General features: G+C 44.1%; 52 protein-coding genes and 2 pseudogenes. 16 read left to right on the forward strand and 38 right to left on the reverse strand.

All coding sequences use genetic code 11. The features are described from left to right. The first annotated feature begins 511 nt into the window (after window positions 1-511). A complete protein-coding gene (locus DVH26_RS19675; protein WP_239624390.1) occupies window positions 512-2,017 on the forward strand; it encodes a phospholipase D-like domain-containing protein in 1,506 nt (501 codons plus the stop codon). A gap of 806 nt (window positions 2,018-2,823) precedes the next feature. Then, window positions 2,824-3,741: a hypothetical protein gene (locus DVH26_RS19680; protein ID WP_239624392.1), complete on the forward strand. Its 918-nt coding sequence runs from the start codon at window positions 2,824-2,826 to the stop codon at window positions 3,739-3,741. Window positions 3,742-4,631: 890 nt separating this feature from the next. On the opposite strand, the gene DVH26_RS19685 is transcribed toward DVH26_RS19680, so the two are convergent. The 3 genes from DVH26_RS19685 to DVH26_RS19695 all read right to left on the reverse strand — a co-directional run bounded on the left by DVH26_RS19685 (window position 4,632) and on the right by DVH26_RS19695 (window position 7,288). Next, a complete protein-coding gene (locus tag DVH26_RS19685) occupies window positions 4,632-5,108 on the reverse strand; it encodes a ferritin-like domain-containing protein (protein ID WP_239624394.1) in 477 nt (158 codons plus the stop codon). 220 nt (window positions 5,109-5,328) lie between these two features. After that, window positions 5,329-6,495: a sensor histidine kinase gene (locus tag DVH26_RS19690; RefSeq protein WP_239624397.1), complete on the reverse strand. Its 1,167-nt coding sequence runs from the start codon at window positions 6,493-6,495 to the stop codon at window positions 5,329-5,331. A 121-nt stretch (window positions 6,496-6,616) separates the two neighbouring features. Then, window positions 6,617-7,288, reverse strand: coding sequence for a response regulator transcription factor (locus tag DVH26_RS19695; protein WP_239624400.1), 672 nt, complete (start codon window positions 7,286-7,288; stop codon window positions 6,617-6,619). Window positions 7,289-7,427: 139 nt separating this feature from the next. On the opposite strand from DVH26_RS19695, the gene DVH26_RS19700 reads away from it, so the two are divergent. Genes DVH26_RS19700 through DVH26_RS19710 form a run of 3 tightly spaced genes read left to right on the forward strand, consistent with a single transcriptional unit; the run spans window position 7,428 to window position 9,628 of the window. After that, window positions 7,428-7,898, forward strand: coding sequence for an FMN-binding protein (locus DVH26_RS19700; RefSeq protein ID WP_239624402.1), 471 nt, complete (start codon window positions 7,428-7,430; stop codon window positions 7,896-7,898). A gap of 26 nt (window positions 7,899-7,924) precedes the next feature. Further along, window positions 7,925-8,812 carry an FAD:protein FMN transferase gene (locus DVH26_RS19705; RefSeq protein WP_239624404.1) on the forward strand — a complete coding sequence of 296 codons (888 nt, stop codon included), beginning with the start codon at window positions 7,925-7,927 and terminating at the stop codon, window positions 8,810-8,812. Next, window positions 8,813-9,628 (forward strand): RnfABCDGE type electron transport complex subunit D, encoded by an 816-nt coding sequence (locus DVH26_RS19710; RefSeq protein WP_239624406.1) that lies wholly within the window; start codon window positions 8,813-8,815, stop codon window positions 9,626-9,628. It begins immediately after the preceding gene. A 581-nt stretch (window positions 9,629-10,209) separates the two neighbouring features. Here DVH26_RS19710 and DVH26_RS19715 read toward each other — a convergent pair. The 10 genes from DVH26_RS19715 to DVH26_RS19755 all read right to left on the reverse strand — a co-directional run bounded on the left by DVH26_RS19715 (window position 10,210) and on the right by DVH26_RS19755 (window position 20,999). Then, entirely contained in the window at window positions 10,210-10,521 is a 312-nt protein-coding gene (locus DVH26_RS19715; protein WP_239624408.1) for an S-layer homology domain-containing protein, read from the reverse strand. A 7-nt stretch (window positions 10,522-10,528) separates the two neighbouring features. Continuing rightward, window positions 10,529-11,455, reverse strand: a complete 927-nt coding sequence (gene rbsK / locus DVH26_RS19720) for a ribokinase (RefSeq protein WP_239624410.1) — start codon at window positions 11,453-11,455, stop codon at window positions 10,529-10,531. 81 nt (window positions 11,456-11,536) lie between these two features. Next, window positions 11,537-12,376 carry a carbohydrate ABC transporter permease gene (locus DVH26_RS19725; RefSeq protein WP_239624412.1) on the reverse strand — a complete coding sequence of 280 codons (840 nt, stop codon included), beginning with the start codon at window positions 12,374-12,376 and terminating at the stop codon, window positions 11,537-11,539. A gap of 12 nt (window positions 12,377-12,388) precedes the next feature. Continuing rightward, entirely contained in the window at window positions 12,389-13,258 is an 870-nt protein-coding gene (locus tag DVH26_RS19730; RefSeq protein ID WP_239624414.1) for a carbohydrate ABC transporter permease, read from the reverse strand. Window positions 13,259-13,331: 73 nt separating this feature from the next. Further along, on the reverse strand, window positions 13,332-14,663 hold the full coding sequence (locus tag DVH26_RS19735; RefSeq protein ID WP_239624416.1) for an extracellular solute-binding protein: 1,332 nt from the start codon (window positions 14,661-14,663) through the stop codon (window positions 13,332-13,334). Between the two features lie 32 nt (window positions 14,664-14,695). Then, entirely contained in the window at window positions 14,696-15,592 is an 897-nt protein-coding gene (locus DVH26_RS19740) for a nucleoside hydrolase (protein ID WP_239624418.1), read from the reverse strand. Window positions 15,593-15,713: 121 nt separating this feature from the next. Next, window positions 15,714-17,333, reverse strand: coding sequence for a response regulator (locus tag DVH26_RS19745; RefSeq protein ID WP_239624420.1), 1,620 nt, complete (start codon window positions 17,331-17,333; stop codon window positions 15,714-15,716). Then, on the reverse strand, window positions 17,311-19,065 hold the full coding sequence (locus DVH26_RS19750) for a sensor histidine kinase (RefSeq protein ID WP_239624422.1): 1,755 nt from the start codon (window positions 19,063-19,065) through the stop codon (window positions 17,311-17,313). Before DVH26_RS19750 ends, DVH26_RS19745 begins: the two co-directional genes overlap by 23 nt. Before the next feature lie 517 nt (window positions 19,066-19,582). Further along, the gene (locus DVH26_RS37335; RefSeq protein ID WP_481857611.1) at window positions 19,583-19,882 is read right to left on the reverse strand and encodes a GNAT family N-acetyltransferase; all 300 of its coding nucleotides are present in this window, start codon (window positions 19,880-19,882) and stop codon (window positions 19,583-19,585) included. Window positions 19,883-20,426: 544 nt separating this feature from the next. Then, complete coding sequence (locus DVH26_RS19755) at window positions 20,427-20,999, reverse strand: YdhK family protein (RefSeq protein ID WP_239624424.1); 573 nt, start codon at window positions 20,997-20,999, stop codon at window positions 20,427-20,429. Between the two features lie 344 nt (window positions 21,000-21,343). Between DVH26_RS19755 and DVH26_RS37340 the strand changes: the two genes are divergently transcribed. Further along, on the forward strand, window positions 21,344-21,586 hold the full coding sequence (locus DVH26_RS37340; protein ID WP_481857522.1) for a cupredoxin domain-containing protein: 243 nt from the start codon (window positions 21,344-21,346) through the stop codon (window positions 21,584-21,586). Between the two features lie 109 nt (window positions 21,587-21,695). Here the strand turns inward: DVH26_RS37340 and DVH26_RS19760 are convergent, their stop codons facing one another. The 4 genes from DVH26_RS19760 to DVH26_RS19775 all read right to left on the reverse strand — a co-directional run bounded on the left by DVH26_RS19760 (window position 21,696) and on the right by DVH26_RS19775 (window position 24,381). Then, the gene (locus tag DVH26_RS19760) at window positions 21,696-21,935 is read right to left on the reverse strand and encodes a glutaredoxin family protein (protein ID WP_239624426.1); all 240 of its coding nucleotides are present in this window, start codon (window positions 21,933-21,935) and stop codon (window positions 21,696-21,698) included. A 50-nt stretch (window positions 21,936-21,985) separates the two neighbouring features. Further along, entirely contained in the window at window positions 21,986-22,309 is a 324-nt protein-coding gene (locus DVH26_RS19765; protein ID WP_239624428.1) for a metal-sensitive transcriptional regulator, read from the reverse strand. Between the two features lie 133 nt (window positions 22,310-22,442). Continuing rightward, complete coding sequence (locus DVH26_RS19770) at window positions 22,443-22,793, reverse strand: metal-sensitive transcriptional regulator (RefSeq protein WP_239624430.1); 351 nt, start codon at window positions 22,791-22,793, stop codon at window positions 22,443-22,445. 142 nt (window positions 22,794-22,935) lie between these two features. Continuing rightward, window positions 22,936-24,381, reverse strand: a complete 1,446-nt coding sequence (locus tag DVH26_RS19775) for an MFS transporter (RefSeq protein WP_239624432.1) — start codon at window positions 24,379-24,381, stop codon at window positions 22,936-22,938. 600 nt (window positions 24,382-24,981) lie between these two features. Here DVH26_RS19775 and DVH26_RS19780 point away from each other — a divergent pair. After that, window positions 24,982-25,113, forward strand: a pseudogene (locus tag DVH26_RS19780) (YnfA family protein); the annotation flags it as partial. A gap of 423 nt (window positions 25,114-25,536) precedes the next feature. On the opposite strand, the gene DVH26_RS19785 reads toward DVH26_RS19780, so the two are convergent. Together DVH26_RS19785 and DVH26_RS19790 are read right to left on the reverse strand one after the other, a co-directional pair. Beyond that, entirely contained in the window at window positions 25,537-26,310 is a 774-nt protein-coding gene (locus tag DVH26_RS19785) for a barstar family protein (RefSeq protein ID WP_239624434.1), read from the reverse strand. Between the two features lie 114 nt (window positions 26,311-26,424). Then, window positions 26,425-27,333 carry a LysR family transcriptional regulator gene (locus DVH26_RS19790; protein WP_239635435.1) on the reverse strand — a complete coding sequence of 303 codons (909 nt, stop codon included), beginning with the start codon at window positions 27,331-27,333 and terminating at the stop codon, window positions 26,425-26,427. A gap of 143 nt (window positions 27,334-27,476) precedes the next feature. On the opposite strand from DVH26_RS19790, the gene DVH26_RS19795 reads away from it, so the two are divergent. Beyond that, entirely contained in the window at window positions 27,477-28,496 is a 1,020-nt protein-coding gene (locus tag DVH26_RS19795) for an alpha/beta fold hydrolase (RefSeq protein ID WP_239624436.1), read from the forward strand. A 411-nt stretch (window positions 28,497-28,907) separates the two neighbouring features. On the opposite strand, the gene DVH26_RS19800 is transcribed toward DVH26_RS19795, so the two are convergent. The 3 genes from DVH26_RS19800 to DVH26_RS19810 all read right to left on the reverse strand — a co-directional run bounded on the left by DVH26_RS19800 (window position 28,908) and on the right by DVH26_RS19810 (window position 31,152). Then, entirely contained in the window at window positions 28,908-29,180 is a 273-nt protein-coding gene (locus DVH26_RS19800) for a hypothetical protein (protein WP_239624438.1), read from the reverse strand. 535 nt (window positions 29,181-29,715) lie between these two features. Further along, window positions 29,716-30,027, reverse strand: coding sequence for a hypothetical protein (locus DVH26_RS19805; protein WP_239624440.1), 312 nt, complete (start codon window positions 30,025-30,027; stop codon window positions 29,716-29,718). Between the two features lie 141 nt (window positions 30,028-30,168). Then, complete coding sequence (locus DVH26_RS19810) at window positions 30,169-31,152, reverse strand: helix-turn-helix transcriptional regulator (RefSeq protein WP_239624442.1); 984 nt, start codon at window positions 31,150-31,152, stop codon at window positions 30,169-30,171. A gap of 150 nt (window positions 31,153-31,302) precedes the next feature. Between DVH26_RS19810 and DVH26_RS19815 the strand changes: the two genes are divergently transcribed. Together DVH26_RS19815 and DVH26_RS19820 are read left to right on the forward strand one after the other, a co-directional pair. Further along, window positions 31,303-31,782, forward strand: coding sequence for a GyrI-like domain-containing protein (locus DVH26_RS19815; protein ID WP_239624444.1), 480 nt, complete (start codon window positions 31,303-31,305; stop codon window positions 31,780-31,782). 22 nt (window positions 31,783-31,804) lie between these two features. Next, complete coding sequence (locus DVH26_RS19820; RefSeq protein WP_079911345.1) at window positions 31,805-32,281, forward strand: GyrI-like domain-containing protein; 477 nt, start codon at window positions 31,805-31,807, stop codon at window positions 32,279-32,281. Between the two features lie 206 nt (window positions 32,282-32,487). On the opposite strand, the gene DVH26_RS19825 is transcribed toward DVH26_RS19820, so the two are convergent. Beyond that, window positions 32,488-34,362, reverse strand: a complete 1,875-nt coding sequence (locus DVH26_RS19825; protein ID WP_239624446.1) for an ABC transporter substrate-binding protein — start codon at window positions 34,360-34,362, stop codon at window positions 32,488-32,490. A gap of 133 nt (window positions 34,363-34,495) precedes the next feature. On the opposite strand from DVH26_RS19825, the gene DVH26_RS19830 reads away from it, so the two are divergent. Further along, the gene (locus tag DVH26_RS19830; protein ID WP_239624448.1) at window positions 34,496-35,512 is read left to right on the forward strand and encodes a DMT family transporter; all 1,017 of its coding nucleotides are present in this window, start codon (window positions 34,496-34,498) and stop codon (window positions 35,510-35,512) included. An 812-nt stretch (window positions 35,513-36,324) separates the two neighbouring features. Here DVH26_RS19830 and DVH26_RS19835 read toward each other — a convergent pair. Then, the gene (locus DVH26_RS19835; RefSeq protein ID WP_239624450.1) at window positions 36,325-37,110 is read right to left on the reverse strand and encodes a nucleotidyltransferase domain-containing protein; all 786 of its coding nucleotides are present in this window, start codon (window positions 37,108-37,110) and stop codon (window positions 36,325-36,327) included. Window positions 37,111-37,134: 24 nt separating this feature from the next. Beyond that, a complete protein-coding gene (locus DVH26_RS19840; RefSeq protein ID WP_345774003.1) occupies window positions 37,135-37,734 on the reverse strand; it encodes a maltose acetyltransferase domain-containing protein in 600 nt (199 codons plus the stop codon). A gap of 469 nt (window positions 37,735-38,203) precedes the next feature. Between DVH26_RS19840 and DVH26_RS19845 the strand changes: the two genes are divergently transcribed. After that, window positions 38,204-38,731 carry a C1q-like domain-containing protein gene (locus DVH26_RS19845; protein ID WP_239624454.1) on the forward strand — a complete coding sequence of 176 codons (528 nt, stop codon included), beginning with the start codon at window positions 38,204-38,206 and terminating at the stop codon, window positions 38,729-38,731. A 135-nt stretch (window positions 38,732-38,866) separates the two neighbouring features. Here the strand turns inward: DVH26_RS19845 and DVH26_RS19850 are convergent, their stop codons facing one another. From DVH26_RS19850 to DVH26_RS19860, 3 genes are all read right to left on the reverse strand, one after another. Next, window positions 38,867-39,163, reverse strand: a complete 297-nt coding sequence (locus DVH26_RS19850; RefSeq protein WP_239624456.1) for a hypothetical protein — start codon at window positions 39,161-39,163, stop codon at window positions 38,867-38,869. Window positions 39,164-39,280: 117 nt separating this feature from the next. Then, a complete protein-coding gene (locus DVH26_RS19855) occupies window positions 39,281-39,856 on the reverse strand; it encodes a dihydrofolate reductase family protein (RefSeq protein ID WP_239624458.1) in 576 nt (191 codons plus the stop codon). Between the two features lie 337 nt (window positions 39,857-40,193). Next, window positions 40,194-41,030, reverse strand: a complete 837-nt coding sequence (locus DVH26_RS19860) for a helix-turn-helix transcriptional regulator (RefSeq protein ID WP_239624460.1) — start codon at window positions 41,028-41,030, stop codon at window positions 40,194-40,196. A 494-nt stretch (window positions 41,031-41,524) separates the two neighbouring features. Here DVH26_RS19860 and DVH26_RS19865 point away from each other — a divergent pair, with 494 nt between their 5' ends. Next, window positions 41,525-41,941, forward strand: coding sequence for a VOC family protein (locus DVH26_RS19865; RefSeq protein WP_239624461.1), 417 nt, complete (start codon window positions 41,525-41,527; stop codon window positions 41,939-41,941). A 278-nt stretch (window positions 41,942-42,219) separates the two neighbouring features. Here DVH26_RS19865 and DVH26_RS19870 read toward each other — a convergent pair. Next, window positions 42,220-42,420, reverse strand: a pseudogene (locus tag DVH26_RS19870) (hypothetical protein); the annotation flags it as partial. A 386-nt stretch (window positions 42,421-42,806) separates the two neighbouring features. On the opposite strand from DVH26_RS19870, the gene DVH26_RS19875 reads away from it, so the two are divergent. Continuing rightward, a complete protein-coding gene (locus DVH26_RS19875) occupies window positions 42,807-43,343 on the forward strand; it encodes a dihydrofolate reductase family protein (protein WP_239624464.1) in 537 nt (178 codons plus the stop codon). A 310-nt stretch (window positions 43,344-43,653) separates the two neighbouring features. Here DVH26_RS19875 and DVH26_RS19880 read toward each other — a convergent pair whose 3' ends face one another. Continuing rightward, a complete protein-coding gene (locus tag DVH26_RS19880; protein ID WP_239624467.1) occupies window positions 43,654-43,995 on the reverse strand; it encodes an SRPBCC domain-containing protein in 342 nt (113 codons plus the stop codon). 27 nt (window positions 43,996-44,022) lie between these two features. Next, the gene (locus DVH26_RS19885) at window positions 44,023-44,979 is read right to left on the reverse strand and encodes a sigma-70 family RNA polymerase sigma factor (RefSeq protein ID WP_239624468.1); all 957 of its coding nucleotides are present in this window, start codon (window positions 44,977-44,979) and stop codon (window positions 44,023-44,025) included. Window positions 44,980-45,106: 127 nt separating this feature from the next. Between DVH26_RS19885 and DVH26_RS19890 the strand changes: the two genes are divergently transcribed. Next, entirely contained in the window at window positions 45,107-45,685 is a 579-nt protein-coding gene (locus tag DVH26_RS19890) for a metallophosphoesterase (protein ID WP_239624469.1), read from the forward strand. Window positions 45,686-46,332: 647 nt separating this feature from the next. On the opposite strand, the gene DVH26_RS19895 is transcribed toward DVH26_RS19890, so the two are convergent. The 6 genes from DVH26_RS19895 to DVH26_RS19920 all read right to left on the reverse strand — a co-directional run bounded on the left by DVH26_RS19895 (window position 46,333) and on the right by DVH26_RS19920 (window position 55,194). After that, window positions 46,333-47,952, reverse strand: a complete 1,620-nt coding sequence (locus DVH26_RS19895) for a response regulator transcription factor (RefSeq protein ID WP_239624470.1) — start codon at window positions 47,950-47,952, stop codon at window positions 46,333-46,335. Beyond that, complete coding sequence (locus DVH26_RS19900; RefSeq protein ID WP_239624472.1) at window positions 47,930-49,702, reverse strand: sensor histidine kinase; 1,773 nt, start codon at window positions 49,700-49,702, stop codon at window positions 47,930-47,932. The genes DVH26_RS19895 and DVH26_RS19900 overlap by 23 nt, the downstream gene beginning before the upstream one ends. Window positions 49,703-49,788: 86 nt before the next feature. After that, complete coding sequence (locus DVH26_RS19905; RefSeq protein WP_481857523.1) at window positions 49,789-50,715, reverse strand: carbohydrate ABC transporter permease; 927 nt, start codon at window positions 50,713-50,715, stop codon at window positions 49,789-49,791. Between the two features lie 14 nt (window positions 50,716-50,729). Then, window positions 50,730-51,632 (reverse strand): ABC transporter permease, encoded by a 903-nt coding sequence (locus DVH26_RS19910; RefSeq protein ID WP_239624475.1) that lies wholly within the window; start codon window positions 51,630-51,632, stop codon window positions 50,730-50,732. 67 nt (window positions 51,633-51,699) lie between these two features. Next, on the reverse strand, window positions 51,700-53,421 hold the full coding sequence (locus DVH26_RS19915) for an extracellular solute-binding protein (protein WP_239624477.1): 1,722 nt from the start codon (window positions 53,419-53,421) through the stop codon (window positions 51,700-51,702). Window positions 53,422-54,744: 1,323 nt separating this feature from the next. Further along, the gene (locus tag DVH26_RS19920) at window positions 54,745-55,194 is read right to left on the reverse strand and encodes a MerR family transcriptional regulator (protein WP_239624479.1); all 450 of its coding nucleotides are present in this window, start codon (window positions 55,192-55,194) and stop codon (window positions 54,745-54,747) included. A 169-nt stretch (window positions 55,195-55,363) separates the two neighbouring features. Here DVH26_RS19920 and DVH26_RS19925 point away from each other — a divergent pair, with 169 nt between their 5' ends. Beyond that, window positions 55,364-56,215 carry an aldo/keto reductase gene (locus tag DVH26_RS19925; RefSeq protein ID WP_239624481.1) on the forward strand — a complete coding sequence of 284 codons (852 nt, stop codon included), beginning with the start codon at window positions 55,364-55,366 and terminating at the stop codon, window positions 56,213-56,215. A 466-nt stretch (window positions 56,216-56,681) separates the two neighbouring features. Here DVH26_RS19925 and DVH26_RS19930 read toward each other — a convergent pair whose 3' ends face one another. Continuing rightward, window positions 56,682-57,269 carry a hypothetical protein gene (locus DVH26_RS19930; RefSeq protein WP_239624484.1) on the reverse strand — a complete coding sequence of 196 codons (588 nt, stop codon included), beginning with the start codon at window positions 57,267-57,269 and terminating at the stop codon, window positions 56,682-56,684. Window positions 57,270-57,671: the final 402 nt, after the last annotated feature.

A 57,671-nucleotide genomic window follows, 5' to 3' on the forward strand; every position in this document is an offset into this window, starting at 1 on the left:
TTCCTTTTTCCAACTCCCTACAAATTCGTTCTGGAGATTCTTGCGGATCCGCACAAGCAAATCTTGCAAGAAAATCAAACCAGTATTGTTCAAAAGTAACAGTCTCGCCATGAACAACGCGAAATGATAAATAACGATGCCATAATCGGGCCCGGAGTTCTTCCAAGCTAATGCCTGACTCCATGGGAAGCACTTTCTAAAACTGCTTCTTCTGCAAGAAAATGTTGAAATGCCTAATCTTAGAGTTCGTGTTCCTGTAAGGAATTATTAACTATGTTTGAATACGGTACTCAGGTTTTATTACCGATGTTTTGTCTTCCAAATTACAAATTGAACACAAAAGTTGAAAGTTTGTTGGATCATTTGTCCCACCTTTCGTAACAAGTGAATCTCATTAAAAGGTATGGACATCATGGTGAATTGAGACCTGTCTACAAACTGAGGGTTGCTTCGAATATTTCTGGAACAAATTGCACATTCTGATACGGTAAACAAAGGAGGGTATTAATTCATGTGGGTTCTTTGGCTGTACCTATTGAACACAGTTTTTATGTTAATCGTAGCTCTAATTGAGGCTCGGAGACCGGCCAAGGCTTTAAACTGGCTTACCATTTGCCTCATTCTGCCCATAATTGGTTTTGTGCTCTATCTCATCACATCGAATCCTATACAAATTCAACGTAAAAGACTGACTTCACAGAACAATGAATCGGACAAGCTGCCTGGTTCATTTAACCGCTCGGCTTCGGTCATTGCTCATGCTTTGCGCAACCTATCCGTTCAGGGACTTCGGGTTTGCCAGGTTCAGGTGCTTACGAATGGAATTGAAACCTATGAGAATCTTATACGATCCATACAAAACGCCCAAAAGTCAATTGATTTGGAATATTACATTTTTCGGAATGATAATATTGGCAGGCGAATTACGGAACTACTGATAGAACGGGCGGAGTCAGGTGTAAAGGTTCGTTTTCTCAGAGACGGCTGGGGGAGCCGGAAATATCCACGGAAACAATTGAATAGGATGCTAGATGCAGGGATTGAATGCCGGACCATATTTCCTTTGCGCTCTCCATGGATATTTGCGAATTTAACTTACCGGGATCATTGTAAAATCGTCATTATCGATGGCAAGGAGGCTTTTACAGGCGGTATTAATGTCGGAGATGAGTATACAGGATCGAAACCGAACATTGGGTTTTGGCGTGATACTCATATACGAATCGTAGGTGAATCCTCAGCCGATTTACATACGATTTTTCAAGTCCATTGGAATATTTCCGTAGCGGAACAGACGAACCAACAAGTCAAAAAAATGCGAATGCCCGCTAATCGTACACGACCCATATCACAAACCATTGTTTCCCCTGAGAGGTCAGCACTGTTAACGCAAGAATGGGCTTCTGAGCTAGGGACAAAAGGTACTGACGAAGTCACTCTCGCTGATGAACGTGCGTTACATCATGCGTACGTACAGACATTTGAAGGCAATCCTGGAATCCCTACCCCAATCATCAGGGAAGTCTATTTCAATTGCCTAACCCAAGCAGTTCAAAGCATTAATATCTCTACCCCTTACTTTGTGCCCGACGCGGATATCATCATGGCGATAAAAACAGCAGTGGCACGCGGTGTTCGTGTAAGGCTATTGGTCCCTCGCCAAGTTGAACTCTCAACCATGATCGTGGGCGCAGCAAGCCGGACCTATTACGGTGATTTGTTGGAAGCTGGAGTTCATATCTATCAGTACAACAAAGGTATGCTGCATGCAAAGGTGATGATCATCGATGGAGAGATTGCTACTGTGGGCTCCGCCAACTTTGATATGAGAAGTATGCGCCTGAACTATGAGGTTTGTGATGTTATTTACAGTTCCGACGTGGCAAGAAAACTAGCAGAGCAATTCGAGCAAGATCTCACTGACTCCTTACCCTTGCGTATGGAAGATGTGCTACAGCGGTCCCCTGTACAACGCGTTCTAGATCAAGGTGCCCGCCTGCTAGCCCCACTTTTATAATGGCGTTCGGGCTCCATGTGTCCAATCCGGCCTTGGATATTTAATTATCTCTAAGTGTAGATACCTTCGTCCCATCTTTTAGCCGCATTCCATACATGTCATGTGCCTCTGTATTCGCAAAGTCCAGATCTGATTCTGCTTTGGGCTTAAACCCAGAACACCGCATAATTTATTGAATAGACTACTAATGTACGGTACATCCACCACCCTCCATTCTGACATGGAGGGCTTTTTTTAGTTATTCGCCCTAGGCATGTATACATTACAAAAAGTAATCTGTCGCATACTATAGATTTATTTTCTCGTGGTAAGGAACAAAATCCCCTCAACAACCTCTCCCCTAGAAAATGTCGAAGAATAATTAAAAATCTTATTTTTTTCATTATTCCTGCTTGCTTATACGTTATTTTGAACACGATTAAAGGAGTATCCAGCTGTTCCCCTGCTCCACACCAGACGAGCCGTATCCCAGCATCCTGTTTTCCATCTAATTGAATTCATGTGGAATTTCTAAGCTTAACAGCCCATTACTTCGATAATATGGAGCACGATCGTTCCCGTTAACGAAAGGTTACCCAACGCTAGCCCTCTCGGTTATATTCATCTATCTCGTAAGTGAGCTGGAAATCCGACTTCGTAAGTTGAGTGACGTTACTTTGGATGAAAAAAACAGGGCTGAAGACACGGTCGAAAAATGTCGAAATAATTAATAAGAACCATATTAGCCAGTCCACGCTTGGCATATAATGGAATCAATCTTCCGGAAGAGGAATTCGTCTAACAACTAAAGGAGTGCTATAAGAAACATGGCTTGGGCCAAAAACATCTATTGGAATTACAGAATATGGCCAAAAATTGTAATCGTTACATTGGTCCTGTTATCAGTCGCTTTTATTACAGCGTGGGCCGCATTAGCTGCGCCATTGCCGTCGGGAAAACAAAAAGCCACCTGGTTGTGGGATACTTCGCTAATAACCACAATCACCGGACGCAATCAAATTATTCAGTTTGTCAAAAATCAGCAAATCTCCCGCATCTATCTTCAAGTCAACCCGGATGTTCCAAAGAATGCCTACCGCAGCATGATCAAGACCGCCGCCGAAAATGGCATTGAAGTGTACGCGCTTGATGGCGCTCCCTATTGGGTGCTCCCCGAAAATCGCGGACGGATCACAAGCCTGATCGGCTGGGTAAAGACGTACAACGCTTCCGTCGCCAAGAACGAACGATTCTCCGGCATTCAACTCGACGTCGAGCCTTATCTACTTGCGGAATGGTCAACCGACCAAAGTGGCATGGCGAAAATATGGCTTGATGCGCTTACCTATTTTCACGACGAAATGAAAAAAACTCCCGCCTTATCGACCTCCGCAGCGCTGCCGTTCTGGCTCGACAGCGTATTGCTTAGCAGCGGAGTCGCATTAGGTGAAGCTTTGATTGCCAAGCTCGACGAGGTTGCCCTCATGTCTTATCGGGATCGAGGTGACGCGGTAGCGGACCTCGTCAAGGAGGAACTTGCCTGGGGTGACAAGTACGGCAAGAAGGTGTGGCTCAGCCTCGAAACGAATGCTGTTCCGGATACTCCATACATCACGTTCTATGAAGAGGGGAAAGTAGAGATGGACCTTCAAATATCTCGAATCGATGAGCTGGTGAAAGCTCACCCGTCGTATGCTGGCATCGCCGTGCACGATTACACAGGCTGGCGCAGCCTGAAAAACTAAAAGGACAGAGGTCTTAGTGTCTTTAAGCAGCACCTGAGTTGCAGACGATTGTGCTGCTGTCTCTGGTGCTTTTTGGTGTTGCATTGCCGATTACCTAAGTGGACAAGCTAATGCTTACGACTGCCTTTATAGCTTGTATTTTACAATTTCAACAATCTACGTCCGATCCTATCATTTGATGAACTTCAATCGAGTTATTCATAATCTTACTCCAAATTTTCATTTCCTCACTCTTTCCTTTATGGACGTTCTCTTCCTTGGACAATAACTTTCTGATTTTCGATACACTAATATTGATGGCTGTAAGCGCTAGGTAATAAGGAAAACTAGCAATTGGGATAACATGCGAGGATAGACTTCCAATTTCGGTTTTTAGGGGATTAACCCTCGACTTAACCCCACAGGATTGGGCTTCTCAAGCATTCTCATACCACATGCAATATTCCATCTATTGGCTTCGGATGGCCCTATGCCATTCTTTTGAATTGGATCTGAACAATGCTTCGGATAAGTCTAAAACATCTAATGAGAGTCCTACAATGTAAATTTGTTTAATTTCTTTTTTCTCTGTAGCCGCCAAATCTTATGTATGCTTTATAAGAAAAAGCCCTGAGGGTGCCTCAGGGCTTTGTTCTATATAGAATTTCTACTCTATGTCATTCTATAGGTTTGTTTATTAAATCTACGTCTTGTCCTCCAATTGCTGCACATTTGAATGAGAAGGCATGTCAGGGGGAGGCTATCCTCGTATAAAATACATTCCGTATCGATAGGTCAGGAGCATCGTTCCATTTGCTCCCATCGAGCGATCTTACCCGAACCGATTTCCAAAGTCATCATTTGCCGCAGTTTTTCTTGTCACTTCACTATCCTTCCTTTATGGAAAATTGTCAGTGCTGCCCAGTTAAATTCCTTATAAGTAAGTTATTATATTTAGCTGCATGCTTTTGCTCATCAAGAATTATTCCATAAACCGTATCTCTATAAATCCCAGAAGGTAATCCAAACCATATCCTCCGATATTTCTCAACTGCTGACAATTCACCTTGAAAAGCTTTTTGTAACCCCAGTATATACGATTTTACTTGTTCCGGCTCTTCATTACTAACGCCTGTCACTGGGTAACCGGTTAGGTCTCTGTACATCTGTCGGAACATTTGGTTATGTCCCCGTTCATCATTTCGAATGGTAGCGATGACAGAAGCTTGTTCGGGATTAGGTGCAAGTCTTATTAGTTGATCATAGAATAGCTCATCATTCCGTTCTCCTTGAACTGATTCTCTTATTAATTCAAGTGCTTGTTGGGTAGAAATAGCCCAAATTGGAGTAAAAGCAGATCTATTCCAGATCGTGTTTATCCAGTACATGAAGAACCTCCATTCTTACTAGCATTAATTGACATATCATCCTATGCTTATGCCTATTAAGGTGTCACAATAATGTTATGCAGGATTCCAGTAATGAATGGTTACTTGTAGTTTGAATTAGAAGCTCAAGCTCGTTTTTTTCATTGAATGCCATCGGTTCTATAGGTTGTTTGTGCTATGAATTAAATTCCCAAGGCACATTCAATCCCGTCTCTACCCCTTAATGTAATTTTCTGTGCTTCTGAGAAGTAGAAGGTTTTTGATCTGTTTTACTTTTTCTTGGGAACAGCAGCTCGATCTGGGTGCCTTCGTTAATGGCGGAATCGACACGGATGACGCCCCCGTGCACGTTCACAATCCATTTAGCGATGGACAAACCGAGCCCTGTCCCGCCTTCTGCTCGAGATCTCGCCTTATCACCGCGGTAGAAACGATCGAATATATGAGGGAGATCTTCCGTAGTAATGCCGATGCCATTATCTTTTACACGCATACAAACGGAATTCCCTTGATAACAGCCGCTGATTTCGATCGTTCCGGAGGACGGAGTATATTTTAATGCGTTATCCAAAAGGATGATCAGCAGCTGCCTGATTCTTCCCTCATCCCCCCACAGAGTCAACGGCTGCTTAACATCAGTTACAATATGAATGTTCTTCGTACTTGCCAATAGCTCGAATCGTTCCGACAATTCTTCTATTAATGCATCCAAAGCTATTTGGGATGAGGAAATTTCCAGCTGGTTCGAGTCAGAACGGGCTAGCGTCAGAAGATCGTCCAGAAGCTTGCTCATTCGCTTACTTTCTTTTAATACCACTGCGATATGTGGACTTTCCTGCTCGATAGAATGATCCGGGTACCGGAGAAGCAGCTCGGTTTGCGCGTGGATGACTGCCGTCGGCGTTCGCAGCTCATGTGAGGCATCAGCTACAAAGCGTTGTTGCTTTTCCCATGCTTGCTGGATCGGAATTAATGCACGCCCGGCCAGAAACAGCCCCGCAAAGGCAGATATGACCGCGCCGACTACCATTCCAGCAGCTATATCCAAAAGAAGAGAACGAAGGGTATGCTGCACATCTTCCAGACTTCGGACAATTTCGACGGAGGCTATCGAGCTGTGGCTCTGGCTTTGGACCGGGAACTGCACCACACGATAGCTATGTTGGTCTACTCGTACCGTTCGTACGGCTGCCGAATCGGAAGCGGCTCTAAGCTGATCGGCCAATTCACTGAAAAAAGCTTGCTTGGGCGATTGTCCTACCAGCTGTCCCTGGGCATCCCAAAAAAGGTATACCGTTCTTTCATCCTTCTGAAGATCAGCCCGGTCCGAACGAAGCAGATCATTCAAATTCCGATAGGAATGGATTCGTTTTTCCGCTTGCTGCAAAATTTCATCCGTTTCATGTAACAACCGTGATTGCATATGCCAATAAAACAAGGAACTTAACACACACAGAATAACCAAAAAAACCAACGTATTAAGAATGGCAAGGCGCCATCTTGTGTTCTTAAACATGAAATACATAGCCGGCCCCCCGTACCGTTCTAAGCAGCGAGTCTGCACCATGCGCCGCAAGCTTTTTGCGAAGAAGATGGACATATACGTCGATAGCCGATGTGGCCGCACCTGAATCAAAGCCCCACACACGATCAAAGATTTGCTCGCGTGTTAAAATGCGGTCCTTATTGCATAAGAAAAATTCCAACAGCGCATACTCGGTCGCCGTCAAATGCAATGGGGTTTCCCCGTTAAAAGCATCTCGCAACCCGGGAACCAACCGGATCGGTCCGCAGATCAGATCTCCTTCCTGTCCGATCGTGCCCCGCCTCCGGAGCACCGCCCTAGTCCGTGCCATAAGCTCGGAGACAGCAAAAGGCTTCGTCAAATAATCGTCGGCTCCCGCATCCAGGCCAGCCACTCGATCCTCCACCGCATCCTTTGCCGTTAGTAAAATGATGGGAATCAACATCCCTTGCGACCTTAGCTGCCGGACGATTTCGACGCCGCTCATCCCGGGTAGCATCACATCGAGCACTATTAAATCATGTATGGCTTGCTGAGCCAAATAATATCCTTCGTCGCCGCTTTCGGCCGTATCCGTCAAGAAAGATTCGCCTTCAAAAATGTCTCGTATTACGGCAAGCAGGGATATATCGTCTTCCACTATAAGCACACGCATACCGGATTCCCCCCTTATCAGAAATCGTTACATCCATAGTATCAGAAAGACCGATTTTAAGAAAATTTAAATAATCCCCTATTATAATTAAGCTCATCGGCAGAGAAAATTAACGATAATCGGATTGGAGAGACTCCTAATGGCCAAATTGAATAAGAAATGGGTAGTTCTGTGTTCAACAGCTATAGCGGCCGTATATGCAGCTGGATATATGGCAACGGAAACCCAAGCTTCGATAGATCAATCCGCGCCTTATGTCCAGACGGATAAAAGCGATATGGTCCGAGGTTCAACAAAAAGCAGCGGACAAACACCCGATACAAGTGCCAATGTATCCAGCAGTAAATACAAAGACGGCACTTATACAGGGATGGGAAGAAACCGCAGGGGCTCAATTCAGGTCGAGGTAACGGTGAAGAACGACAACATCACGGACGTTGAGATAAGTGACTTTGCCATGCATTATTCGGAAAGAGACGTTGCCGGACTGCCCAAGGAAGTATTGCAAAAGCAAAGTGCCCAAGTGAAGAACGTTTCCGGTGCGACCTACAGTACGCAGGCCTTCCAAGATGCCGTTCAAGATGCACTCACCCAGGCAAAGAATACTTAAATAAGAACTTTTAATGAGGTAATGCCATGAAGAAAACTAAGTTATGTATGGATACCGTCGTTGATATTCAAGTAGTTACTGAAGGGATTGAGGGATCCTTGATGGTCGAAAGAAGCATTGAACGGGCTTTCGAGATGTTCCGGCAAGTCGAGCTTGCTTGCAGCCGTTTCGATCCCGATAGTGAGCTAATGAGAGTATGCCGTCATGTCGAAACCCCCGTTAGAGTAAGTCCGTTCTTATTCGAGCCTCTAAAGTTTGCTCTAGAGATTGCTGAATGGACGAACGGCGTATTCGATCCTACTGTGGGCAAGCTGATGGAGGAACGTGGGTTTAACCGCCGCTACTTGACAGGGGATATCGTGGAGAGTACAGCATCCGGTTTTGCGACCTTTCGGGATATCGTCTTGAATGAGCCGGAACAGACCATCTGCTTGCTGCAACCGGCCGTGCTTGACCTGGGAGCGGTGGCCAAAGGGTTTGCCATCGACTTGGCAGCAAATGAATTAGGGAGCTTCCCTGGTTTTTTAATCAATGCCGGTGGGGATATCTATGCGGGGGGACAGGATGAGTCGGCGGAGCCGTGGACCGTAGGAATCCGTCATCCCATGAATCGGCAAGACGTTATCTATACGGTATCCATTTCCAATGAAGCCATTTGTACCTCGGGAAGCTACGAACGCAAGAGTCCAAAAGGTATAGGGCAGCATCATTTGATTCACCCCCAAACCAAGCTTTCGCCGTCCGGCCTGGTGAGCAGCAGCGTTATCGCGCCGTATGCCATGTTGGCCGATGCCCTTTCCACGGTATCGTTCCTTTTAGGGATTGATGGTGCACTGAAACTGATCGAACAAGTGAAGCTTAAAGGCATTTTCATCAATTCATCTATGCAAATCATAAAAGCAGGTGAGATATAAGTGACTGAAAAACAATGGTTTCAATCCCCAAAGGGCTATGTAGCAATGACTTTGACGGCCTATCTTGTTATAGCGTCTCTAGGCTCTCATAGCGCCGCGGGCATCATGAATGGACTTTTTGCTGTAGCTGCTGCGCTAGTTGTCGATTATTTGTGCTCCTGGGCGGAGAAGCGCAAGCGAATCGTGCTGGACGGTGCTGTGATCACAGGGCTCATTATTTCCTTGGTCCTAAGCAGTACGGCCTCTTGGCTTATTCTATCGGCTACAACGGTTATGGCCGTGCTCTCCAAGCATCTTCTCGTGAATAAGAAGAAGCCGGTTTTAAATCCGGCGGCGCTAGGCTTGCTTCTTGCCATTCCGCTGTTTCATGCCGGGCAAAGCTGGTGGGGAGCATTCGGCGACCTCCCTGTATGGACCATCCTCTTTTTGCTGATAGGAGGTTATATGATAACGAACCGTGTTCAGAAGTATCCTCAAATTTTCGCATTTTTTGCGGTATTCTTTCTTTTGCTTCTGGTCATGGGCCTTCTCCATATAGGAGACGCTTCTGACGCGCTCCGGCCGCCTTTTATCAATGCGACGTTGTTTTTCGGGTTTTTCATGCTTACCGACCCGCCTACTTCCCCCGCGAAAGTCAAGGACCAGATAGTTTTTGGTATTGTAACGGCGGTGACGGGAGCAGTCGTATATGCGATTTTCGGCGGATTGACCTACTTGTTCATCGGATTGCTTGCAGGCAACATGTACCATTGGCTTAATGCTCGCTTACCGCTGCAAGTATCGAAGAAAAACCAGGCCGGGGTGCCAGGACAATAAAAGAGTATGCTGTAATCAAACCATTCTAAACTAACATTGCTTACTAAATGATATATTTGAATTCAATGCTCTGGAAATCGTGGAAATGCTAGAGAACAAGGAGGACTCGGTTAAAGCCGCGTTTTATTGATCTCGAAAGCGATTCTTACGTGGTATATACTAGAATCCAATCTCATGAAATACTGCGGTTTACGAGCCTATTCAATGAGATAATGTTCATGTCACCCGACATCGGTTGACATGAACTTGGGTTTCATGAATGCTGATGTCGGATCACGTTACCAGTTGTTAACGGCATAGGGCGACAGCACCTGCTCGTTCCATACTATATGCCAACTCCCCTGATGTTCTGCGACCGTTACCTGCGTGGACTGGCTTCCGATCTACTCTCCAAAGTCGTCAAAATAAGCACTTTTATACAAACTGCCCATTGCCGCAAATTTGGCTCTAAACGCAAAGCACCCCGCAGCATTTAATCAGGCGCGAGGTGCTTCCCAGTGTGATTGAAATTTTTTTCCATTGTAACACGTGTTCTTTCCTTTATGGGGCGAAAACAACCGTAGCAACGCAGCAAAGCCGTACTACTCGATAAAATCTACTTTTTGCAGCAATCTCTTCAGCATCGTTGCTGCTTGGGCCCGGGTTGCAAACTGCTGCGGCTCGAAACGTCCGCCGTCCATACCGGCGATAATTCCCGCTTCCACCGATCCGGCGACTGCAGACTGCGCCCAGGCCGAGATCGATTCGCGATCGGCGAACGTGGCAAGCGACTGGCTGCTCCCCGGCAAATTTAGTTTACCGGAAACAAAAGCAAACGATCTGGCGATCATAACCGCCATCTGCTCACGTGTAATCCTGAAAACAACCCAAGTCGCTGCCGGAATGATATGCATTGTAAACTCATGTGTAGCATCTTTCCAAGAAGTTAGCGATTTCCTCAACATTAGGTATTGATTCTTGTGCCCCGGCACGTGACACAGCAATTGCTGAAGCGGCGCTAGCTCGCTGCAGAGCATCCTTAACCGTCATACCTTGTTGCCTGGCTACAATAAAGGATCCGATAAATGTATCGCCTGCAGCCGTTGTATCCACGACATGTACAGGATAAGCTGACGTAAAGACAGCTTCTTCCTGATGGTTCATATAGAGAGACCCTTTCTCGCCCAATGTGATGATAACTTCTTTGACTCCCAAGGCAATAATCTGGCTTGCAGCTTGTCTGACGTTCGATAAATCATCCTCTAATCGTATAGAAGTAATGAATTCGGCCTCGGATTCATTCAAGATCATTACATCTATTAATGGAAATACAACCTCTTCGATCTCTGATGCCGGAGCAGGATTGAAATAGGTTTGTACTCCCCGCTGTTTTGCCGCCTCAAGAGCGTATCGCGTACAGGCCCACGGTATTTCGTTCTGTACAAGTAATACCGATGAGGAGTCGAACAATTCCGGCAGCCCTTGCAAGTCTTCAACCGTCAAGCACCCATTCGCGCCTTCGCTTAGAAAAACATTGTTTTGGCCTGACTCGTCTACAACCACAAAGGCTGTACCAATGTCGTTATCCTTCCATAAGACCCGATCTGTATTTACTTGGTACTTCTTAATGCCAAACAAGATATCTCTGCTGTAAAAATCATTGCCAACCGCCCCGATTAAAGTGACATTCCCTCCAGAAAGAGCTGCCGCAACCGCCTGGTTGGCTCCCTTACCGCCGGATTTCGTCTCCGTTTTATAGCTTTGAACCGTTTCTCCCGGCTGTGGAAGCTTTCGAATATAACATACAAAATCCATGTTAATACTTCCAACGACCACTATGTTTCCCATTGAATTTACCCCCCATAGGCCCAGCGGATAGTGAACTATCATTCGCAACCCGGATTCATTGGGTCGCTTCCATTCATGGAACTATTCTTTCGATCCTGTATTTGCGATACCGTTGACAAAATAACGCTGCAGCGGCAGCAAAACAAGGACAGGCACGATTACGGCGATGATGATGCCGGCAAACATTTCATTCCAATAGGTTGCAAACTCGGTGACAAAATCGCTCAACGCAACCTGGATAACTTTATACTCTTTCGACCGGGTTGCAATCAACGGCCACATGAAGGATTCCCACTGGTGGATAAAGATTAACAATCCGGCACTGACCGTTACAGGCTTACACAACGGCAGGATGATTCCCGCATAAATTTTGAACCATGAAGCTCCGTCCATCCGGGCCGATTCGATAAGCGCCTTAGGAAGGTCAAGGAAAAACTGCCGGTAAAGGAAAATGACCAAACCATTAGCCAAACCGGGAACAATAATGCCGGAGTAGGTATCAATCCACCCCAGGCTGTCAACCAGGCCGTACAAAGGGATAGCGATAACCTCAAACGGTATCATGAATGTCAGAATAACGAGGAAAAACAATAAATTTCTTCCTTTAAATTCGAAATAGACAAAAGCAAAGGCAGCCATCGAAGCGATAATCAAGCCGATTACAACATTCACAATGGAAACGTAGAACGTGTTAAAGAAAATCCGCCCGAAGCCTCTTTCTACAAATAAGGAAACGTAAGCATCAAAAGTAATTTCAGTCGGCACAAACGTTCTCCAAGATACTGGAGACATATAGCGAAAGATCTCGTCCAGAGGCCGCAGCGATGAGACCAACGCAAACCCCAGAGGGAGCAGAATCACTAACCCCAGAAGGATGTGTGCGATATACAGTAATGGGATCGTACCTTGATTGCGTTTCATGGGATCTCCTCTCTAATGTTTGGCCCTTAGAAATTTGAATTGCATAGCAACGATACTTAAAGTTAAAAGGAGCAAAATAATAACAATCGCTGAGGCCCTGCCTGAATCGGAGTAAAGAAAAGCGCTGTTGTAGCTTTCCAGCATCAGGACATTCGTGCTGTGTTCCGGTCCGCCCTGGGTGAGAATATACATGGGGGAAAACAGCAGGAAATTGGAAACCGTTACCGATACAGCGACAAAGGTTATGGACCGCTTCATCATCGGAAACGTGACCTGTTTAAACTGCTCCCAACGCGATGCCCCATCTATGGATGATGCCTCGTATAGCGACACAGGAACCTCCTGCAGGCCGGCAAGAAAAAAGATAGCCCAATACCCGATACCTTTCCAAGTTGCGATGCCGATTATTGAAGCAAGAGCTTGTTTGGAGCCCGTTAGAAAAGGCTGCTGCTCTAAGCCCAAGCCGACCAGCATGGAGTTGACGACTCCTTGTTCAGGACTCAGCATGATGTTCCATAAGATACACGCGGTAGAGACCGAAACGGCTACGGGAACAAAATGAATCCCTCTAAACAGCCCGATATGCTTGAGCTTGGCATTTAGTAATAGCGCCAGCATAAAAGCAAGAATGACCTGAATCGGATTGATGAATACATTGAATAACAACGTAATTTTCAAAGAGTTCCAAAAAACCGGATCGCTGAACAGGAAGCTATAATTTTTCAAACCGATGAATGCTTCACTATCACTTAGAAAAGATGGTGCATAAAAGCTGTCTTCCAAGCCCTTAAACACCGGATACAGCTTAAACATTAGCAAGCCGAGCATGGCTGGAAATAAGAAGATATAAGGGGTGATTCTCTCTATTCTTATGTCATTCACCTTCAGTCATCTTTAGTTCAATAGTTCTGAATGAAGGGATGGGATTGTTCACCCTCATCCCCAGAACGGTTATTTACTTCACCACGGATTGATATTTCTTTAACTGACTATCGATTAATGTTGCAGCATCATCTAACGCTTTCTTCGGATCGGAACCGTTTTTTATATCCTCAAATGCCTTGTTAACATTGTTTTCCCATTCCAAGTAGCCCGGCGTTTTGGGGCGTGCAGCTGCTGTTTCGCGTGCTTCGCCTGCAGCTAATTTCATAATGCTGTTGGGGAAATCTTTATATTTAGGGTCTTTATCGATCTGATCCAGCAGCTCCAGACTCGCTGGCAGCGCCCCGTTTTCATCAAACCAAATTTGCGAGCCTTTTCCTAACGTTAAATACTTGACAAACTTGGCTGCCGCTTCTTTTTTCGTGGAATATTTGGAGATGCCTACATGCCAGCTGCCTGTAGGAGTGGCAATCTTACCCCCGGCAAAATAAGGATGAGGAGCTATCCCGTAATTCATCCCGGCATCTTTAATACGAGGCATATTCTGGGTTGAAGCCAAGAACATAGCCACTTTACCGGAAATAAAGTAATCCAGAGCTTCCTCCCGCTTGATTTTTGGACTAATCTTCTCTTTATTGAACAGGTCTGAGTAGAACTGGAACGCGCTCACCATTTCCGGTGAATTCGTGTAGCCTGTAGCGGTTAGACCGTTGTCGCTCAGCACCTTCGCATTTTTACTTTGTCCAAGCGAAATGAGCTGATAGGCCTTGCCAACCTGATCGAAACTGAAACCATAGACGTCATTTTGATTGTCGCCGTTCGTATCCTTGGATAATTTCCTGGCAACTTCCACTACATTCTCCCACGTCATCCGATATTCCAATTGATCCGATGGAAACGCAATGCCTGCTTTCTGAAACAAATCTTTATTATAAAACAGCACGACACTAGAGGTATTCATCGGCGCCGCCATTAATTGTCCTTGATAGGAGCCTGCCTCTGTCGCCGACGCTATCCATTTCTGCTTCGCGTCAGCGCCTATCAGAGCATCGAGCGGCTCCAAATAACCTTTTAACGAATAGCCCATTGTTAGCGGAACATCGACAGAGATAACATCCAGATCCTGTGCTTTGGAAGCAAGCTTAATTTCAATGGTTTCGGTCAGTTTGGTCGAAGGACTGAGCTGCAGATTCACCTTGATATTGGGATTTTCCTTCTCAAACTCTTCGATAACCTTCTTAATAGGCTTTTCCCAGATAGAGTTAGCCAAGTACGAAATTTCCGTCGTGCCTGAAGAGCTAGCCTCTTGCTGGACGGACTGAGAATCTTTACCCGGGGTCCCGGAGCATCCTGCAGATAGCAGTAGAGCAAGCGAACAAACGACACCAGCTTGTATTTTTTTCAAAGTAAAAGCCCCCTTCTATAAATGCGTGTGTATCAGCAGAACACTCTTTCTTTCAACAGTTCCAGGAAGGATTCGCGGTTTACCTCAAGACAAACCTCAACATTCCCAGCCTCATTGAGCTCCCCAACCGTGATTCCCGTCGGATGTCGATGATCGTAATCAACGCGGATGCTCATCCTGCGGGTCGATACAAGCTGGCGGTCTATCAGCAGCGCAACAGCTAAAGGATCGTGCATAAATGTGAAATCCCTCTTTCGGTAATCCATATACCCTTCAATTTGCTTGGTCAAAGTAACGGCCAACGGGGTTGCCGAGGCTGCCAAATCGTCTTTATCTTGTCTCGTAATGGCAACCTGCCTCGTTACATCCAGCCCTACCATAAGGATTGGTGCCCCACTGGAGAACACCAGCGACGCTGCCTCGGGATCGCATTTCACATTATGCTCGATGGGAGGGAGCTCCACTGCGCTGCTGCCTAACCGAACGACACCGCCCATCATGACGATTTCCTTGACGTGCCTCACTAGACGCGGCTCTCGAATAATAGCTGCAGCGATATTTGTCAGCGGCCCGATGGTCACCAAAGTGATTTGATCCGGGTTATTCATTACCGTTTCAATGATAAAATCAACGGCATGCTTACCCTCGTTCCTATCCCGGTCTTCAATGTCCAGCCCTTCTCCCTCAATCCCTGCCCAGAACACCTCACGGTTGCGCAATAATGTCTGTACAACTCCGGGATACACCTCGACCTCGCTGTCACCGGACAAGGCCATGATTTTCTTGGCAATTTCCGCACGGACATGTACGTTACCGTATACGGTTGTCACTCCTTCAAGCTTGATTTCCGGCGATCTTAGCGCAAGCGATAATGCCACGGCATCATCCGAATCCGTTCCGATATCCGTATCGAGTATTATGCGATTCATTACTGGAGTCCCCCTATTTGTTTTGAGATGCTTCCGATTCATAAATTAAGTATAGGTTGTATAGGGGGAGGCGAAAACGGATGATATTTTAAGATCTTAGAGGACAATCTAAAGATTGTGCCTATTCTCGACCCGACATGGCGCGATACTCTTGCGGCGATACGTTATAATAGCTTTTAAACAATTTTGTAAAATAGGGGGTATATTGATAACCCAGCAGGGCGGAGATTTCATAGATTTTGGCCTTTGAATTTCTCAGCAAGTAGGCAGCCTTCTCCATACGGTACCGGTAAATATATTCGCTCAAGTTCTCGCCGGTTTCTTGTTTGTACGCAACCGACAAATAAGACGGATGAAGATGGACGTTTTCGCTGATGGCCTGCAGGGTTACATTCTCGGAGAGATGGCGCTCTATATATTGATGAATTTGCAATACAAGTGAGCTCTTACTCACGTTACCGCCAACGGCAACGCGTTCTTTAAGCCGATTCAGCACCTGAGCCGCCCAAGCATGAAGCAGCTTCACGGTACGAAACACAGGGCTGTTAATCCCTCTCATATAGGGCTCCTCTATCACATCCGCCATTTGCAGTCCGTACATGTGAATCACGTAGGTGTAGGCATTCGATAAAGCAAAATACACTTCCGATAAATATTCCGCGGAGTCCATTCCATTGCTGCTCAGCTCTTCAAAAATATAGTTCAATCTCGACTGTGCATCCTGCCACCGGCCGGTCTCTATCAGCTGTAAAACGGTAGGAGGTTCATACAACCGCTGGAGAGGCCTCAGTGGTGTATGAGGCGCTTGGTCCCACAAACGTTGAAACAACTCCTGTTCGCTTTCGGGCAGCCTTCTGAACAGCGTCAGAGCTTTTTGATACAGCTCGGTAAGTCCTTGGGGGAAAGCTTCAAAGTCACTGACAATGACTGAGATTTTTCCTTGAAGATATATCGTTATATAATGCTGTAATTGCGGGATCAACTGCTCCAGCTTTTTTCGGGAGGCATCCAGCAAATCATTGTTTTTTGTTTTTACTAAGAAAGCCAGATAATGACTGTCGTCTTTGCAGGACCAAACTTCAAAAAATTCTTGGAACACTTCCTCTGTAATATTAACGATTGCATATTCAAATAAGGAAATGTCCCGCTCATCATATTCCAAAAAGCGATTTTCAATTCTTAGCAGCATCAAAGCTGCCTTATCCCCTGATGAGAAGGGAATACTTAACCTTTCCATATCTTCGGTCAATATCCCCGGGGTCTGCTTTCCCCCTTTAAGTAATTCGAGCAGTAGAGATGCTTGTAAGCGCACGATATGAGAACGAAGCGTTTCCTGCGCTTTTTTGTTGGAAACCACGGCTTCCCTCTTTTGTTGTAGCCTTTCAGCCGTTTGAAGAATGGTTTGCAGCAGCTCATCTTTCTTGACTGGCTTTAACAGGTACGCCGCTGCGTTGGTTTTTAACGCCTGTTGTGCATATTCGAACTCAGCATAGCCTGATAAAAGGATACATTCGATATCCATCTGTTTCTGTTTGATATACTCGCACAATTCAAGCCCTGTCATTCCCGGCATGCGAATGTCGGTAACAACAATATCGACAGGGAATTGCTCAATGATCTGAACGGCCTCTTGCCCAGAAGCAGCAGTATATACACAATCAAAGTTTGTAGTTTTCCTTATAAATAAAGTCAAATCCTCCAAAATAACAGGTTCATCGTCAACCAGAAGCAATCGAATCATGATGAGTCCCCTTTCTCCAGTAAATAGTCACACTAAGTCCTGCCAGATTTGATGATGGTTGCAATTCCAGTCCGGATTGTTCACCAAACCAATACTTTAAACGCTGCTGCACATTCCAAAGTCCATATCCGGTTGTTTCATCCATAGGACTATTAAGTTGTTCCGTTAACAGATGCAGCCTATCTGCTGTAAGACCAACGCCGTTATCTTCAATCGTTATGCGGGTGTAATCCTCTGTAAGCTCTCCGGTAATCTGAATGACGCCTCCCCCCATCTTGGGTTCCAAGCCATGAACTATCGCATTTTCTACAATGGGCTGTATAAGGAGCCTTGGCAAACGCAAGTTCATCATTTCCTCAGGAATTATCATTTCGTATTGAATCCGCTGCATTCTTAACAAATGAATTTCCAAATAGTTTTTCACTAATTTCAGCTCATCTACGAGACAGGTATGGGGGTCGTCAAGCCGGGTGATATAACGATAATAATCACTGAGATTGTAAGCCATGGCGATAACAGGCTCATTACGGCCAAGACTTGCAGAGCTAATGATGAAGTTAAGACAGTTGTACAAAAAATGTGGATTAATTTGAGCTTGCAGCTGTTTCAATGTAGCCAGGCGGGACCGGTTTTTTTCTTCATATACATCCTCAATCAGGTGTTGAATTTGCCCTGCCATATCATTGAATCGAACAACCACAAAATCAAATTCATTATGAAACCATCGATTCAGCCTCACGTTAAAGTCGCCGTTCTGAAATCTTTTCAAGACAGCAGTGAGTGCGTGAAGGGGAGCCTGAACATGCTTATACAGCAGGAAGGAAACCAGTATTCCTACCGCTAGCAAGAGGATAATAAAACCATAGAAAAAGTTTCGAATCTTGGTGATGGGAGCTAATATTTGCTCCAGCGGTGTGTAATCGACAACATAATACCCAAGCGCTTGTGAATAGACGTAGTTTATAAGATAGCTTTTTTTACCTACTTCCGTAACAAAGTCACCCTTTTCCCCCAATGTATTTTGAAAAAGAAAATTCACCACAGCATCGGTAGTTTGTTTATCCGAGGTACGGTTATAGCTGATATGATTTTGTCGGTCAACCATGAAGGGATCGCCTTTGCTGCCCGTCTTCAACTGATCCAATAGAGAGGTAATATTTTGCTCATAAAACGCCATTTCTACAATAACCACACTTTGATCCAGCTTCCCGCTTTCATTTATCGGCCCCCCTGCATAGTAAACAAAAGATGACATATCCGGGCGGTCAGGGTCCGATCTGTAGCTCCAATTGGTATTTCTTATATTTTTGTCTAACTGCTGCTCATCATAAGGGATTTGTCGTAACGTGGTCGATAAAGTTTTTTGTACAGAGGGAAAGTACAGTGTAATATCGTTATACCAACTGCTGGCGGAGCTCTGAAGAGTCAGTTTTTCCTGAACAGTCGATTCGATCTGACTGGATAGCTGTTGTTTGCCGTTCAACATGGTTCTTTCCATACCCAATATCGTTGTATCTCTAGTAAGTGTAATCGCATTCATAGCTAAGCTTAAAGCTATCGAATCCAATTGTTTACGGAAAAACTCCAGCTGATTGCTCTTTTCTTTTTGCAGAAGCCCTTCTACGACACGAACGCTAACCTGATTCGATAAGCCATAAAGGAGTAAGATGGGTATTAGAAAAATGAAGATAACGGCGTTCATTTTTGAAAAAATATTTTTTTTGATTATCATGTAGTATCCCCTTTTACCGTGCATGATCTTTAATCCTTAAATAGTCGAAGAACTCGACGCCATTATATGAGTTTATAAAGTCAAAAACAAGATATCCATGATAATTCATAGCTCCCGGCTATACATTTATGTTACCATAATGCTCATTCTGTCAGTTTGAGTAAGGGGATGGGAATACTTTCCAGTTATTAATCAGCAAACATCGGTTATTCGTTTTCTAAATCCGGATCTTAAATAAGCGTTGTATTTCCTGAGCTCCATAATCCATTATTAAGGAGTGGATGTAACATAGAAAAACTGACCTCTTAAGGTCAGTCGTGTCGAAAAATCCCGCTAATATACGGTTTTTGTTTTATGTTTGGAGAGGGTGATGATTTTCCTCGGTACCGTACGAACTTACCGATCATGCATTCAGGTCTTCTTTCAAATCATGGTGCTTCGGAGCAGGCCCAAATTCTTGAGAGAACACTCTCAGCGGCCAAACGCAACACAGCTGCCAAATATGCTGGAAGTCGTGTCAGTTGTTTATTATGCTATGGTACCCGTTAGAGTAAAGAAGCCACCGTTTCAACCAGTAGTCCCAAGCTAAAAAGTAGAATGGATCTGTCCATCTTAAAGAAAGTTTGGATGCAGTATCATTCTTTTTTCTGTGGCTAAGTCTTACCTCTTTACATTGATATTCATTTTTAAGCAAGTTTATCAATTCAATCATGGCACTTCTTCCATACCCTCTGCCCTGATAGTGTTGGTCAATCATAATTGCTTCAATTTCGCCAATGCCGTTATCGATTACGATATAAATCGCAAAGCCTACCATTGTATCTTCAAGATAAATGGCAAGCGGGTTGAAATGTGTATTCAGCAAGCCAATAAACAACCGGAGCAGTAAATAACTTTCTTTGTTCTTCCGTCACGTTGAGTTGCGTACATTGAAACCAATTTTCCGTGTGATTTCCCTTAAAATTACGATTGGATGTCCTCCTTAGTTTTTCCACAGAAGAAATCCAACTATAAAGAATCCACCTGTGGATTAGACTATAATCACCTTGTTCAGCATTTATTTCATCACTCTTTTCATGTAGTAAATCAACAACAAATTTATGTTACCATATATTGGTTAATGGGTCTTCGTCGTATTTGACTATAAAAGTTATCTACCGAGAATGAGCAAGCCCGTGGTTGCCCTTTACTTTAATAAATAAAACGAGGAGCTGCCACGCGGCAAGCTCCTCCACTATCGTACCCGTTAGCTTAATACCCCAGTCCAAACCGGTGGTTTACCATGTTATGTAACCTTCATCGGGAATGGGGTAGTGTTCTTGTCAATTTCGGGAATGAGATAAAGTTCTATAGTTTTAAGTTTATTTATCGGAAAGCTCACTTTCAGTAACCCATTTATGATTTTTAACTGGGGATCCACCGGTTGTCGGCATATAATCCACCACATAAACAGTTGTTTGCTGCGCAGAATCAATCGTTGCCTTGGCCCCATTCATGCCCTTCATATGATCAGCCATTAACGTTACTTCTGAGCCTTTGGCAAATGGCTTGTCACCCGCATTCTTAATTTCCTCTTGAACAATCCACTTATGATTCGTAACCTTTTCCCCCCCTGTTGTCGGAACGTACGAAACGGTATAAATCGTAGTATCATATGCTCCAACAATGGTTGCAGTCGCACCTTTCATACCGGGCATATGGTCATTAAGTATGACCGCTTGACTTCCCACTTTAAACTTCGGATTTTTAGCTTCTTTAAGACCTTCAGGAAGCTTGTCTGAAGATGAATGTTCCATGTCCATTCCTGTATGATTCATATTCGTTCCTTGTTGACTGTTGTTTGCAGCTTGTCCTTGATCTGAACTTTTACCGCAAGCACTAAGAGCAACAGCCAGTATCACGATGGCACCGAGTAAAGCTATCTTCTTTTTCATTACATTAACCCCTTTCACAGCGATGATTTTTGTTGCAATACTATTGTAATAAACAGTTGTGTAGATCTTGTGAGAAAGATGATTTGATCCCTCAAAAATAAGGTACGTCATCTTTATTCACAAACAGAACCGGTCCATTATTCGGGTGATGAATCAACTCTGAGCTTACTAGGGCCGTTTGCCAATCTTTCGGGTTCGCAAGAACAACGCCGTCAGGTCTGTTTGCATCACTGGTTGCCATCCACGTTTTCGAAACCAGCACGCAGCCTCCATCGAGTCGCTTGTGTTGATGCGAGTCGTGTTTTCGAAGCAATTTACGGCATTGATACCGTGCTGGCTGGACCTTGCGCCGTTCCTCCATCCGTGTTATAGCAGGTCAGAAATTTAGAATTACATTAGATAATACAGGCCAAATTGAACATGACTTTGAAATCGTTGGAACGAACATACATATTCACGCAGCACCCAGTAATAAAAGTACAATGATTATAAGTCTTGATAAAGCAGGATATTATCAAGTGATCTGCACTCTACCAGGCCATAAAGAAGCCGGAATGAGCACTTCCATTCAAGTTACAAAATCTTAGCCAACGAAAAATTACCTGATGATGATTTTTTTCTCCTTCCCGCTCATCCATAAGGTATTTGTATTAAATAAAAATAAACCCGGCCAGAGCGACCGGTTTATTAAAAATATTACTTTAGTAATTCACTTATTTCTGTTAGATTTTCTGCAAAGCCAACAAATACCTTACTCTGAATCACAATTGTCGGAACAATCTGTTTTCCCGTTAAGTCCCAGACTTCTCTTGGATAATTTTCATTTTCTTCGCAGTTATATTCGATGTAAGGAACCTGATGTTCATTGAAGTAGCGTTTGGCGTGATTGCAGTCGCTGCACGTCGGTATCGTATAAATTTTTAAGGGTTCTGTCATCGCTTATCACTCCTTAATATGAATGGAACGGCCATTATTTCGTCTCTCCTTCATTTGATCAATTTGCTCACGATTTCAAGCATTTCATCGACGACGTTCTTCTCTTCGTCACTCTGCTGTGTACGATGGATGATGCAGCATTTCAAATGATTCAACAGAAGCAGTTTGCCTACCCCATTAAGGGCATTATGTATAGCAGCTATTTGAGTGAGTACATGATCACAATAATCATTTCGTTCTACTAGCCTCTGTACGCCGCGTACCTGCCCTTCGATACGGTTCAATCTAATTTGAATAGCCGATATTTCTTTCAGATTCAGTTGTATTTTTCGTTTACGTAATTGAGGCGATGCCATTGATTCATTAGAATTCATTTCCATCAACTCCACGTTTGTAGTATACCCAAGTACCCTATATATAGTCAATAAATATTTTAGTATACCCCCGTACTGTATAGTCTAGAAAATAAAAAAGCAGCATTTCTGCTGCTCGATCATGGTTTTCAAGTTATTTCATCAGTTTATTCATTGTGGTCATAAGTTCCGTCAACACTTCTATATCGCCTTCTTGTATCCGCTCAACGACGCAGCTTTTCATGTGATGCTCAAGCAAGAGCTTTCCAACGCCATTCAGAGCCGATTGAACCGAAGCAATCTGGTTCAGCACATCGTCACAGTAGGTGTCCTTTTCAATGAGTCCCTTAAGGCCACGAACCTGCCCTTCGATCCGATTCAAACGGCTGATCAAATTGTGCTTTGCTTTCTCGGAATGATGGCTCTTCCGCGCGCCCTCTCCATGAGAGCAGCAACCCGACTCTTGATCTGTAGTATGGTCCAAAAGTATAGTTTCTTCGCTCATATCATTCCCTCCCTTTATTGTTATTATAACATACCCCTTCCCCCTATACAAAGGCATTTATGGATCTGCGGTATACACTGGAATCTCCATTAATATGGAAAGCTCCAGCCAAATCCAATTTGGCTGGAGTGCGAGCTTTCAATTACATTGCTACAGGCCCGTTTGTTTCCCCCTGCTTGGGAGAACGGATAAACAGAAATGCCAGGATAGCACCTGCAAATGCTACGATACCAGACCATAAAAATGCTTGGTGGAATCCTTCATTCAATGCAGCAAACTGATCAGCACCATTTTGGGAAGCTGTACTTGATGCAGCAATCGCAACCATGATGGCCAGACTTATCGCTGAGCCAATCTGGTAGCTTGTATTGGCAAGCCCGGATGCGAGCCCTGCCTCTTCCGGCTTGGCTCCCGACATGGCAGACATGGTAGCCGGAATATAAGCAAGCGACATACCGAGTGCGCCTAGCAGTGAGGCTGGGAGTACGTGTGTTACAAAATTACCATCAACCGGCGTATTTCCTGCAAAAAGTAATAACGATCCTCCAAGGGCAATCAATCCGATGACCAAATTGGCTTTCACGCCAAACTTTCCGATTAATTTGCCGGTAATGAAAACCATGAAGATGGCAATGAGTATGGTCATAGGCAATAAACCGAGCCCACCGGCGAAAGCAGAAAATTTCAATACTTGTTGCAAGTAGAGATTGAGGAAAAACCATAATGGAATCCATCCGCCGGATAGCATAATGAGTGCGATATTACCTGCAGCCAAGTTTGGTGCCTTAAAGATCCCGAGCGGAACAAGTGGCTCTTTTTTTACGGCCTGAATGATTAAGAACAGGATAAACAACACGGCCCCCGAAACTAGTGTCCATATGGTGGACGGTGCGCTCCATCCATTGTGCTCTGCTGTTACGATGCCGTACACCACCAATACCAATGATGCTGTTACGAAAATAGATCCGATAACGTCGATGCTTCCTTTTCTTCGTATCCCTTTCGATAAAAGTCCAGGGGATACAAGCAAGGCGAGGATGCCGACCGGTACGTTAATCAGAAACGTCCATTGCCAGCTTAACCACTCGGTTATGACACCTCCTAGAAATACGCCAGCCGATCCGCCGGCAGCAGCCGAAGCGCCCCAAAACCCTAATGCTTTACCTAATTCTTTGGGGCTTCCACTAAACAGCATCATGACGATGGTTAATGCTGAGGGGGCAATTAATGCGGAACCGAATCCTTGTAATGCACGCCCGATGTTAAGCGACTCCTCGTTCCAAGCCACTCCAGCAAGTAAGGAGGCTAACGTTAGGATCGAAAAACCCCACATGAACATGCGCCGCTGCCCAAATAGATCGGACAAACGACCACCCAGTAATAACAAACCGCCAAAGAAAATGACATATGCATTAAATACCCACTGCAAACTAGCCTGCGTATATCCGAGAGCTTCTTTAATGGCCGGTAGCGCAACTCCAATAATCGAGGTGTCCATAATAACCATAAAATTTGCAAGGCATAACAAAGCCAGTGCTTTCCAACGCCTTGGATCAGGTTGAGAAAGTGCTTGAACTTGATTCTTCATAAATATACCCTCCTTTAATTACGAATCGTCCAGTTAATTTTGGAAGCTAATTTGCTCCGACGGCCGTCAAAAGCGAGATCAAAATTGTTCCAAAATTTCCCTTGCCGACAACTATATAGTATAGCCCCCTACCCTATATTGTCAATCCGTTTTTTTCTTCTCTGCTTGAATTTTTAGTACGATTCGCGTTTTCGTGGATGCAGGGTATGCTCCAGCTTCTCCTCAATTGCTTGAATGAGCGACGACAAGGTCGTCTGCACAACTGTCGGTATCTCGGGTGCATTTTCCGACCGGCTCGGCCGAAGAGCTCTATTAACCGCTGGATATGGGTTATACGGACTTGTATATATAGGATTTGCCGAAGTAAATACAACGATCGGCCTCGTTACTCTATTTACGCTTTACGACTGTATTCCGCCCTTACCCTAGGAGTTGAAAAGGCTCTGGTTGTTGATCTTGCGAATCCGGAAAGTAAAGGAACTGCTATTGGGTTTTTTGCTATGATTACGGGGATTGGCTGTTTTCCTGCTTCATTGCTCACAGCTGGTTATGGAAGATATTTGGTGCTGAAGCTTCGTTCTTAATAAATGGGATCATCGCGGAGTACTTGTAATTCTCGCGGTGCCGTGGGGTTGGCTTATCGATAAGAAAACACCCGATTTGTACGATTGGATTGAAGACGCCATTTGCATTGTAGGTGTATCCATTATGCTAGGGGCTCCTAGTAGTTAATAATTTTCATCGGTTATGTTATGGAATGCCATATACCTAACATAACAACCCAAAATCCTGACCCGACTTTTCAGGTGGTTGTTTTCGATTTTAAAAATGGGAACTATACCAAAACTAAAACCGGCTTGCCAAAGGCACATGAGGTTATTTAAAAATGGAATGATGACATTGTAAAAAAAAATAGTTGGCTTTAAGAACAATACTTCGCAGAACCCTTATTCTGCGAAGTAAATACTTTTATAGATTCTTTCTTCTCAACAAATTCGCTTTCTTTTATGATGGTTTTAGATAATAATTTTAGATTTTGCCGCGACATATGTATCGGATAATTTCGTCCTAACTTTATCGTAAAAAGGGCAAGAAAATAAAAAGAAAACCATAACACGATGGTTAGTCGCATTGTGGTCTATTCGTTTTGATGTTTTATTCAATTAATGACACTTGGTTTGAGATTAACAACTCTCTAATTTGTTGTAATATTAACAGATCACTTGCGCCATGTTCGTACCCACTCATTAACTTATTCAGACTTCCATTCATAAAGTGCAGATTAAATGGTGGTTCGGCCCCATTACGTCCATAAAAATGATCCGCAACTCCATTTAGGGAAGTACCATAATAACCACCTGGGCCGTTCATAGCTTCTCCTAATGCACAATAGAAGGTCTTTACATCCGTTACATAAGTCATATCCAAATAAAAATCATTTTTTTTCTGATCTTCCTCTTGCGGCTTATTAAAACCACTGTGTACCCGGATTACTTCTAACCATCCTAATAGTTGTTCCGATGATAGATTTTCCCATGTGTTTTTCATTGTTGGTTTTGCAACTACCCATTGCTTCCAGATTTTCATGGCCTCATCAGATGGTAAATTAGAGAATCCACCAGATACTTCCAGATTAAACCTTTCTTGAGGAATAGCGCGCTTATGAAAGAAATAAGGCTTATGAAGAAAAAAGGAATGTGAGTTTAATTTATTACCTTCTTGATCCAACATATAAAGGTTAATTTCTTTCATACTAGACTTCGTAGCTAAATAATGCTGTATGTAAGTATCAGACAATTTTAATCCTGCTATAGTTAGGTCGTACTCGTTGTAGTCTCTGCTTATTCCTTCCTCTGAAAATCCTAAAATATCAGTGCAATCCCCTATCATAAGATCACTTTCGGTATCAATTATTATGTACCTAATCATGGAAACCTCCAAATATGGCTTACTGCTCTTCAGAGAGATTCAGTTAACAATACATGTTCTTGTCCTCCAACTGTTGCGGATCGAGGGATAAGTGTTTTCCTATCGCTGAATAAGCTAAGCGGTTCTATTCTCCTCCTCTTTAGCGATAACCTCCCTTGCTGCTTCTATGAAAGACAATATGATTGGTGAAAGCCACTTGTCTTTATGCCATAACATCTGTGTGTACACGTGTAAGTCCGGAATTTGCCATGGAAGAGCAACAAGTTCGCCCCGTTCAACTTCGGCTTTAGCTACTATTTCAGGAAGAAAGGCAATACCGATCCCCGAAATTGCACATTGTTTAATGGCTTCTGCACTTTGAAACTCTAAATAAGTAATAGTATCAATGCCCTCTTTCTCAAATGACCGGTCAAACATGGTTCGATAGGGACAACCCTTTTCATTAGTCAGGAACACTTCTCCATGAAAATCTTCCAGCTGTAGTACAGTTAGCTTTGCAAGTGGGTGGTCTGGAGCGGCGAAAAAACGGAACGTTTCTTCCAGCAATGGTTCCACTTCAAGTCCCGTTGAGCGAATGGATTCGTCCAGCATAAAGACAACATCCGCGGCTCCTTCAAAGAGCGTTTGCTTGAGATGCTGGTTGGAAACGGAGCGGAAGATGAGACGAACACCCGGATGCTGTGAACGAAATAGTTGAAAGACAGCTGGAAGCCTATAGGCGCAAATAACCTCGTTGGCACTGATCGTTAAGGTTCCGCTTAGAATTTCATTGTCATGAACGACGCTGCGAGCTTCGTCCAATTTGTTTAGAACGCCTTGGACATGAATTAAAAAGCGTTTACCCGCAGTTGTGAGAACGAGCTGCTTGCCCAACCGGTCAAAGAGACGAACACCAAGCTCATCCTCCAATCCTTTAATTTGCATCGTGACGTTGGAGGGTACGTAGTTCAGCACTTCCGCAGCTCGACTGAAATTTAAAGTTGATGCAACTGTGCGGAATGTATGCAGTTGGCGCAATTCCATCATACAACCCTCCTTTTACTTTCAATATTATTGAATATAGCTTTGAATTTCATTCACTTTTATTGAGAATACCACGGGTCTATACTAAGTACAAGAAATACATTCTTACTAAATGGTTTCATTTTGAAGGGAGCGACAATACGATGGATTATGAGATTTTCGATTTGGGTGACATTACCTTGCAATCAGGAGCGATGTTACCGAATGCTTTTCTTGCTTATAAGACTTATGGAAGCTTGAATGAAAAGAAAGATAATGTCATCGTCTATCCAACTGCTTTTGGCGACCAGCATGTTCAGAATGAATGGTTGATTGGAGACGGCATGGCACTAGATCCGCAGAAATATTTCATAATCGTTCCAAATTTGCTGGGTAACGGATTATCTTCATCTCCTAGTAACACGCCTCCCCCATTCGACCGGGCTAATTTTCCGCAGGTAACCATCTTTGACAACGTTAAAATACAGCATCGGCTGGTGACCGAAAAATTCGGCATTCAAAAGATTGCTCTCGTGGTTGGATGGTCAATGGGAGGCATTCAATCATTTCAATGGGGAGCAAGTTATCCCGATATGGTGGAACGAATTGCACCTTTCGCCGGAGTTGCCAAGACTTGGCCCCATACGTTTGTGGTCCTGGACGGAATGAAAGCTCCGCTCATGGCCGCAGTTGGCTTCGATTCAAGTAGACTAAACCAGTTGACTTCTGCAGACATGCGCGCCGTAGGCCGTGCCTATGCGGGATGGGGCTTATCGCAGGCGTTTTATAGAGAGGAACTTTACCGTGAACTGGGATATGACTCATTGGCGGATTTTGTGGCTGGCGTCTGGGAAGATAGCTTTATGAAGATGGATCCGCACAATGTCCTAGCCATGTTATGGACAGGCCAATTTGCAGATATTAGTGCAAACTCTACCTATAATGGAGATTTCGATAAGGCGCTCAAAAGTATTAAAGCGCTTGCCTGCATCATGCCAGGGAGCACGGATCTCTTCTGTACGGCGGACGATAACGAATACGAGGCTAAGCTTATACCTAATGCTGTTTTTAATCCTATCGAATCGATCTGGGGCCATTTTGCAGGTCGCGGAATTAACAGTGCCGATAATAAATTTATTGATGACAACCTAAAACGCTTGTTGGCGCTTAGTACAAACAGTTAGATCATTATTAGGGTTCAATTTGCTGCGCGGTTTGAGATGAAAACAGCATAGCTTTATACCCGATTGGACGCTAAAAAGGAAACAAACACGAAACACCATCGAATAAACGAAGGTGTTTCGTGTGCGCCTTTTTACCATTAAATTTTTAAATTGGAAACATATTGATCGATATTTTTAATGATCAACTAATTTTTATCCATTGGATTCCCATAAACCACGATTTGTTTACCTTGATGCTTTCTCTATTTGCAACAGGACATGATTACGGAATTGCCCAGGAGGGATGCCAGGTATTTCCTAAAAACTTTGTTGAAGGATAATTTATTTAACATAGAGGTCAGATATTTCCAGGTGATAATCACTTTTATTATAATAAAGAGGGGCACATACGTAGTACCCCCCCCCACCTATTTAGAAACAATATTCTTCTTCGTGTATATAAGCATCTAAACGCCAATTGCTTTTAAGAATGCGTTCTTGAGCAGCTTCTGCCTCTGCCCAATCATTATATGGACCAAAAGTTTCAACATATCCATCAGAATCTGATGCAGTCACAAAAAATTTCCAAATGTTACAGCCTGAACTAAAAGATTGTTGTGTAACTGTGTTGTTTTTTGCAAAAGCAGCGCTTGGAAGAGTAAGAATTACAGCACATAATGAGAGAACTAATAGTTTCTTTAACAAAAGTGCACACCTCCAATTAGTATAATCATTCATAATTGTAATATATTTCCTTATTAACAACAATAGGAACAATAAAGAAATTCTTATAGCACGGCTCTTTTATTTTCATCTCTATAAAACAAAGTTCAAAAACACGGACTCCTTAACATACCATTTTTTGTCCAGTTTCTTGCTTTACTACTTCACGTATTACGGGCGCATCAAGAAAAACTAAAAAGCATGAGCCGGGTACAGTACCGAACTCATGCCTTACAGGCTGCATAACATTAATGTCTAACTTTTTGGGGTCACTTCGAAATTCTCCGGACTAACCTAGGGGCTTTTCAATGTCTATTCTAAGGGGTACACTTCATGGAGTCGTCATTTGCATTGTAGGTGTATCCGTCATGCTATGGGCTCCTAGCAGTTAATAATTTCATCGGACTTATTCTAAGACTTTTTGCTTCAATCAAAGCATGGACCAGTTAATGACTGTAAATCCTTGAGAGGAGCCGGATAAGCTAATTTGCAACAGTAAGTTACGCTAACGTACCCGTTAGCTCAATGCCTGCTCCCATGGTTTCGATGCCGTGAGTAGTTCATTTTCACTTTCTAAGTACCTAAGAGTCCGTTCAATATCTTCTTCACTATAACTTCGTACAATTATCATGTGAGCGATGAATAAGCCAGGAGGATCAATATTAGCCCGTGAAAGATTATTTTTTAATCTGTCAGGCGTATACAAGATACTCCAGCGATTGCTCCCATCGTCGAATGTCATAGTTATTTCAACCCAATTCCATTCATCAGGCGAACCTATAGGATCATCATCGAAATGCCAACTCAATAATTTCAATGGTACTTCCATTGTGCAAACCTCGTACCCGTTAGTTTAGTTCTGAAAACATTAAGGTAAAACATGAAAAGACGAAAGAACTACAACGTAATGAACCCTAACGCTGATGATACTGCAACTCGGGGTAGCGAACGCTGCAGCCCGGTTATTGGCCTAACGTATTTTTGTTAAAGTGTCAGCACTTCCCCTTAACCGTTCTTCCAAAATCAAGCGCAGCTCATCAGGAATCCGTTCAAACTCGACCCCTTTCCCCAAAAACAAAAGCCAATCCGCATAATACTCTAACGCCTCAACATCGGTCACATCCAGTTGAGCATTGAAAATCCCACTCGACTGGAACATCCCTGTAAAGGACAAAATAATCCCCGGCGGGTGCAAGCGCTTAAAGCGCTGAATCCCAGTCGTATCAAGCTTTACAATCAGATTGGACTCACGTCCGCCAAACCGTTTTTTGCTTAAAATCTCTTGCTCAGACCGCCTCATCTTCTGCTCAGAAATTGCCGAATCCCGCAGCATCTCAACAGGCAAATAACGAAACTCATCGGTATCAAGATCATAAACCTCGACCAGCCAACGAGCGTTTGAGTTAAAAATATGAATCAAAAAAACATCCATCAACTGCGGCCATCCAGGACTCTGCTCATACGTCAAGCGCAAGTGCTTGTCCCGCGCGGCAAGCGAAATCAGCTGGTTCAACTCTGCAGGCGCCGCATCATCGAGTTCCAAAAGATTCGGATTAGCAGGATTTGTATTTTCAAAAAGCAAGATATTATTCAGCTCGATCAGCTCGTCGTGCTGGGTTTGCGACGCGATGCCGATGAGTTTTTCAGTGATGGAGCGGCGATTTTGCAAATAAGGCAGCTGCGAATTTTTCGAGGCGATAAAGCTGATAAATATCGCTTTCAGCTCTTCTGGCGTGAAACGGACGGCGGACAGATACTGATTTTGCAGGACATTGTAGCCGCCCCCGCGCCCAAGCTCGGTCGTCAGCGGAAAACCCATCGCCTGAATCTCGTTTATGTCGCGGATCGCCGTCGCGCGAGAAATCTTGAACTCCCGCTGAATCTCTGCAATCGTAAAATGCGCGCGATTATTGATGAAGCGCATGATCAGGTTCACTCGTTCTGTCTTTTTCATGATTTTATTGTATCAGAAATGTAGCATCAGTACCGATTTTGATTCTGTTTTTGCAATACTTTTTGATATTCGATAAAAGGTATCGTTTTTTGATACATTTAGAGAATAGTATCAATCTTGTAAAAACAAATCCGCTAAGGAGAGATTAAGATGTCTAACTACTCCATCCAAACCATCTCAGAAAACTACAAAATGACTGCTTTCGGTGTTTTACTTGAAGACTATAACGACTGGGCAGGCAATGCAGCAAAAACTGCAGCGAAAAAAGCTGAAATCACTGAAAACGGCAAGCTTGCCGAACTTCTCGCGCTCGCTGACGGGCAAGAATATCAAATCAACTACGTCATCGACGGCAAGGCTTGGCGCGGCTTCGGCGTGATGGGTGCATACGACGTGGAAGGTGCGGTCGTCCTTGACTTCCTCGCTGGGGATTACCTCGTGGTGCCTGGCACAGGCGCTGACAAAGACCGCCTTGCTGACGAAATAACAGGCAAAGTTTTCGGTGGCCTGCTGCAAGAAATCACAGACTACAAATACGTTGGTCCTGGTAACTCAACTTTCGTCAAAGCAGCTGAAGACGGTACATTCTACGGCGAAATGTGGCTTCGTGCAAAAAAAGTAGCAAGCTAATCTCAGTCAAAGGAGCACTCCCATGGCAAATTACACAGTTGAACATAAGAAATCATTTACATTGACCGCTTATGGTTTTTCAATTCAATCCAATTTCCAAGACGCGCCAGCTTTGCAGAAGGAAAAAGCAGAGTTTTGGGGAGGACTTAAGGCTGACGGGCGTTTTGATAAGCTCAAAGCGGCCGCAAAAGATGATCGCGAATGGTCAGTCAACGAGGTTTATCAAGGCAGACCGTGGAATTATTTCGCGGTAGAAGCTAGCAAATCGGTGGCTGACGCAACACGCATCATCGAGTTTCCAGAGAGCGAGTACATAGTGCTCGCAGGAACCGGCGACAAGGAAACTTTGTTTGATCAGTTGACTTATCGTGCTTTTGGCGAAGTCTTGTCTCAAATCACTGACTATGCTTACATCGGCGGTCCCAATGCGACTTATCGCAAAGAAAACGGTGACGGCACTTTCTACGGCGAATTTTGGGTTCCTGTGGTTAAAAAATAGTAGGATTGGATTTGACCAAAGGGCCACCCCGAAACACACGCGGATGGCCCTTTTTGCTGAGTGCTCATAATAGTCAAAGTGGAGATATTTATCGAAGGCTTTAATTTTTTCGCTATCCATTAAATACTGTAATTGTTGTTTATTAATCTAAAGTGTCGCTCAACTTCCATTAGTGGTGAAGTATACGTTGATCTACGCTGTTAAAACTATTCAGGACGCAGTGACAGATCACGAAAATTAACCCAGCCATAGGGGTTGAGTTTTTCTGTTCCGAGCAGGCTCGGATGGTAAAAGGCAGCATGCCGCAAATGGTAAAGAAAATGCAGCGCATCATGACGCAGCAGTAAAGTTTCCACTTCCTGCAAAAGTACGGATCGGGCAGCAGAATCCGTTTCATGGGCGATGGCAGCATATCTTTGATCAAGCTCGTTTAACAATACCGGTTCAACGAAGCGTTGAACCCCATAGTTTTCATGGAGCAGTACATGCAGCAGCGACCACTCCCGATTATTCGTTGTAATAGCGTTAAGCAGCACAATATCCGCAGCATCTATCGCTCCAGGTCGACTGAAATGTTCATAAGGCAGAACGTGAATGTGTACAGTGATGCTTGCGGATGCACACCGTTGCTGAATCCACTGAGCCGTCTGCTCAAGCGAATTGTTCAAGATGGAGTGCGTGTACAGCTGAAGCGAGTTTTGATAACCATCGGTTCGTAAAGAAACCATCGTATCTACTGTAGCCATTTCCTGCTCTGTCTCTTCGTTCTCGTTCTCATTCTCTACCGATAAATGAGCCGCAATAGCAGCACTCCAATCCGGAAAAAAGCTGTAAGCTGCTCCGATCCGATTACCTCCAAGCTCCGCCACGCACTGTTCGGGCTGCAAAAGTTTACGTAGCCTGTGCCGCATAGCAGGATCCTGTAATGGTCCTTGCTTGCGGCCGTTCATGATCATGAACGTGCAGCCTCCCTCCGTCTGCTCCATAATCGTGGTCCCCGTTGGAGCAAGCGCATGAATTTGGAACGGGTGCGTGTAGAGAATAGGTTTTCCACCTAAACCACCATCGGGCATTTTTTGTGTGAGCAGCTCCTTCAATATCCAAATTTCAACCTTATCCAATTGTGCCCTCTCCCGGTAGTAGTCCGCGAATGCCTCCAGAACCACCATCTCCGCGTCATTACGTAACAGCTTAAAGGGTCCAGTTCCAATCGGTAACCGCTCATTATTTCCGTGAGTCTGACATGGAGTAATGGATGCCTTGGGTGCAGCTAGATAATGCAGCAGTAAAGAGCTTGGTGCATCCAGTTGAATACGCAGTGCATACCGATGTGTGGCTTCTATATTCCGAATATGAAGTAGCTTCCATTCACTGCACAGATTATCCCGTTCCTGATTTACGCAATGCGAATCCAACTTGCTAAGGCGCATGAGCGTATGATGGACATCTGCTGAGGTCAGCTCTTTTTTATTATGAAAAAGGACGCCTTTGCGCAAATAAAACATCCATACGGTTCCATCCCTATTCTGCTCCCAGTGCACAGCAAGCCGGGGTACAAAAACTGCATGTGAACAATCCCATTCAACAAGTGTGTCAAAAAGCTGACCGATCATATGTAGCTCTGTCCTGAGGGTTGCGTTAATCGGATCCAGTAAAGGCATTTCCCGGTAAAAAGGAAGCCGCAGCAAATCGATGTGCCCCTTCTTATATGCCGTGGTTTGGATGCCAAAATGCTTATAGATCGATTCTGTTATTTGTTGTTGAAGAGGTGAGCTCGGATCATACTTGCGCATAAGCTCCATCGCTTGCGAATACTGACCTTTGTCTATTTTGGTCTGGGCCCATGAGCTTATTACGTTATTCGATTCCATGTTAAATGTAATGATGGAACGATTCCCCCTACCCCGCCCAGGCTGCCACTCGATCCACCCTAGCTCCTGACATTGCTTCACAATCAGCTTCACGTTACGTGGTGTACAGCACAACACTTCTGCGAGCTGCTCCAGCCAAACCTCTACAGGCTCTTTTTCTGCATAGCCATAAAACTCCCTTAACTTCAAGTAGTGATAAGCAATTTGCATATAGATCTCCTTAAACAGGGTGATGATTTAAAAAGGGGAAATTATTTTATTAAAATACTACTCTTTTTAACCCCTTTTTACAAGGTTACTATGGAGCTACCAACAGCCTTGTTAGAGAAGGGAAGTAACTATTATGGATGCAGAAAAGAAAGTTAAGAACAATAGCAACAAACAGGTACTGTCGATGATTCGTGCGCTTTCGATTACAGCAGCCGTCTTCGTAACACTATTGTGGTCCTCCTCTTACATTTTGAATCAATATGCGTTTGTTGAGGGCGTAGGTCCCTATACCCTTGCAGGCATGCGCTACAGCGCAGCGGCATTTACCTTATGGGTGGTGCTGCGGCTTCGTGATCAAAAGCACGCTCAGCGAAAAAGAGGACATGAGGTTCAAAGCGTTAATAGAAAATTATCACAAGGGAAATGGAAGCTGACCTGGAAAGACAATTTGTTTCTCGGAATTACCGGGTTTATTCTGGCACAAGGACTTCAGTATGCAGGCCAGTTTTATTTGACCCCTATGCAATCCAACATGTTCTTATCGGTGGGAAATATTCTGTTCCTGCTCCTTATTGACGCGTTTTGGCTGCGTGAGTTGAATAACCGCGCCACCTTCCTAGCCGTTCTCGCTGCTATGGCCGGCATCGTCATTTACTATTATCCATGGCATTTAGCCCAAGGCAGTCTGATCGGCATCGTCTTGATCCTGATATCCTGTGTTGGTAACGTTGTGCACTTGACCTATTCCCGCTATTTGCTTACCCGAAAACAAACAGCCCCTTCTGCACTCGTTCTTACACCAATGCTAATCGGGGCTGCAGGTATGCTATTAGCTGGATTCATACTAGAGGGTATGCCGCCTTACTCTTTAAAGCTGATCCTCATTCTGTTATGGCTTGGACCCATCAATGGAGCACTAGCCTTTACACTTTGGGCTTGGTCCCAAAAGCAGCTGCGTGCCTATGAAAGTAGCCTCATTAATAATTTAATGCTGCTGGAAGTTGCCCTGATGGATATTTTGTTTCTCGGACGCAGTATTACCTATTTGCAAGCAGGCTCATTATGTATCACCGGAACGGCCATTGTTGCTGTGCAGCTTGCGCCGTTGTTGAAAAAGCCTAAACAATTGCCAAGTGAATCCGATAAATAGAAGCTGGAGTTTTCCACTATTTGAGGTACCAAGAGGAAAAGTTGGAGAGAATAAAACGCCGTGATAGCCGTTACTACGTGGGTAAACGGCCTACTGGTGTTTGGCAGAGAGTTCTTGTTTTCATCGTGTAGAGTGTGTGGTGACGTGATATTCTAAGAAATCAGCCGTCTGATCACTGGGGTATTGAACGGCATGGAAATACGAAAAGGCTCCCCGATAAGTGGAAGCCTCTTTGTTTTACTAGAATTACTGATATCTGAAATTGGACTAGGTGTCAATGGCCATCGATTTCTTATAGGATACCGCAATCAAGGAATTTCGGCATTAGAATGATACTTTCACCGTACATGATCTTAAACCATCCTGCCTTTTAGCTTAATGAGGTAGCCGCTTGGACAGTGGCGGCTTCTATGAAGCGTTGAACTATCGTACCCGTTAGCTTAATTCCGAAATCCCTCGGGCAGACCGAGGGGCGATAGCCCCAATGTTTGAATATGGTGTTATCTGAGATGGATACGCCATCTAGGAGACACTAACATTTCTTTTACTTAATAACAACCATAATCATACCATAAATTGGAACTGTCCTGACTGTTATTTTAATGAAAAAAGGGAGAAGATGCCACAGAGGCAAACTGCTCTAGATCACTCAGCTAACCTACCCGTTAGCTTAACGATCGTTCTCAAAATTATATCAATGCTTGACATTATCGATTACTCTGAAATCTTCACATTATTATGATGTCATGGTAATTGTACCGCAGGGCAAACTGCTCCAACGTTCTTACGTTATCTGAATAACTATAAAGGCATTAGAGGTCAGCTACTGGTACATGTCCCGTCATCCAGTTTAGCTCGCTATCAAGCATAAATCGAATATGCCATCCTTTCTCTGACCTAGGCCATTGATAAAATTTTGCGACACACTCATATAAAACTTCTACGCTTTCCTTCGATTTGTTTTTCAACACGTTATTCATAATGAGAATAAGATCATTCGGTTGATTATTAACGCCTTCCAGCACCTTCATAAACCATTTATGATAAGGATAGACAACCTCGTTATAGGCCAAAATGAGCCGCCCCGCAAATAAAACGAAATTAGTCACTGAGAATTCAATCACATAGGGCTCGTTCTTTTTTAAACCTTCATAGAACATCCATCTCCAACCTTCAAATTGTGCGTGGAATTTTTCCATCGTTTCGTTTTTCCGCTCAATTGGATAGCGAGATGCCGCTTGTACCAACTCTTCTAAGCCAATTATTTCGCTATAACTCACTATTGCATCCTTGAAGGCAAACCGAGCTGGTTCGCTACCTGATTCGGCTACTTTTTTAATGTACGAAATCGAAGTGTATTTTCCATCCACATAGCCACCATCATAAGGCGTTGACTCCGTTTCATGGTAATGTATATCCCCGCTTTCTAATAACGCATAATATCTCTCATCCGAAACGACCAACATAAGGTCTATATCCGAATCTTCTTTTGCAAAACCATGCGCAACGGAGCCGCCTACAATGACAGCCAATATTTCTTCCTTAACTTTGAGTTTATTTGTAACCATTTCGATAGCAGTTTGGTGATGTGGATACATCAGAATAGCCCCTTTAACTTGAGATTATGGTTGCACCTTCCGGTTTTTGTAATAGTAAATTTTGTCTTCTTCCGTAATTTGCCGCAGTACTTTACAAGGGTTGCCTACTGCAACCACATTTGGCGGAATATCCTTTGTGACAATGCTACCTGCGCCTATTACACTGTTCTTTCCTATAGTTACGCCGGGATTAATGACTGCACCGCTCCCAATCCATACATTGTCTTCAATGATAACTGGAAATGCATACATTTGCCCAGTTGCACGCAATTCTGCATCAATGGGATGTCCGGTCGTAGATATCGTCACATTAGGAGCAAATAAGACTCCATTTCCAATCTTAACCGTTGTATCATCCACGATTGTAAGATTAAAGTTTGCATAGACATCGTTACCAATAAACGTGTTAGAGCCATAGGCAAAGTGAATAGGTGGTTCAATCCAGCAATTTATGCCCAAGCTTCCAAAAAGTTGCTTAGCCAATTCTTCACGTTTGGCCACCTGGGACGGTCTTGTTTGGTTAAAGTCATATACCAGCTCTTTTCCCCTAAGTCGTTCCTCTGGCAAGCCTTCTCCCATGTCCGTAAACAATAACCCATTTTTTATATTTTCACGTTGTGTCACTTCTAACATTCCTTTCTACATATATGTATTTTTACTCTCATTTAAGTGTAACAAACTACAATAACTATTCAAAGAACAACTGGTGAACCCAGAATAACCTCTGTAGATTGTTAGCGAGCCGATTCCTTCTATTAGTTTCACCTCCCCGCGCTAAACTGCCCGTTAGCTTAAATCCCCGACGGTCATCATAAAACGAAAAAGCCGCGACCTACGCGGCTCTTAATGACATCAAGTTCTTGTCACCCGACACCTTTCCACCACCCAGTTATAACATCTGGAAGATCGTGTCCTGCATCCCTCCGCGTTTGCAGAGCATGAAAGTTAATCCGTTCTGGTAATTTAGTAAGGGATTCACCTATTTTTATAAATACGATTTCAGTCTAGTCCGTATTTAGTTATCTGTCCAACCCCTCCAATAGACTCTAAGCATAAGATGAGATGTGCTAAAATCATGGGAGGTGTTTTGCGGATGGGTATAAAAACCAAGCAGGGTCAAAAGAAAACGATTATTGTTTGGAAGAAGAAAAAATCAAAGAAAAAACGTCATGTTATAAAGATGAAATTAAAACCTTCAGCGTTTAGGGCTGTCAATGCTACTGCTGACCAAACAGTTACTGCCAATACTCCTGTAGCCCCAGTTCAGTATCCAAATCAAATATTTGACTTAAACAATGAATATAACCCAGCTACATCGACCTTTACTCCAAAGCAAGATGGAAAATATTTAATTATTGCTAGTGTTTCATTTTTCCCTGCTGATGATGTGTCGACAAACTATAGATTGGTATTAAATATTCGCGTAAACAATAATCCTGTAGTAACTGATGACGAATTTTTTGGTGCCAATCCAGTTCCAACCGGTGATCAAATAAGTGTTTCTGGTATCTTAAAATTAAAAAAATGTGACAAAGTGACAATCTCCCTCTTCCCTACCACCAATGGTATAATTGCTGCAGAACCGAGGGGTACTCACTTTGAGGCATCAAGACTAGCTTAGTAACCCATTAGGGTGGCACTTTTTGGGAAGAGGAATCCAGCTAAAGAATGTGTGTTATTAAGAATCAATAACTCCTAATTAAACTAAACTGCACGTTAGAGTGCTTTTAATGAAAAAGGCACAACCTCATCTTTTTCATGAGATTGTGCCCTTTTTTCTGTCTGATTTCTCGGACAGGGTATTGGTGACGAGGGGATCGGTACTTAGATAGTACTTATCAAAAGGCCCCCCTACAAATACTATTTTGTGCTTGTTCTTAGCGATTATATCCACATTGTTATTGAACTCATTTATTGTGTATTCAACTTTGTAAAATGTGTTGTCGTGTCCTCTTCTCTTTCCAATTCGACTTTCTATTGTGTCTAAGAATGGGCTATCCTCGAGCATTACTTCCTTTTTTAATAAGATTTTCCCGTTTTTAGAATCTATCATTTTATTGATCTCATTTTTATGCATTTGCAAGCCAATAAACCATATTATTCCACCGAAAATTAACAAAATGATTATAATTACAACTGCAAGCTCTCACCCGAGAGAGTGCTTAAGCGTTCATTTCTTGAGTTCGTAATGGAGCACAACGTTACCTGATTGGAATGCTCTTGCCTCTACAAGAGAAAGACCGAACTGGTTTACATGCTGGAATAACGGTTTACCTTCCCCAGCGACAACAGGTGTCATGATAAAAAGATAATCATCAATCAAACCAGCTTCTGCAAGTTGCTGTACGATAGACCCACTTCCCATTACCAGAATGTCCGAACCGTCTTCTTCTTTTAGACGACGGGCGTTATTCAAGAGATCTCCATTTATAATTTTCGTATTCTCCCAGTTCGCTTCCTTTAGATTTTTGGAGAATACGATTTTTTTCATTTGCGTTAATTCTTCGGCAACTGCCTTCAACTGCACAGGGGCATTGGGATCATTCAAAAACGGCACCCAATTGCGCTCAAAGCCCTGATAAGTGATTCTCCCTAATATTAGCGTATCCATGCTGCCGCCGCTTTCATGAACGGCTTTATCCACCTCCGGGTCGTGTACAAACCAATCCATTCCAAAATTTGCATTATTCAGGCTGGCGAAATAGCCATCAATCGAAACCCTGTTTAACATTTTGATTTTTCTCATTTGTTGTCACTCCTTGACTTTAAGTTGATTAAATTGTACTTCTATTTACGCTGTTTATACTTGTAAAAAGCCGTCCATTCATTCTAAAACATTAAGATGAATTCGAGAGTTTCAGTGAGTTTTCGGTGCTACGATGCCCATCATATTTGCCACTTCACGTCTGTCACTTCCAACGGCATGTACAAGCATGATTGCACGCTTCGAAGGTAAATCACTTTTTCCATTTTGGACGTACAGGACGATCAACTTAGAACTCCTTAACCTCCAATAAAAAACTCCTATCCTTATGCAATCATAAGAGATAGGAGCTGCAAAATTGTGTTAAACCGTCACTATGCTATAAATAAGAAGCGCCTGCTTCGTCACTATGAAATTCGCTTACTTTCATCATAATGCTTTTTGGACTTACCCAGGAAAACGCTTTGATGTCACGGATAAAATGTGACTGGTCGAAATAGTTAAGCGCGCAGGCTATATCTACAAGCCGCTCAAAGCCCCCCGACTTCATCATCTGCAACGCCTCATTAATGCGCACAATCCTGATATACAGTTGAGGTGACATACCTACAACACGAGAAAATCGCTTCTGTAACTGCCGCTCCGAGATATGAAAAGCGGCCACGATATCTTTCACTGAAATGGAAGAAACCCGTTCTCGAATAAATTCCAACGTCTGTTCAATCAATTCATCTCGTTTATTCGCTTCTTCCATTTTCTTCTTTAGAAATGTACAAAGATAGGAAGTCCGCTCTTCGTCCGTCGATGCCGATTTCAACTGATTTTCGAGTTCAATTGCACCGAATTGACCGGAAAGCAGGAAGCCTTGATGGAGGGAGTTAGCTTCCCATCCGAACAAAGAATAAAGAGCATGCGGCTTTAACACAACCTGTATCGATGAAAACGGTTTGTTCTTAAAACGCATGATACTTGGTTCGGAGCCTTGTCCATGCAGGAAGAATGAAGGAATATTAGAAATCTGAGCAGTGCGAACCGAAATGCTATCGATGGCAGACAATCCATCGACAGCAATCTGGTATACAATGCCGGGAAATCCTTTTGGACAGACCTTTACGTCTAGCGATTCGTATCCCTGATACGTCGTAATGCGAAAGCATTCGATATCGCGTTTTAGCGACTCGGGCGGCGGTAAAACCGTGAAATTGAAAGTACTCATAACGAATTCGACCTCACTGATATGACCCTTCGATGTAATAATATGGATGGTTCAATAAATCTATTTTATCAGAAAGATGTCCGTTATACGATGTTTTGCTATAACGCTTATTCCTTTACTTATTGCGCTATTCTGCACTTTATTTTTCAGTCTAATGTAGTGTAGTTCTTAAGATCAAAAATAACAAATGCTAGCATGCCGTTAAAAGCTAATCATTAATTTCCATACCGTTCCTCATTCCGTCACTCGATACTCACCCTTTAATAGTCATATATTTAGACGAATTCCTTTTTAGAGAGGTTCCATCTTTATCCCTGCACAATAAGAATAAGCAACCTTACGGGAATGGCGGGTATCCGAACTCAATACCAAGTTATTTTTCAAAATTTACGCTTCCGAATCCATGAGACCGATGAATTTCCGGATCGGCTGTCGTCTATATATACGAAGGCATAAATGAACACAAACTAATTTGACGAAGAGGTGTTTTGAAAATGGCATTAACGTCCGCATTCACGAGCTTCAACCTGCCTGTAAAAAACGTAGAACAATCGAAAGCGTTCTTCACCGGACTCGGATTCGAGCTCAACCCGCAATTCCCCGAGAACGAGAATTCGGTAGCCATCGTGATCGGCGACAACCTGCAGGTCATGCTGATCAATCAAGCATTCTTTAATACGCTCACGGAGAAGGAATCCGTCGATACGAGCAAGTATGCGCAGATGACGATCGCATTGGCCTTCGAGAGCCGGGAAAAGGTCGATGAAATCGTGAAAACCGCGGTCTCCTTGGGCGGGAAATTGCACGCTGAACCTGAAGATCATGGGTTTATGTATCATTGGGGCTTCGTGGACTTGGACGGCCATCTGTGGGCTATTAACTACATGAACATGGATGCGGCACAAGGTTAAGGCTAACGGAGAGCACGCTCGTACTAGGGTTCAAAAAATAAAGACGCCGGGCATCTTCCCCGGCGTCTTCTTCGCGATGATTAGTTTTGTTCGGTATAGGCTTTGAAATTGTCATGATCGCTTGCCAGCCTGCTTGCTGGAACTCGACGGGATTGGTGTAAAAAGAAAATAAACCATCAGACTGAAAATTATCAAGATTTAAATTTAAAAACTATTGTTAAGCTATCGTTCCCCGTTAGCATAACGGTTATTTATAATACGGTTCACCACGTTTGATCTTAAACTATCCTCCCTCTATGGAGAATCGTTTTTCTCTTAAATACGCTTGTTTTCTTAGATTTTAGAACACCAAAGAGAATTCGAACCTGCTTACCGCAAAGCGCAATGAGCGATTGCATTTTTTTCAACGGGTTGGCTAGCCGTTTTGTGTGATACTGATGCAATGCCTTAAAGGCACGATTCTTTGCTACCAGTGGCATCATAACGCGAAATAGCATTAATTCTCACATTAAATACATAGTAGATACTTTTTTTAAAAACCTAAATAACAAATCTATCATATATAAAAATAGAGGATGTATGCTCTCATATTGAACATATTAACCTCTAATCATTATAGTATAATTAATGAAAAATATAGGATTAGACTGGGAACGGCATTAAGCTAAAGGGCAGAATTGTTTAATTTACCATCCTTCGTTAAATTAAATTTGTATTAGGTCAGGCCAGGACTGTGCACATTAGCAATCCATGAGAAACCGGGCATGATGTTGGATGATAAAATGTAGACATAAAGGAGGCTGCATATGGAGCGTGTATTCCTGATGATGAATGTGCGAGAAAACCAAGGAGGAGAGTCAGTCGCATGGCAAAGATCGTTTTCGCATTGAACCAGTCTCTGGACGGGTTCGTCGACCACGACCACCCGGCATTTCAGCCCGACCCCGTGCTATTCCGTCATTTCATCGACGACGTGCGCGGCCTGGCGGGCATCCTGTACGGGCGCCGCATGTACGAGACTATGCGGTATTGGGACGGAGACCAGTTTGAATGGGGTGCGCCGGAACGGGAATACGCAGCGGCGTGGCAAAGCAAACCGAAGTGGGTGGTGTCGAGGACATTAAAGTCCGTCGGTCCGAACGCTTCTCTGATCGAGGGCGACCTCGCAGCGGCCATACGTGGGCTGAAGGCTCAGCATGAAGGGGAGATTGAAGTTGCCGGGCCGGAGTTGGCGCACAGTCTAACGGAGCTCTGTCTTGTTGACGAGTATCGACTCTATCTCCATCCAGTCGTGCTGGGTCACGGCAAGCCGTTCTTCGCCGGTCCGCGGCCGCCGCTGCGCCTCGTGGCAAGCGATCGAATTGGCGAGAAGGTGATCAGGTTGACCTACGTTCCAGCTTAGTTGTGCGGTTGACCCAGCGACCTAAATGGCACGTTACTTTAATAGGGATTCTCCGGCTGTAGCGGCAGTCAGAGGATCCCTTATTCTTTGAAATTTGTTCAGTTATGCGAAATGACATAGTTATTTATGGGATTGACGATTGACCTAACGGATACGATAGTTCAATAAACCTGCAGCAGTCTAGGACTTTATTTTTCCGGTCCAAGGCTTCGGCTGGTTTTATAATGGAGTCAGTCTAATACTTATTTTTCGGAACCTAACGGTTTTGCAATTCAGAATTCCGCGTTGGTTCAACAAATCCAGTCTAAAACTATATTTTCTTCGGACATTTGGAGCTTTCCGCGTTGAACGTTTCAATGACCTTCGTCTCATTCCCTTGATCAACAAAAGCAATATCCACTCTTCTTCCGTCTTCCATGGTGTAGCCGATCGCCTCATGCCGATTCACAACATCGTAGACGCCGCCAAAATCAAAGCCCATGCTGCCATCCTTCGCTTCCATTCTTGTCAGAAGCTTGCCCCCGACCCGCAGATCGTTTTCGGCTCTCGGCGCATGTAAGTCCTCGGACGCTTGATTCCACTTCGTGATGTAATCCGGCTCGGTCCAATAGCGCCATACCTTCTCGACATGGGTTTGAATGACGGCTTGCACGGTTACCTTCGTCGGTTGACTCGATATTCATTGGTCAATTCGCTCAGGCAACCCAAATCGCGAAAATAATGGCGTATGAATGAAGTTTTGAACGTGCAGTATTTGATTTTCTTTGGTTTCGATGACGTGGATGCCCCAGGGTACCAGGCCAGAGCCCTCTTTGTACGGCATATACTGGGCCAACGCCGGATAACCGCCATTCACCGTAATGGGCACAAATCGCGAACCTTCGCAATGCCAGCGAGTAAGAGAATAGAAGGCGGACAAATCTTCCTTGCCGCGGATCCACATCTCGAAGGGCGGCATCGACATGCAGCCTTCCTCGTGGAACAACGCGACGAGCGCAGCAATATCGAATTGCTCGAAGGCCTCCACATAACGGGACAGCAGCTGCTGCTCCGGTTGAACGTCCATGCTGCTGAGTTCATCCGAGCGAAGCTGCGCCCGGTCCATCGTCTCTCGGGCTCTTTGCAAGGCGCTGTTCACCGCTGCCGGCGACATCGCCAACGTTTCCGCGATCTGCTTGGAGGACCATTCAAATACATCCTTCAAAATGAGTACCGCGCGCTGCCGCGGAGGCAAGGTCTGCAGGAGAGCGATGAAGCACAGTTGAAGTGTATCTCTGCGGACGAGCCGATCCTCCGGATTGCCCCCAAAGTCGGGAGACGGCCAGATCCAGGCAGAGTCCGGAAGCGTGTCGCGCGGCTCGACGATGGCGACGGCCGGATCGAACAGGTCAACGGGAAGCGCTCGGCGTTTGGATTGTCTCAGCTTGTCCAAGCACAGGTTGGAGGCAATCCGATAGACCCAAGTTTTGAACGAGGAATCCTGTCTGAACGTGCTCCAGCTCTGCCAGACCCGAATACTCGTCTCCTGAACAGCATCATCCGCTTCGTCCATGGAGCCCAGCATTCGGTAACAGAACGAGGTTAAGCCTGGCTTCAAGCTTGCAAATAATGGTTCGTCAAATGCGGTCTCGTTCATCGCGGCCTCCCTTAAAGATCTCCCCGAAGGGAAGTACCTTCATTATATGCAATGAAGCGGACAGCCGCAATAGAATGAATAGGCAGGATTATGGGTTCATTTATCATGGGCCTTCGAGGACTTGGTAGTGGATGCTGTGACACTGTCCCATAAGGAACTTCCTGAGAGCTTTGACGGTTATGAAATCCTTCAGATTTCAGACTTAATTGAAAAAACATTTGGTTCTGAGCAAAACGTGCTAATCAATTTAATTAGGAAACAGGAATATGACGTCGTACTTTTTACAGGGGATTATATTGAAGATGATAGTGATAATCTAATACCGCTTGAAGATTTACTCAAGGGTATGCCGAAAGGCAAAGAAATGTATTATATCCTCGGCGATAAGGATGAAAATAATAGTATTACGCCGCTTGTCTCAGGCAACCGATTCTATGATCTATGTACACTGTACGGCGTTAAACCGTTATATCCCGGTCAAAAAATCACGAAAAACGGACAATCGATCTGGCTAAAGACCAATCCCTATCCGGGCATAACTGAAATCTTCGACGGTAACCCGTCACAGGAATTGATTGACGCTAAAAAAGCGTTTGATGAGGAATATAACACCACTTCCGATCCGTTTACGATCGAGGTATCCCACTGGCCGACGGATATTGATGTCGAGGAAGATTTCGTTCATGATTACGTACGAGAATTCTAAAAGAAATCGATAAGGAGTAGATTGATTGGGCCTCAGCATTAATGGACATACGCGCGGAGGACAAATCTATTTGCCGTTCATCGGCCCTTTATTTGCACCGAGCTATGGCTTCTTTCCCGGCAAGGTAAATGTAGCGGGCGTTAATACCATAAATGGACATACGCAGTATGTTACCCCTGGACTCGGCTTAAGCGGCCCCGCTTTTGCAAGGTTTCGCCTCTTTAACACGCCGAGCGTCGGATTGATTACTTTAAGAGGGGAGTAACCCAAAAAGATTTACATGAATCCTCTCGCATCTCGAGATATCTATTAAGCCAGACCTTGCATTCTGTTGTAAATTAAATCTCTTTTTGTTTTGAGCCTTTTCCGTTTACTATAGCTGAATAATGTTCAATTTAATCTATGCATCTCTCCGACACGATACCAGTACAATATAAAACTCCATCAAGGCATGCTCAGGTGGAGATTCACAGGTGATTTTAATTTAAAAGAGGCTCCCACTAACCTCTATTGTTATTCAACACTAGCCTCATTAATGTATTTCTTGAGTGAGCCAAAGATCAGGAACATCCGATGATCGGATTCGTTATCAACACATTCCCCCATCGCTATCTCCTTGTACTCCAAAGTAGTTGATACCAATGTGCTTATTTCCTTACAGTCTCACGATATTCCATAGGCGTCACTCCGGTAGATTTCTTGAAAAATCGAGTAAACGAGTGCGGGGTTTCATACCCTACCTGTGCGCCTACTTCCGCAATCTTCAGCTCGTCTTTCTTGAGCAAATATTTGGCTTTATCGATTCTAGCTTCATCGATATACTCAGATAGATTGACCCCGCTTTCCTGTTTAAAAAGCCGTGATAAATAGGACGGATTGAAGTGGGTCACGCTGGCTAAACGTACAAGAGTTAAGTCTTCCCCTAGATGCTCCTCAATGAACGAGCGGACCTTCCCTATCACTGCAGCCGCTCTATTGCGTTCTACACTCAATCGCAGATCGAATAAAGACTCTGCGATCTGATTCAAGAATGCAAAGCTGTCTTGCCAAGACGCATGCCTGTCTCTCTGCATAAGACCAGTTGTTCCAATCTTATCGTGAAGCTCCCAACGGTTAATGTAAGATAATAATAAGAGCGCAATCGTGAAGTACAGTTCCAAGGCAAAGGGGCCCACGTTCCCGCGTTCATCGAACGCCGTTTCCGTCAATTCGCTAAACAGATAGAAAAACCCCTCTCGATTTCCACCTTCAAGATGAATGGCGAGCAACTCCGCCTTGTCTTTCAGTGTCCTTGAGCTGGCAGCGGTTTCAATCGCTTCGATGTTAATCGTGTGTACCATCTGGGCACCGTCTCCTGCTCGCCTGTACTGCTGGCTTCTAATTCGGTCGTACATCTCTGATAGCCCCTTCCATTCGCAGGAATCGGTACAGAGCGTAACGGCAAAAGTAATCCCTATTGAATCATGACAAGCTTGCTGGATAAGCTCGAATTGTCCTTCTAGAAATTTTACCGTGCGGGCATAGGCTTCTTCCATTTCCTTTCCGCAAGTAGGCTTCGGCTGAACAAGCCAAACGAGGCGGCCGAATTGATCTATAATTCCTAGACTATCCGTTCGTTCTGCCAGGAATGACTCTGCCAGAAATTTGACTGCAAGCGCCGCCTCTTGACTCTCTGCAAACGAACGGTGCATATTCGAACGCTGCAGATCGCCTACGGCCACAAGGATGGGCAAAGCCGGGTCAAGCATAATACCTAACTTGCAGAAATCAACTTTCAGCTCCTCCGGTGCCCGTGTTCCCTGAAGCAAATAGCGGAAATAATTGCCTTGAGCAAGCGTTTCGAGCGTGGTAAGCTGCTCCCTCGATTGCTGGACTAAATTATGAAACTTTAGACTGTTCTCCAGCTCATGAATCGCATCGGTTACCTCTTTAATAATCTTATCGTATTCTTCGCTCTTTAGGAGATAAGTAACTCCGGGGGTTTGTATCGCCTGGTAAACATAATCAAAGTCATTATAACCGGTCAGAAAAATGATTTTACAATGCAGCCAATTACTCCTTATATTTCTCATTAGATCAAGGCCATCCATCCCGGGCATTCGGATATCGGACAACACAATATCAACTCTCGTTGTATTCAGCAAATCCAACGCTTCTTCGCCGGAATAGGCTTTATACAAATCAAGATTCAGACTCAGTTGGCTAAATACATCAAACAGCCCGTCTGTAATAATTTCCTCATCATCAACAATCAGCATCCTTATCATGAGCGTCAGCCCCTTTCAATGGAATAGAAATGATTGCTTTCAATCCCCCAAGCTCACCTCGGCTTAATCGCAGACCGAATGCTTCACCGAATGTTATTTTAAGTCGGCGGTGAATATTCACCAAGCCTGTCGTCTCCGCATGCTCGTCACTGTTATCCAGAGTATCCGAGATACACTCCAATGCCCTATCCGTCAAACTATCACCGTTATCTTCCACAACAATACGTATCTCTGTCTCATCCAACTCGAAGCGAATGACTATCCATCCGCTGCGCTTCATTTGTTCCAAACTGTGTTCAAATGCATTCTCTATAATGGGCTGCACTATTAAACGTGGTACTGACACCTTTTCGATTTCCAGCGGAAGAGGGTCGAATTGCACCCGGATACGCCGTGAGAAGCGCAATTCCTGAATCTCCGTGTACATTCTGGCATGGTGAATTTCTTGTTTCAGCAGTACTTCGTCAGAAGCATTCCGGGTAACGAACTGAAAATATTCGCCAAGCTGTGTTGCGAACTGCCCGATTCGTTCAACATCTTTAATCTTTGCCATCGTCCTCAGGATGAAGAAGCTGTTGTATAAAAAATGAGGATTAATCTGCGATTGAAGCTGCTTCAACTCTGCCCGTTGAGTCATAATTTTCTGCTTGTAGACCTGATCGATCAAAGAACGAAGATTACTAACCATCTGGTTAAATCGGTTATATAAGTATCCGAGCTCATCCTTAGACTCGTGCTGGATGTTCACATCAAGATCCCCATTTTCAATACGCCGAAAACTTTTAACAAGCGTTAACAACGGTTTGTGAATAAATTTATAGGTGGAAATTGCATAAATCGCAATGATGATAATTGCTACAAAAACAAATAACCATGCCCATATATAAAATTTCTCCAGCGGCTTTTTAATAATTTGTTCTGGAATAAATCGGTAAATGGACATATTTAAATAATCAGAGCTTGCAAATGCGGTATAATAGCGATTTCCCGAGATGGTGAAAGTCCCCGTACCATGAATTGGATTTTCTCTTACTTGTTTAATGGCAGCCGGTATATCCAGCCATAAGTGTTCTAAAGATCCACTCGTGAGAATGACACCAGACTTGTCAGTAGTCATCAATGTCCCGCTGCCGGGATAGGTGTTGAACTGGTTAAGGGCTTCCTGCAGCCTCTCTTGATCCAGCTCAATTTCAATGATAAACAATGGTTGATTCCCGTTGGTCACACTTTGCCTTGCCGCACCTAGAAATAAGCGGCCATTCCACTCAATCATCTGGTTATTTCTACTGCTTAATTCGGAGCGTAAGGCATTATACCGTTCTGCATCAAATTCGCTTGGGCCATTAGCAGAAGAGATCGTTTTGGATAGCGTGTAAATATGTGCACTTACATTTCTGATATATGGACTACTGTTTTGAATTGCATAGAGCCGTTTACGCAGCGAGTTAATTTTTTCAGTACGTTTAAACACATCCATCGTATCCCAGGTCAGCGTCAGCTCGTTGAGATCTTCATCCTCAATAACCCCAAACTGCAGCAGTTTCATCCGTTCTACCTCTTTCTCAAGGTCGCTTACATAGAAGGTGAGCTGGGATACCGCCGTTTTTGAGATATCTTCGCTTGCAGTCTGTACGATCCAGTTATAAAGATAGACGCCAAATATTAGAATGGGCAGAATGATAATCAAAAAAGTACTGAGCAGCCGAAGGAAAATCGTGTTTCGCAGAGCGAATGGTTGGTGGTTGATCAAGGTACAAGCTCCCAACTTTTTTTCTTCCATTATAGCCTGAAGCTTATAAGTTTCCTAAGCATTTTCGATACGAAGCCATCCAACCTTTACCCCTTAACACTACCAAGGACAATCCCTTTAACAAAATACTTCTGCAGGAATGGGTACGCCAAAATAATGGGAAGGGAGCCCAAGAAGATCTGTGATGCTTTCAGCGTTCGATCGGAAATGAGGGCCATATTTAATGCTTCGTCGCGTGACATATTAGTTAAATTTTGTTGAATGACAATCGTCTGAATATAGCTTTGCAGCGGGTAATGACTAGGGTCTCCCATAAGAAGAAGGCCGTCAAACCAACTGTTCCAATGTTCCACCATGGAGAATAAGGCTAGCGTTGCGAGAGCAGGTTTGGATACCGGCACGTAAATTTTCCAGAGTGTTGTCCAGTAGCTGGCACCGTCCATGACCGCTGCCTCCTCCAGCTCCTTTGGCACCTCTCGGAAAAAATTAAGTAGTAGGACAACGCTGAAAACTGGGACCGCGCCAGGCAGCACGAGGGCCCAAATCGAATCAAGGAGATTGTACTGCTTAATCGTCGAGTACCAAGGGATCAAACCGCCGTGAAAGAGCATGGTCAAGAAGAAGATCCAAGCATATGCCATTCGCAGGCGAAACACCTTCGATTCCTTGGATAACGGAAATGCAACGAGGATAGTCAGGACCAAATTTAAGGGCGTCCCGATTGCAATGCGCTCCATGGAAACAAGCATGGATTGCCAAAATGCTTCCCGACTGGCCGTATATTTATAAGAGGCTAATGTGAAATCTACCGGCCAAAGTTTTACATGACCTGCTGCCGCTGCTGTACTTGAACTAAACGAAACGGCAACGACGTGTATTAACGGAAGGACACAAATCAACGATACGAAGATGAGAAAAGATACATTCAGAACGGAAAACCACTCGAATCGTCTCCGACTGTTAGGTATCCGGATAGATGTGTCAGACACAGAACTTGATGATGGTTGGACCACTGTCTTCCTTCCTCCTAGAAAATTCTATATTTTGCAAACCGATAAGCCACAAAGTACGAACTTGAAATCAATATAAGCGAAACTAATGACTTAAATAATCCAACTGCCGTTGCCACACCGTATTGAGCATCCAACAATCCGATTCTGTATACAAAAGTATCTAGTATATCGCCGCTTTCATACACTTGAGGGCTATACAAATTGAACACTTGATCGAAGCCTGCATTCAGAAGCTGCCCTAGACTCAGAACAGTCAACAGTACGATTATCATACGCATTCCGGGAATAGTGATATGCCAAATCTTATGCCAGCGGTTTGCGCCGTCGATCGTAGCGGATTCGTATAAACCAGGGTCAATTCCCGTAATAGCCGCCAAATAGACGATCGTGCCATAACCGAAATTTTTCCATATATCCGATGATACCAGCGTAAACGGAAACCATTGATTGTCCCCGAGGAAAAATATCTTATTTATGCCAAAAGCGCCTAGTAATTGGTTAACAATACCGCTAGAAGGCGATAAAATATCGATGAGTATGCCGCCTAGAACTACCCAGGAAAGAAAGTAAGGTAAATAAATAGTAGTTTGAACACTTCTTTTAATCACCTCATTCTTCAATTCATTGAGAAGAATGGCAAATATGATCGGCACGATTAAGCCTAGAATAAGCTTAAGACCTGAAATAAAGAGGGTATTCCACAAGACCTGGCTAAAGCTAGGCAAGTTCATAACATATCTGAAATTATCCAATCCTACCCATCGCTGGTCACCAAACAAGCCTTTTGCAGGAATGAACTTTTGAAATGCGATGATGATACCCGCCATAGGGACATATGAGAATAGCACGATTAGTACTAATCCCGGTAACATCATCAAATGCAGTGGAAGCTCTCTCCACATTTTTTTTGTTCCCATATCCAACCTCCATTATGTCATGCATAAAAAGCAGAGGAAGGATAATGAACCCATCCTCTGCCCGATTCTACTTCTTCGTTGATTTATACCATTCATTTACTTCATTCGTAATTTGCTCTCCGCCCAGCTTGGTCCAGTCTTTCACAAACTTATCGAATTCATCCATAGAGCCACCCATAATGATTTTGGTGTACGTCTCATTCATTAATTTTTCTAAAGTCGATTTCCGATCAACCATCGTAGGCGTAGGCGCGCCAACAAATTTATCCATCAGAAACTGGTTATTTTTATCGTATTGGTCAACAACCCCTTCTGAGCCCTCCGGGCCATAAATCCGTTCCCAACCCCACAGTGCAAACCCTTCTTTAGAGCCCGAATTAAAAGCTTCTATCTTTCCTTGAATGGTTTTTGCTTCCCCTTTCAAGGTCGAGAAGTTATTCGCTTTACGTGCCGCATCGATCGCTCTGAATGCCTCTACATTTTTCTTTACAGGGCTCGGGGTCACCGGTGAAAGTTGCCATACGCTCTCTGCTTCAGGCGGTGCATAGTATTTGTCAAACTCCGCAGTCGTGCCAAAATTTTTCTCCAGATGCAGGTTAAATAGCTTGATAACCGCCTCAGGATGCTTGAATCCCTTTTTAACCGCAAAAAACTTGCTTGTGCTGAACCTCAAAGGAACTTTAGGCGTATCGCCGGACTCCGAAACAATCGGATATGCCCGCCATTGTGCATTCGGGTCGTTGTTGCGGTTCAGTTGAAGTGGCCAGATGGAATTCCACTGTTCGCCGTATTCCATTCCGATCTTACCTGCGGCTATGTGCTCTGATACCTTACCGCCATCTTTAATGCCGAATTCCTGATCCAATTCTCCATTCTTAAACATGTTCTGGAGTGCTTGAAGCGCTTTCTTAACCTCTGGCTGAATACCGCCAAAAACCAGCTTTCCGGATGCATCGGTAAGCCACATATTCGGATAAGCCTTATACCCGGCCATGAACCCTTCTAACCCTATTGCTCCACCCCACAAGCTTTTGGTTAAACCGAGGCCATATGTATCTTTTTTTCCGTTGCCATCCGGATCCTTCTCTGCAAAAGCTTTAGAAATTGCTAGTACGTCAACCATTGTTTTTGGCGGCTGCAATCCCAACTTGTTAAGCCAATCCGTACGAATCCAGATAAACATAGCTCGTTCAAGTGAGGAATCGACCTGCGGGATTGCCATCAGCTTACCTTCAATCGTAGCAGCATCGAATGGGCTGGTTCCCTCTTGCGATAAGATTTCTTTTGTTAGGGGAGAAGCATACTGCTTATATAAGGCTGTCATATCTTCAATTTGGCCGGAATCCGCCAATTGTTTTAATTGGGTCGCGTTCACTGGAATAACATCGGGCAGATCGCCGGAGGCTAGTGTTACGTTCAGTTTTTGCAAATATTGCTCTGAGGTATCGCTCCCTTTTACGACCCATCTATTTTTAATACTGATGCCCAACTGCTCCTTATATAAACGGGTCCAGCGGTTGTCTTCGAACGTTTCGCCCTTTAGCACACCGAGTACGTTATTTTCTACAACGTCACTGAGGTTCCTGACAAACGACACTTCAATCGGTGGATCATACTTGCCAAGAGGTTCTGCATGTACAACTTTCACATCGTTATTTCCGGCCGTGCTCACCGCTTCATTCTGCCCAGTACTCGTGGAATCGTCTTGGCTGCTGCATGCCGATAAAAGTGTTGTGAAGGCGAGTAAGGAAACAGACACCGCTTTCATTTTGTGTTTACTTAGCTTCATGTACATCCCCCTATATCGATTTTCTAAAGTATCACTACAGTGACGCTGTTCATGTTTTCATTATAGGGTCGGCACATCATCCAAACAATGTACAACTCTTTACTTTACTTACCAAATCTTGTCATAATGTAAGCGTAATCATTTTGTACAATAGAACCTCAACCATCTTCTCTACTTTTAATGATTAAGTGCTTGGACTGTCTTCCTTCGGAGCAGCTGCGGCCAACAGGGTCCTAAAAATCATGGATACGCCTCAGCTATTCCTATCTGAATGAGCAGCTATTGAGAGAAGGTATATCTTTATTACAAGAAACGGGGTATATGATATTTTTGTCACCAATCAGAGTGGTGTTGGTCTATGGGGAGACGCTGCAGCGAATTCAAGAGCGTTTACAAAAGGATATGTTGAAGGGTTACCTGAAGCGAAGATTGATGATATTACTTACTGCCCGCATAAACCCAAAGAGGGTTGTGGATGCAGTAAACCCATGCCTTGAGTATTAGAGTGCTCCTCACCTTCCTGCAGTATGTGGCGGCGATCGGAAAGAACGATATCCGGGAGTTGTCCCGCTTCGACATGGAGGCGTTTCAGACAGAACCGGAACAGCGATACGCAGGCGAAAAAGGTCGTCATAACCCATTCAGTTCTAACCTGGTGCTTCGAGGAAGGGTACCTCACCAAGAATGTCGCGCGCGGGCTGCGGCCGGTGAAGCGAATTAAAGAGGAGATTCCGGAGCGGGATATCGAGGAATCAGAGCTCAAGTTTACCATAGAGTTCAATCCTAAGGTGCAAAAGGGTTGACCTTAACACTGTGCTAAATGGTGAAGATGATTCCCCCTTCTACCCTAATCGCCTCGGCCGGCGTTACAGCTTGTCGAGCCTAGCTTCTTATTTGTCAAAGCAGATGGCGGCCCGGGCTAACAACGATCCACGGGCATCGGGTTACCCCACACTTTTTGAGAAGCTGATATTAAGCATACGCAAGTCTGGATCGATCATTACAATGGGAACGATTTGGATCTCACAAGATTCTTGGCCGGAGAACCGGTAATCGTCAATGCAACGACTTCACCTACGGCAGTCAAAGCCGTCAAGATCGGACCAATTCGGCAGCCGCTGGAGTACCGTCACATCAAGACCGGGCCCTATTATACAACAAATGTTAATATTATACATATCAAAAAGGAGCTTCCTACGTGGCAACTCCATGCTATCGTACCCGTTAGTTCAATCTAGACGGATGTGAATCTTGTATATTTCCTAACCAATAAGAAATTTGAATCCGAGTATTATACAAAACGGTTAGGTCTCACGTGATATCTTAAGCTTTCTGAAAAGCATGCGGGTAAAATACGTCACTATGCATATGCTTGATTTTGTCCCAGTTGCCAGGATTCATCACGTCTGGTGAGCGGTGCTCCAGAATGGCCTGATATAGTAGGGTTTTTTGTTCCAAATGGGCAACGTGCTGTTTGGCTTCTTCAAGTTTAGCGATTGCCTCCTCTTTATGCTCCATCATGAGTGCATAGCGCTGCGGGAGGGTCGTATCCCCTTCAAGACAGAGATCAATGTACATTTTGATAACTTCAATCGGCATTCCGGATTGCTTGAGGCATTTGATACCATACAACCAGTTGATCGATTCATCGTCAAACATCCGAATATTGTTTTGATTACGCTGTACGCTTGGCACCAGACCTTTATCCGTGTAAAAGCGTACTGCGTGCTCGGTGAGTCCCGTAATTCGAGCGGCTTCTTTGACTGTATGCATGTGAAATCCCCCTTGGAAAATAAATAGTAAAACGACTTGACTTCGTGTAACACGAAGGTTCTAAGCTTAGTGTAACGCAAACGGGGCGTAACTGGAATCCTCGGTGCAGCACCCGATTTAGGGTTAGCGCCGTTTGCTGTTTTACATTTGAACACTGGGAGGAATTACAATGCAATCCGTAACATTAAACAATGGTGTGAAAATGCCAATCATCGGCTTCGGTGTTTACCAAGTTCCTGATGCTGAAGAATGCGAGAAAGCCGTATACGAAGCGCTGATGGCTGGTTACCGCCTAATCGATACTGCCTCCGGTTATCTGAATGAGGAAGCGGTGGGCCGTGCGATCAAGCGCAGCGGTATATCACGTGCGGAGCTGTTCATCACAACCAAGCTTTGGGTTCAGGATGCCAGCTACGAGAGTGCCAAGCTGGCGTTTGCCAAATCCCTGAAGAAGCTCCAGCTCGACTATCTGGATTTATACCTTATTCACCAGCCTTTCGGTGATTACTACGGCGCTTGGCGTGCGATGGAAGAGCTGTACCGTGAAGGCAAAATCAAGGCAATCGGGGTCAGCAATTTCCTGCCTGACCGTTTGATGGACCTTATCGTGCATAACGAAATCGTGCCTGCCGTCAATCAGGTCGAAACGCACCCGTTCTACCACCAGATCGAGAGCGCCGCTTTTATGAAAGAGCAGGGAGTACAGCACCAGTCTTGGGCGCCTTTGGCTGAAGGACTTAACAACTTGTTTGGGAACGAAGTGCTGGCCTCCATCGCAGAAAAACACAACAAGTCCGTCGCCCAAGTCGTGCTTCGCTGGCTTGTTCAGCGTGGAGTCGTTGTAATTCCGAAGTCGGTGAAAAAAGAACGGATCGTCGAAAACTTTAACATTTTCGATTTTGAATTGAGCGCGTACAACATCGAACAAATTTCCACTCTCGATACGCAGAAAAGTCTTTTCTTATCGTACCGCGATCCGGAAGTCGCCAAGATGATGGGGAACTGGAAAGTCGATCTGTAAACTTGATTAAGCGTAAACTCATCATGCATTTATCCTCATCTGTAAAGAAAGGACAGGGCAATCTCCCTGTCCTTTCTTTACTTAGATTGTAAAAATAGTAAAACTGCTGCTATCGGTGGACCGAATCTATATACCACCGATACTTCCATAACTAAACTCCCGTTAGCTAAACAATAACTACGATGGACAGTAATCAACAAGGCCCCCTATATGTTAAGTTACCTGAACTTCCAATCAATATCTCTTCGTACTCTGTTTTCGTAAAATAATCAGCTGTATTTAATTCAATAATTTCATTTGTTGTGTACATATAAACTGTAATTCGGTCATCACGAATATCCGACTACTCCTATGTTTTATGTTTAACATACCGGTTGCAGTGAATTAAGGTCGAACATAGCGATGATTACGACTGATGAACGTAAAGAAAAGACACCCCATTGTGGTGTCTTCAAGCACTACCGGATTAATCTTCTAATTGAATTTCGATACGTGCAAGGACACCAGCGGGATTATTTTCGCTTCTGTTTGCATTTGACGGGAAGTTAAAAGCGGCTATCACAATATCATTCGTACCTATCCGAAGGAAACGCCTAATATTAAACGATCTTCCCGGATTAAAGAATGAAACATTGCCCTGCGGATTGTCGATAACTACCGACCGTCCATTTATTAAAACGATGGCAAAGTTATCAACGGACAGGAATAATCTAGCTCTCTCAATATCGTCTCTAATCGTAAATCTTCTGGCGACCACAGCAGCAGGACCATTAGGGTCATTTCTTCCCCAAACGTACGATTCACCTGCTTGCGGCGCTACCCATGCCGGATTTCGCTCGATTTCAAGTGCGTTTACCCAATTTCGATTCGTACTTATTCTCCTAGTACTTTGGGTAATAATAACCGATTTTTGTGCATCCAATGATCTTTGTGTGGCAGCCATCATTCTCATTACCTTTGCAACTATATTCGCCCGGATTCCCTTATGTCTTCCAGTTGATTCTACTTGTTTGACCGTATTATTTGCCTTTTTTATCACTGTTCTTTTGTACATTTCATGCGTCCCCCTTTGTATAAGCGAATCTATATTATATATATGAGTTTATGGATTGATGGATATGGACAAGTGATTATAGTTAATCGCTCAATTCCTCAAATGAAAATAACCCCGTAAAAATGGAAGTCTGTCTCACATTATGCTTGATGACAATAGAATCAAACATGCCTACATGCACTGAATTCCCTACGTTAAACTACCCGTTTGTTGAGCGAAGGGCTGCCACGCGGCAGCCCTTCGGCATTGAACTAACGTACCCGTTAGCTTAATAAACAATGTTATCCTTCGTTTCTTTAAAATGTGTGCTGAAACCCCGTTAGTTTTGCATTGTTTGACCGTTCAAAGAAAAAAAATCTAAAGTTCTTCCATGAAATATTCGCATTCTGAAAGATGAAGTCT

Origin of the sequence: Paenibacillus sp. H1-7 (assembly GCF_022354825.1) — a bacterium.
Taxonomy (GTDB): Bacteria; Bacillota; Bacilli; order Paenibacillales; family NBRC-103111; genus Paenibacillus_S.

Bases quoted from the DNA above. Each gene is read 5' to 3' on its own strand.
- DVH26_RS19695 (WP_239624400.1), bottom strand. From the start codon at position 7,288: ATGCGTGTGCTTATAGTGGAAGACGATATATCCCTGCTTGCCGTAATA.
- DVH26_RS19680 (WP_239624392.1), top strand. From the start codon at position 2,824: ATGGCTTGGGCCAAAAACATCTATTGGAATTACAGAATATGGCCAAAA.
- DVH26_RS19770 (WP_239624430.1), bottom strand. From the start codon at position 22,793: ATGAGCGAAGAAACTATACTTTTGGACCATACTACAGATCAAGAGTCG.
- DVH26_RS19795 (WP_239624436.1), top strand. From the start codon at position 27,477: ATGGATTATGAGATTTTCGATTTGGGTGACATTACCTTGCAATCAGGA.
- DVH26_RS19740 (WP_239624418.1), bottom strand. From the start codon at position 15,592: ATGAATCGCATAATACTCGATACGGATATCGGAACGGATTCGGATGAT.
- DVH26_RS19915 (WP_239624477.1), bottom strand. From the start codon at position 53,421: ATGAAGCTAAGTAAACACAAAATGAAAGCGGTGTCTGTTTCCTTACTC.
- DVH26_RS19895 (WP_239624470.1), bottom strand. From the start codon at position 47,952: ATGATAAGGATGCTGATTGTTGATGATGAGGAAATTATTACAGACGGG.
- DVH26_RS19805 (WP_239624440.1), bottom strand. From the start codon at position 30,027: ATGGAAGTACCATTGAAATTATTGAGTTGGCATTTCGATGATGATCCT.
- DVH26_RS19820 (WP_079911345.1), top strand. From the start codon at position 31,805: ATGGCAAATTACACAGTTGAACATAAGAAATCATTTACATTGACCGCT.
- DVH26_RS19675 (WP_239624390.1), top strand. From the start codon at position 512: ATGTGGGTTCTTTGGCTGTACCTATTGAACACAGTTTTTATGTTAATC.
- DVH26_RS19755 (WP_239624424.1), bottom strand. From the start codon at position 20,999: ATGAAAAAGAAGATAGCTTTACTCGGTGCCATCGTGATACTGGCTGTT.
- DVH26_RS19850 (WP_239624456.1), bottom strand. From the start codon at position 39,163: ATGATAGATTCTAAAAACGGGAAAATCTTATTAAAAAAGGAAGTAATG.
- rbsK (WP_239624410.1), bottom strand. From the start codon at position 11,455: ATGGGAAACATAGTGGTCGTTGGAAGTATTAACATGGATTTTGTATGT.
- DVH26_RS19875 (WP_239624464.1), top strand. From the start codon at position 42,807: ATGGCAAAGATCGTTTTCGCATTGAACCAGTCTCTGGACGGGTTCGTC.
- DVH26_RS19785 (WP_239624434.1), bottom strand. From the start codon at position 26,310: ATGATTAGGTACATAATAATTGATACCGAAAGTGATCTTATGATAGGG.
- DVH26_RS19825 (WP_239624446.1), bottom strand. From the start codon at position 34,362: ATGCAAATTGCTTATCACTACTTGAAGTTAAGGGAGTTTTATGGCTAT.
- DVH26_RS19920 (WP_239624479.1), bottom strand. From the start codon at position 55,194: ATGCATACAGTCAAAGAAGCCGCTCGAATTACGGGACTCACCGAGCAC.
- DVH26_RS19835 (WP_239624450.1), bottom strand. From the start codon at position 37,110: ATGTATCCACATCACCAAACTGCTATCGAAATGGTTACAAATAAACTC.
- DVH26_RS19760 (WP_239624426.1), bottom strand. From the start codon at position 21,935: ATGACAGAACCCTTAAAAATTTATACGATACCGACGTGCAGCGACTGC.
- DVH26_RS19700 (WP_239624402.1), top strand. From the start codon at position 7,428: ATGGCCAAATTGAATAAGAAATGGGTAGTTCTGTGTTCAACAGCTATA.
- DVH26_RS19830 (WP_239624448.1), top strand. From the start codon at position 34,496: ATGGATGCAGAAAAGAAAGTTAAGAACAATAGCAACAAACAGGTACTG.
- DVH26_RS19790 (WP_239635435.1), bottom strand. From the start codon at position 27,333: ATGGAATTGCGCCAACTGCATACATTCCGCACAGTTGCATCAACTTTA.
- DVH26_RS19910 (WP_239624475.1), bottom strand. From the start codon at position 51,632: ATGGGAACAAAAAAAATGTGGAGAGAGCTTCCACTGCATTTGATGATG.
- DVH26_RS19865 (WP_239624461.1), top strand. From the start codon at position 41,525: ATGGCATTAACGTCCGCATTCACGAGCTTCAACCTGCCTGTAAAAAAC.
- DVH26_RS19855 (WP_239624458.1), bottom strand. From the start codon at position 39,856: ATGAGAAAAATCAAAATGTTAAACAGGGTTTCGATTGATGGCTATTTC.
- DVH26_RS19815 (WP_239624444.1), top strand. From the start codon at position 31,303: ATGTCTAACTACTCCATCCAAACCATCTCAGAAAACTACAAAATGACT.
- DVH26_RS19775 (WP_239624432.1), bottom strand. From the start codon at position 24,381: ATGAAGAATCAAGTTCAAGCACTTTCTCAACCTGATCCAAGGCGTTGG.
- DVH26_RS37335 (WP_481857611.1), bottom strand. From the start codon at position 19,882: ATGGTAGGCTTTGCGATTTATATCGTAATCGATAACGGCATTGGCGAA.
- DVH26_RS19885 (WP_239624468.1), bottom strand. From the start codon at position 44,979: ATGAACGAGACCGCATTTGACGAACCATTATTTGCAAGCTTGAAGCCA.
- DVH26_RS19745 (WP_239624420.1), bottom strand. From the start codon at position 17,333: ATGATTCGATTGCTTCTGGTTGACGATGAACCTGTTATTTTGGAGGAT.
- DVH26_RS19715 (WP_239624408.1), bottom strand. From the start codon at position 10,521: ATGCATATCATTCCGGCAGCGACTTGGGTTGTTTTCAGGATTACACGT.
- DVH26_RS19725 (WP_239624412.1), bottom strand. From the start codon at position 12,376: ATGAAACGCAATCAAGGTACGATCCCATTACTGTATATCGCACACATC.
- DVH26_RS19765 (WP_239624428.1), bottom strand. From the start codon at position 22,309: ATGAATTCTAATGAATCAATGGCATCGCCTCAATTACGTAAACGAAAA.
- DVH26_RS19930 (WP_239624484.1), bottom strand. From the start codon at position 57,269: ATGTACAAAAGAACAGTGATAAAAAAGGCAAATAATACGGTCAAACAA.
- DVH26_RS19925 (WP_239624481.1), top strand. From the start codon at position 55,364: ATGCAATCCGTAACATTAAACAATGGTGTGAAAATGCCAATCATCGGC.
- DVH26_RS19810 (WP_239624442.1), bottom strand. From the start codon at position 31,152: ATGAAAAAGACAGAACGAGTGAACCTGATCATGCGCTTCATCAATAAT.
- DVH26_RS19750 (WP_239624422.1), bottom strand. From the start codon at position 19,065: ATGATAATCAAAAAAAATATTTTTTCAAAAATGAACGCCGTTATCTTC.
- DVH26_RS19860 (WP_239624460.1), bottom strand. From the start codon at position 41,030: ATGAGTACTTTCAATTTCACGGTTTTACCGCCGCCCGAGTCGCTAAAA.
- DVH26_RS19705 (WP_239624404.1), top strand. From the start codon at position 7,925: ATGAAGAAAACTAAGTTATGTATGGATACCGTCGTTGATATTCAAGTA.
- DVH26_RS19685 (WP_239624394.1), bottom strand. From the start codon at position 5,108: ATGTACTGGATAAACACGATCTGGAATAGATCTGCTTTTACTCCAATT.
- DVH26_RS19845 (WP_239624454.1), top strand. From the start codon at position 38,204: ATGGGTATAAAAACCAAGCAGGGTCAAAAGAAAACGATTATTGTTTGG.